The 57,671-nt window shown below is 63.2% G+C and carries 47 protein-coding genes (2 of these 47 cut by a window edge); 27 read left to right on the top strand and 20 right to left on the bottom strand.

All coding sequences use genetic code 11. From position 1 onward, the window contains the following. Positions 1–732, top strand: the 3' end of a protein-coding gene (locus L2I41_RS08730) for a methyl-accepting chemotaxis protein (protein WP_237153151.1). The gene continues 1,245 nt to the left of window position 1, outside the view; 732 of the gene's 1,977 nt are visible here — the last part of the coding sequence; the start codon falls outside the window, past its left edge; the stop codon is at positions 730–732. Between the two features lie 158 nt (positions 733–890). Beyond that, a complete protein-coding gene (locus tag L2I41_RS08725) occupies positions 891–1,898 on the top strand; it encodes a Gfo/Idh/MocA family protein (RefSeq protein WP_237153150.1) in 1,008 nt (335 codons plus the stop codon). Between the two features lie 54 nt (positions 1,899–1,952). On the opposite strand, the gene L2I41_RS08720 is transcribed toward L2I41_RS08725, so the two are convergent. Continuing rightward, the gene (locus L2I41_RS08720) at positions 1,953–2,879 is read right to left on the bottom strand and encodes an ROK family protein (protein ID WP_237153149.1); all 927 of its coding nucleotides are present in this window, start codon (positions 2,877–2,879) and stop codon (positions 1,953–1,955) included. 141 nt (positions 2,880–3,020) lie between these two features. On the opposite strand from L2I41_RS08720, the gene otnI reads away from it, so the two are divergent. Then, a complete protein-coding gene (gene otnI, locus L2I41_RS08715; RefSeq protein ID WP_237153148.1) occupies positions 3,021–3,800 on the top strand; it encodes a 2-oxo-tetronate isomerase in 780 nt (259 codons plus the stop codon). 7 nt (positions 3,801–3,807) lie between these two features. Here otnI and L2I41_RS08710 read toward each other — a convergent pair whose 3' ends face one another. From L2I41_RS08710 to L2I41_RS08660, 11 genes are all read right to left on the bottom strand, one after another. Beyond that, on the bottom strand, positions 3,808–5,037 hold the full coding sequence (locus tag L2I41_RS08710) for an MFS transporter (protein WP_237153147.1): 1,230 nt from the start codon (positions 5,035–5,037) through the stop codon (positions 3,808–3,810). Positions 5,038–5,073: 36 nt separating this feature from the next. Continuing rightward, on the bottom strand, positions 5,074–6,051 hold the full coding sequence (locus L2I41_RS08705; protein WP_237153146.1) for a putative bifunctional lysylphosphatidylglycerol flippase/synthetase: 978 nt from the start codon (positions 6,049–6,051) through the stop codon (positions 5,074–5,076). A 259-nt stretch (positions 6,052–6,310) separates the two neighbouring features. After that, positions 6,311–8,680, bottom strand: coding sequence for a mechanosensitive ion channel domain-containing protein (locus L2I41_RS08700; protein ID WP_237153145.1), 2,370 nt, complete (start codon positions 8,678–8,680; stop codon positions 6,311–6,313). A 131-nt stretch (positions 8,681–8,811) separates the two neighbouring features. Then, on the bottom strand, positions 8,812–10,143 hold the full coding sequence (locus tag L2I41_RS08695) for a methyl-accepting chemotaxis protein (RefSeq protein WP_237153144.1): 1,332 nt from the start codon (positions 10,141–10,143) through the stop codon (positions 8,812–8,814). A gap of 434 nt (positions 10,144–10,577) precedes the next feature. Next, on the bottom strand, positions 10,578–12,389 hold the full coding sequence (locus L2I41_RS08690) for an ABC-F family ATP-binding cassette domain-containing protein (RefSeq protein ID WP_237153143.1): 1,812 nt from the start codon (positions 12,387–12,389) through the stop codon (positions 10,578–10,580). Between the two features lie 26 nt (positions 12,390–12,415). Continuing rightward, positions 12,416–13,267: an orotidine-5'-phosphate decarboxylase gene (pyrF, locus tag L2I41_RS08685; protein WP_237153142.1), complete on the bottom strand. Its 852-nt coding sequence runs from the start codon at positions 13,265–13,267 to the stop codon at positions 12,416–12,418. Between the two features lie 262 nt (positions 13,268–13,529). Beyond that, positions 13,530–14,681 carry an iron-containing alcohol dehydrogenase gene (locus tag L2I41_RS08680; protein ID WP_237153141.1) on the bottom strand — a complete coding sequence of 384 codons (1,152 nt, stop codon included), beginning with the start codon at positions 14,679–14,681 and terminating at the stop codon, positions 13,530–13,532. Between the two features lie 202 nt (positions 14,682–14,883). Beyond that, the gene (locus tag L2I41_RS08675) at positions 14,884–16,287 is read right to left on the bottom strand and encodes an aldehyde dehydrogenase family protein (protein WP_237153140.1); all 1,404 of its coding nucleotides are present in this window, start codon (positions 16,285–16,287) and stop codon (positions 14,884–14,886) included. A 209-nt stretch (positions 16,288–16,496) separates the two neighbouring features. Next, complete coding sequence (locus L2I41_RS08670) at positions 16,497–17,855, bottom strand: glutamine synthetase family protein (RefSeq protein WP_237153139.1); 1,359 nt, start codon at positions 17,853–17,855, stop codon at positions 16,497–16,499. A gap of 103 nt (positions 17,856–17,958) precedes the next feature. Then, positions 17,959–19,536, bottom strand: coding sequence for an amino acid permease (locus L2I41_RS08665; RefSeq protein WP_237153138.1), 1,578 nt, complete (start codon positions 19,534–19,536; stop codon positions 17,959–17,961). Positions 19,537–19,633: 97 nt separating this feature from the next. Further along, positions 19,634–20,371 carry an N-formylglutamate amidohydrolase gene (locus L2I41_RS08660; protein ID WP_237153137.1) on the bottom strand — a complete coding sequence of 246 codons (738 nt, stop codon included), beginning with the start codon at positions 20,369–20,371 and terminating at the stop codon, positions 19,634–19,636. A gap of 248 nt (positions 20,372–20,619) precedes the next feature. Between L2I41_RS08660 and L2I41_RS08655 the strand changes: the two genes are divergently transcribed. From L2I41_RS08655 to L2I41_RS08645, 3 genes are all read left to right on the top strand, one after another. Further along, positions 20,620–21,471, top strand: coding sequence for a MurR/RpiR family transcriptional regulator (locus tag L2I41_RS08655; protein ID WP_237153136.1), 852 nt, complete (start codon positions 20,620–20,622; stop codon positions 21,469–21,471). Beyond that, on the top strand, positions 21,468–21,980 hold the full coding sequence (cobU, locus tag L2I41_RS08650) for a bifunctional adenosylcobinamide kinase/adenosylcobinamide-phosphate guanylyltransferase (RefSeq protein ID WP_237153135.1): 513 nt from the start codon (positions 21,468–21,470) through the stop codon (positions 21,978–21,980). Before L2I41_RS08655 ends, cobU begins: the two co-directional genes overlap by 4 nt. 625 nt (positions 21,981–22,605) lie before the next feature. Beyond that, complete coding sequence (locus L2I41_RS08645; protein WP_237153134.1) at positions 22,606–23,349, top strand: sugar transferase; 744 nt, start codon at positions 22,606–22,608, stop codon at positions 23,347–23,349. A 95-nt stretch (positions 23,350–23,444) separates the two neighbouring features. On the opposite strand, the gene L2I41_RS08640 is transcribed toward L2I41_RS08645, so the two are convergent. Further along, complete coding sequence (locus L2I41_RS08640; RefSeq protein ID WP_237153133.1) at positions 23,445–24,044, bottom strand: transglutaminase-like cysteine peptidase; 600 nt, start codon at positions 24,042–24,044, stop codon at positions 23,445–23,447. 163 nt (positions 24,045–24,207) lie between these two features. After that, positions 24,208–25,629 carry an O-antigen ligase family protein gene (locus L2I41_RS08635; RefSeq protein WP_237153132.1) on the bottom strand — a complete coding sequence of 474 codons (1,422 nt, stop codon included), beginning with the start codon at positions 25,627–25,629 and terminating at the stop codon, positions 24,208–24,210. Positions 25,630–25,938: 309 nt separating this feature from the next. Here L2I41_RS08635 and L2I41_RS08630 point away from each other — a divergent pair, with 309 nt between their 5' ends. Together L2I41_RS08630 and L2I41_RS08625 are read left to right on the top strand one after the other, a co-directional pair. After that, positions 25,939–26,322 carry a hypothetical protein gene (locus tag L2I41_RS08630; protein WP_237153131.1) on the top strand — a complete coding sequence of 128 codons (384 nt, stop codon included), beginning with the start codon at positions 25,939–25,941 and terminating at the stop codon, positions 26,320–26,322. A 294-nt stretch (positions 26,323–26,616) separates the two neighbouring features. After that, positions 26,617–28,773: a GumC family protein gene (locus tag L2I41_RS08625; RefSeq protein ID WP_237153130.1), complete on the top strand. Its 2,157-nt coding sequence runs from the start codon at positions 26,617–26,619 to the stop codon at positions 28,771–28,773. A gap of 94 nt (positions 28,774–28,867) precedes the next feature. On the opposite strand, the gene L2I41_RS08620 is transcribed toward L2I41_RS08625, so the two are convergent. After that, the gene (locus L2I41_RS08620; RefSeq protein ID WP_237153129.1) at positions 28,868–29,506 is read right to left on the bottom strand and encodes a TetR/AcrR family transcriptional regulator; all 639 of its coding nucleotides are present in this window, start codon (positions 29,504–29,506) and stop codon (positions 28,868–28,870) included. Between the two features lie 315 nt (positions 29,507–29,821). Between L2I41_RS08620 and L2I41_RS08615 the strand changes: the two genes are divergently transcribed. From L2I41_RS08615 to L2I41_RS08595, 5 genes are all read left to right on the top strand, one after another. After that, positions 29,822–30,910, top strand: coding sequence for an efflux RND transporter periplasmic adaptor subunit (locus L2I41_RS08615; RefSeq protein ID WP_237153128.1), 1,089 nt, complete (start codon positions 29,822–29,824; stop codon positions 30,908–30,910). Then, a complete protein-coding gene (locus L2I41_RS08610) occupies positions 30,907–31,989 on the top strand; it encodes an efflux RND transporter periplasmic adaptor subunit (protein WP_237153127.1) in 1,083 nt (360 codons plus the stop codon). The genes L2I41_RS08615 and L2I41_RS08610 overlap by 4 nt, the downstream gene beginning before the upstream one ends. Next, positions 31,986–35,084 carry an efflux RND transporter permease subunit gene (locus L2I41_RS08605; protein WP_237153126.1) on the top strand — a complete coding sequence of 1,033 codons (3,099 nt, stop codon included), beginning with the start codon at positions 31,986–31,988 and terminating at the stop codon, positions 35,082–35,084. The genes L2I41_RS08610 and L2I41_RS08605 overlap by 4 nt, the downstream gene beginning before the upstream one ends. 371 nt (positions 35,085–35,455) lie before the next feature. Then, on the top strand, positions 35,456–37,456 hold the full coding sequence (locus L2I41_RS08600) for an FAD-dependent oxidoreductase (RefSeq protein WP_237153125.1): 2,001 nt from the start codon (positions 35,456–35,458) through the stop codon (positions 37,454–37,456). Position 37,457: 1 nt separating this feature from the next. Next, positions 37,458–39,308: a [FeFe] hydrogenase, group A gene (locus L2I41_RS08595; protein ID WP_237153124.1), complete on the top strand. Its 1,851-nt coding sequence runs from the start codon at positions 37,458–37,460 to the stop codon at positions 39,306–39,308. A gap of 139 nt (positions 39,309–39,447) precedes the next feature. On the opposite strand, the gene L2I41_RS08590 is transcribed toward L2I41_RS08595, so the two are convergent. Next, positions 39,448–39,981 (bottom strand): DUF1003 domain-containing protein, encoded by a 534-nt coding sequence (locus tag L2I41_RS08590; RefSeq protein WP_237153123.1) that lies wholly within the window; start codon positions 39,979–39,981, stop codon positions 39,448–39,450. A 251-nt stretch (positions 39,982–40,232) separates the two neighbouring features. Here L2I41_RS08590 and L2I41_RS08585 point away from each other — a divergent pair, with 251 nt between their 5' ends. Beyond that, the gene (locus L2I41_RS08585) at positions 40,233–40,814 is read left to right on the top strand and encodes a PH domain-containing protein (RefSeq protein WP_237153122.1); all 582 of its coding nucleotides are present in this window, start codon (positions 40,233–40,235) and stop codon (positions 40,812–40,814) included. A gap of 288 nt (positions 40,815–41,102) precedes the next feature. Continuing rightward, positions 41,103–41,678 (top strand): hypothetical protein, encoded by a 576-nt coding sequence (locus L2I41_RS08580; RefSeq protein ID WP_237153121.1) that lies wholly within the window; start codon positions 41,103–41,105, stop codon positions 41,676–41,678. Positions 41,679–41,682: 4 nt separating this feature from the next. Here L2I41_RS08580 and L2I41_RS08575 read toward each other — a convergent pair whose 3' ends face one another. Then, entirely contained in the window at positions 41,683–42,243 is a 561-nt protein-coding gene (locus tag L2I41_RS08575) for a UbiX family flavin prenyltransferase (RefSeq protein ID WP_237153120.1), read from the bottom strand. Between the two features lie 3 nt (positions 42,244–42,246). Then, positions 42,247–43,746, bottom strand: coding sequence for a UbiD family decarboxylase (locus tag L2I41_RS08570; protein ID WP_237153119.1), 1,500 nt, complete (start codon positions 43,744–43,746; stop codon positions 42,247–42,249). A 115-nt stretch (positions 43,747–43,861) separates the two neighbouring features. Here L2I41_RS08570 and ubiT point away from each other — a divergent pair, with 115 nt between their 5' ends. The 5 genes from ubiT to hypB all read left to right on the top strand — a co-directional run bounded on the left by ubiT (position 43,862) and on the right by hypB (position 48,222). Then, a complete protein-coding gene (ubiT, locus tag L2I41_RS08565) occupies positions 43,862–44,401 on the top strand; it encodes a ubiquinone anaerobic biosynthesis accessory factor UbiT (RefSeq protein ID WP_237153118.1) in 540 nt (179 codons plus the stop codon). Continuing rightward, positions 44,398–45,387: a ubiquinone anaerobic biosynthesis protein UbiU gene (gene ubiU, locus L2I41_RS08560; protein WP_237153117.1), complete on the top strand. Its 990-nt coding sequence runs from the start codon at positions 44,398–44,400 to the stop codon at positions 45,385–45,387. The genes ubiT and ubiU overlap by 4 nt, the downstream gene beginning before the upstream one ends. Before the next feature lie 11 nt (positions 45,388–45,398). After that, positions 45,399–46,295, top strand: a complete 897-nt coding sequence (ubiV, locus tag L2I41_RS08555; RefSeq protein ID WP_237153116.1) for a ubiquinone anaerobic biosynthesis protein UbiV — start codon at positions 45,399–45,401, stop codon at positions 46,293–46,295. Then, complete coding sequence (locus tag L2I41_RS08550; protein ID WP_237153115.1) at positions 46,295–47,371, top strand: NnrS family protein; 1,077 nt, start codon at positions 46,295–46,297, stop codon at positions 47,369–47,371. Before ubiV ends, L2I41_RS08550 begins: the two co-directional genes overlap by 1 nt. A 134-nt stretch (positions 47,372–47,505) precedes the next feature. Then, positions 47,506–48,222, top strand: a complete 717-nt coding sequence (hypB, locus tag L2I41_RS08545; protein ID WP_237153114.1) for a hydrogenase nickel incorporation protein HypB — start codon at positions 47,506–47,508, stop codon at positions 48,220–48,222. Positions 48,223–48,280: 58 nt separating this feature from the next. Here the strand turns inward: hypB and hypA are convergent, their stop codons facing one another. After that, positions 48,281–48,643 (bottom strand): hydrogenase maturation nickel metallochaperone HypA, encoded by a 363-nt coding sequence (hypA, locus tag L2I41_RS08540; RefSeq protein WP_237153113.1) that lies wholly within the window; start codon positions 48,641–48,643, stop codon positions 48,281–48,283. 340 nt (positions 48,644–48,983) lie between these two features. Here hypA and L2I41_RS08535 point away from each other — a divergent pair, with 340 nt between their 5' ends. Genes L2I41_RS08535 through L2I41_RS08505 form a run of 7 tightly spaced genes read left to right on the top strand, consistent with a single transcriptional unit; the run spans position 48,984 to position 56,717 of the window. Further along, positions 48,984–52,787, top strand: coding sequence for a proton-conducting transporter transmembrane domain-containing protein (locus L2I41_RS08535; RefSeq protein ID WP_237153112.1), 3,804 nt, complete (start codon positions 48,984–48,986; stop codon positions 52,785–52,787). A gap of 21 nt (positions 52,788–52,808) precedes the next feature. Further along, positions 52,809–53,768 (top strand): respiratory chain complex I subunit 1 family protein, encoded by a 960-nt coding sequence (locus L2I41_RS08530; protein ID WP_237153111.1) that lies wholly within the window; start codon positions 52,809–52,811, stop codon positions 53,766–53,768. A 10-nt stretch (positions 53,769–53,778) separates the two neighbouring features. Further along, positions 53,779–54,216 (top strand): NADH-quinone oxidoreductase subunit B family protein, encoded by a 438-nt coding sequence (locus L2I41_RS08525; RefSeq protein WP_237153110.1) that lies wholly within the window; start codon positions 53,779–53,781, stop codon positions 54,214–54,216. A gap of 14 nt (positions 54,217–54,230) precedes the next feature. Continuing rightward, positions 54,231–54,734, top strand: coding sequence for a 4Fe-4S binding protein (locus L2I41_RS08520; protein ID WP_237153109.1), 504 nt, complete (start codon positions 54,231–54,233; stop codon positions 54,732–54,734). Continuing rightward, the gene (locus L2I41_RS08515; protein WP_237153108.1) at positions 54,731–55,354 is read left to right on the top strand and encodes an NADH-quinone oxidoreductase subunit C; all 624 of its coding nucleotides are present in this window, start codon (positions 54,731–54,733) and stop codon (positions 55,352–55,354) included. The genes L2I41_RS08520 and L2I41_RS08515 overlap by 4 nt, the downstream gene beginning before the upstream one ends. Then, positions 55,351–56,460: a hydrogenase large subunit gene (locus L2I41_RS08510; RefSeq protein WP_237153107.1), complete on the top strand. Its 1,110-nt coding sequence runs from the start codon at positions 55,351–55,353 to the stop codon at positions 56,458–56,460. The genes L2I41_RS08515 and L2I41_RS08510 overlap by 4 nt, the downstream gene beginning before the upstream one ends. Positions 56,461–56,519: 59 nt before the next feature. Further along, entirely contained in the window at positions 56,520–56,717 is a 198-nt protein-coding gene (locus tag L2I41_RS08505) for a 4Fe-4S binding protein (RefSeq protein WP_237153106.1), read from the top strand. A 260-nt stretch (positions 56,718–56,977) separates the two neighbouring features. Here the strand turns inward: L2I41_RS08505 and L2I41_RS08500 are convergent, their stop codons facing one another. After that, a protein-coding gene (locus tag L2I41_RS08500; RefSeq protein ID WP_237153105.1) for a tetratricopeptide repeat protein crosses the window boundary here: on the bottom strand, positions 56,978–57,671 show its 3' portion. It continues 155 nt past the right edge of the window; only the last 694 of its 849 coding nucleotides appear in the window; the start codon falls outside the window, past its right edge; its stop codon occupies positions 56,978–56,980.

Raw genomic sequence — 57,671 nt, 5'->3', positions numbered from 1 at the left:
ACCGCTGAAGCCACCACGGAAAAGTCCGTGTCCGTGACCGGTGCCGCCGAGACGGCCTCCGACAACGTGCAGACGGTCGCCGCCGGTGCGGAAGAACTCTCTGCCTCCATCCGCGAGATCAATTCCCAGGTGTCCAAATCGGCTGCCATCGCCGGCGAAGCCGCCAGCGAAGCGGCCCAGACGGAAGCCAACGTGCGCGCCCTCACCGCCTCCGCCGCCAGCATTGGCGATGTGGTCAACCTGATCCGCGCCATCGCCGAGCAGACCAACCTTCTCGCGCTCAACGCCACGATTGAAGCTGCTCGTGCCGGCGAGGCCGGCCGCGGCTTTGCCGTAGTCGCCAGCGAGGTCAAGCAACTCGCCTCCCAGACCGCCAAGGCGACCGACGAGATCGGCGCCAAGATCGGCGAGATTCAGACGGCAACCAATGAGACCGTTGCTGCCATCGGCCGCATCACCAACACCATCTCCATGATCCAGGACGTCACCTCCTCGATTGCCGGGGCGGTGGAGCAGCAGGGTGCCGCCACCAACGAGATCGCCCAGAACACCCAGCGCGCCGCCGAGGGCACGCAGATCGTGACGGGCAATATCGCCGGTGTCAGTGAAGCCGCCGAAGCCACCGGCAAGGCGTCGAGCCACCTGATGCAGCTGTCGGCAAAGCTCGAGGAACAGTCCTCGCGCCTGCAGAGCGAGGTGGGCGGCTTCGTCCAGAGTCTGCGCTCGGCCTGATACTCGGACGCTCTTTCAATCCGGATGCGCGAATCCCACGCGGACTCGCGCATTCTTCATTTTGCGGGCGAGCGAACCGGCACGACCTGCCGAAATAGTGACTTCCATCATCGGCAAAGCACTCCTATACCTTTGAAAGATTAGGGAGGAGACGCCGCGTGTCCGATATTCGCCCCGTCCGGATCGGGATCATTTCCACCGCCAAGATCGCCCGTGAAAAGGTGATCCCTGGCTTCCGCACCACCCCTTGGCTTGAGGTGGCCGCCATCGCTTCGCGCGATCTGGCGCAGGCCCAGGCGACCGCAGCCAAGCTCGGCATACCCAAGGCCTATGGCTCCTATGCCGAACTGCTCGCCGATCCGTCGATCGAAGCGGTCTACATTGCCACGCCCAACGACAGCCATATCGACCTGACGCTTGCCGCGGCACGTTCGGGCAAGCACGTGCTCTGCGAGAAGCCCGCCGGCATGAATGCCGCCGACACCGCCCGTCTTTTCGCGCTGCCGCCGGGCATCGTCTACTACGAAGCCTATATGGTCCGCTTCCACCCGCAGTGGCTGGCCGTGCGCGATCTCGTCCGTTCGGGCCGCATCGGTCGCCCCGTCGGCGTGCAGACCTGGTTTTCCTATAACCTCACCGACCCCACCAACATCCGCAACAAGCCGGAAAATGGCGGAGGCGGGTTGATGGACATCGGCGGTTATCCGATCGTCACCTCGCGTTTCGTGCTCGATGCCGAACCGCAGCGTGTCGTCTCGCTTGTGGAGCGCGACAAGGCCTTCGGCACCGACACGCTCACCAGCGTGCTCGTGGACTATGGCCAGGGGCGCCACCTCACCTTCACCGTCAGCACCCAGGCGGTGCCGCATCAGCGCGTCAACGTGGTTGGCACCGAGGGCCGGATCGAGGTGATGATCCCCTTCAATGCGCCGGCCATGGGCGAGACGCAGATTCGCATCGACAGCGGCAAGGCACTCGGCGACGCCGCCATCGAAACGGTCACTCTGCAAGCCTGCGATCAATATGGCCTTGAGGGCGAAGCCTTCGCCAAGGCCATTCGCGGGGTTGAAGCCCTTCCCTGGGGCCGCGAAGACGCCCTGAAGATGATGACCATCCTCGACGCCATCGCCGCCTCCGAACAGCGTGGCGGCTGGGTGTCGCTCTGACGAGATCCTGATCGGTCCGCCGAAGGCTCCCTGGCCTCGGCGGACCGGCCTTGGTCAATCGCGCCAGAGGAAGGCCGCCCCGCGCACGCCCGAGCTGTCGCCATGCTTGGCCTTGCGGATCGGCGTGGCGACGCTGTCGGTGAACACCAGCTTGTCGTCACCGGCATAGAGGTTGGTGCGCTCCTGCAGGATGCGCGGCAGGTCGTCGTAGAGTTCGTCCACATTGCTCATGCCGCCGCCCAGCACGAAGACGTCAGGATCGAGAATGTCGATCAGCATGGCAAGCGAGCGAGCGACGCGATCGGCGAAGCGCTCGTAGGCTTGACGCGCGATCGGATGGCCGGCCCGCATCTTCTCGACGATCTCCACCGCCTTGAGGCTCTCGCCGCTCGCCGTGCGATAGTCGAGCTCGAAGCCGCCGCCCGTGCAATACATCTCCAGGCAGCCGTGCCGTCCGCACCAGCACTTGGGGCCGGGGAACTCGCCTTCCTTGGGCCAGGGCAGGCTGTAGTGGCCGATCTCGCCGCCGAGCCCCTGGTAACCGCCGTGGCTCTTGCCGTCGATGGCAATGCCACCGCCGTGGCCCGTGCCGATGATGATACCCATCACCACATGCGCGCCAGCGCCAGCGCCATCCACCGCCTCCGACACCGCGAGGCAATTGCCGTCATTGGCGATGCGCACCGGCCGGCCCAACGCTTCGGCAAGGTCGGCGCCGAGCGGACGGCCGTTCAGCCACTTGGTGTTGGAGTTGCGGATCAGTTGGGTCAGCGGATTGGGGCTGCCGGGAATTCCGAGCCCCACCGTTCCGGTCTTGCCGGTTCGCTGCTCGGCAATGCCCACGAGTTCCTGCACGGCGCGGATCGAAGCACCATAATCGTCGCGCGGTGTCGGAATGCGATGGCGAACCAGTTCCGTTCCGTCGGCCTCAAGGCCGATCACTTCCATCTTGGTTCCGCCCCAGTCGATCCCGATATACATGTTCGCGCGTCCTGATGTGTTCTGCGGCGACCTTCCGTAGCATCGCCTTCGCCGACTGACGCATTTATCCTATTTCAGCCCTCGAAGAAATCACGAGTTCATCGCATGGTGGCGCTGCAGCCGCCCGCACCGGAGCCAAGCATGCCGCGCCTTGCCGCCAATCTCAGCCTGATGTTCACCGAGTGGCCGTTCCTCGATCGTTTCAAGGCCGCGGCCGACGCGGGCTTCACCGCCGTCGAGTATCTCTTTCCCTATGATCACCCGGCGGGCTCCGTTGCGGAGGCCCGAAAGGCCGCCGGTGTAGATCAGGCCCTGTTCAATCTTCCGCCCGGTGATTGGGCAAAGGGCGAACGCGGTCTCGCCGCCCTGCCCGACCGCGAGGCTGACTTCCGCGCCAGCCTAGATCTCGCCATCGCCTACGGCCGAACCATCGGCACGCCCAACCTGCACATGATGGCAGGCCTCGCCGACCCCGCAGACCTTGCCGCCCGCACCGCTTATCTCGACAACTTGCGCCGCGCTGCCGATGGCACCGCCGAAGCCGGCATGGCCCTGCTGATCGAGCCGATCAACCGCCGCGACATGCCCGGCTACTTCCTGAACGATTTCGACATGGCCGCCGACCTGATCGCCGCCGCGAACCATCCCAACATCCGCCTGCAGTTCGACATCTACCATCGGCAGATCATCCGCGGCGACGTGCTGAAAGGCCTCGAACAGTGGCTACCGCTGATCGGTCACGTGCAGATCGCCGCCGTGCCGCATCGCCATGAGCCAGGTACCGGCGAGCTGGACGATCTGCATGTTCTCCGTGCGCTCGACGGTCTTGGCTACACGGGCTACGTCGGCTGCGAATACCGCCCCCGTGCAGGAACGCTGGACGGCCTCGACTGGATCAGGCGCCTCGGTGACGAGGCCTGAACGCCGCTCAAGACCCGTCGAGCCGCTCGGCCTTCCTCAGTTCCGGGAACATCGCGGCCCAGGCGAAGGCCACGAGCATGGTCCCGACACCGCCGACCACCACCGCCGGGATCACGCCGATCAACGCCGCCATCGTGCCGGCGCGGAACTCGCCCAGTTCGTTGGATGCGCCAACGAACACCATGTTCACGGCGCTCACCCGCCCGCGCACGTCGTCGGGCGTAGCGAGCTGAATCAGGGTTTCGCGCACATAGACCGACACCATGTCCCCAGCGCCCATCAGCGCCAGCATGGCGATCGAGAGGGCCGGCGAGGTGGAAATGCCGAAGACCAGCGTTCCCAGCCCGAACAGGCCCACACCGGCAAACATCTTGAGTCCCGCCGCCGACTTGATCGGGAAGGTGGCCAGCCAGAGCGTTACGGCAATCGCGCCAATCCCCGGCGCCGAGCGCAACAGCCCCAGTCCCAACGGACCCAGCACGAGAATGTCCTTGGCGTAGACGGGCATCAGCGCCACCGCACCGCCAAGCAGCACGGCGAACAGGTCGAGCGAGATGGCCCCCAGCACGATCCTGTTGGTGAACACATAGCGGAATCCGGCCGACACCGAGTCCCATGTGGATTCGCCCTGCCGCGCCGTCTGCGGCACCATGGGGAGCGCCAGCATAAGCGCAATGCCCAGCACGAACATGGCAATCGCGGTGCCATAGGCGACGAACTCCGACAGGCCGAACAACAGGCCGCCCACAACCGGTCCGCCGATGGTCGCCACCTGCCACGAAGCCGAGGTCCAGCTCACTGCGCTCGACAGCGCCACACGCGGCACCATGTTGGGCACCATCGCCTGCAGCGACGGCCCCAGGAAGGCGCGCGCCACGCCCAGCACCAGCAGCAGTCCGTAGATCGGCAGCACCTCGCGCGCACCAACCCATCCATGGGCAAAGAAGCCGATCACACAGAGGAGTTCAAGCGCAAGACAGGCCGACACGATCAACCGGCGCTCGAACCGATCGGCCACCGCGCCGGTGAACAGCACCAGCACCACCGACGGCATGAACTCCATCAGCCCGACGAGACCCAGCGCAAAGGGATCGGACGTCAGCGCATAGACCTTCCAGCCGATCGCCACGACCACGATCTGTACCGCGAAGGACGCGAACAGCCGCGCGATCCAGTAGAGCAGGAAAGCGCGGTGATGAAAGGCATTCGGCGACACAGCCGCATCAGGATGGGTCATCTTGTATCTTCGGCAACGGGCGCCGGCGGACTTCGGCTATTCCGGCTTGGAAAGGCCCGAACCGGTCCTGCGATGGCGCCACTCGAGAAAGGCTAGGAGAATCAGGGCGAGGATCAGAGGTACCACAAAGTAGATGAGACGGAACAGGATCAGCGCCGCCGCCACATCCGACCGATGCGAGATGCCGAGCCCGGTCACCACGGTCGCCTCGAACACCCCGACACCACCCGGCGTGTTGGCCGCCATGCCGGCAATGAACCCAACCGAATAGGTGACGAGATAGCGGGCAAGGTCGGGCACCGAATCCGGCGGCAGCAGCAGGTGCAGCGTGCCGGCCGCCGCGATCAGGTCGAAGGCCCCGGCTACGATCATGCCGAAGGCGGGCTTGGCGCGCGGCATCCGCAGGATCATGCCGCCCACCCGCAGGAAGCGGCGCTTGCGGGCGATCCAGACGAAGAAGGCGAGCAGCAGCACCAGGATTGACACACCCACCGCCCGGTCGATCAGATGATGCTCGAAGACCGGGCTCTGCGTCACCGGTTCGATGCAGAGCGTGACGCCCAGCACGAACATGATGCCGGACCACATGGTCACCCAGCTCATCATGATCAGCCGCGCCACCACCGAGAAGCTGACGCCGACCATGGAATAGATGCGATAGCGCGCACTGCCCCCCGACAACAGCGGAAATCCAAGGGTGTTGGCGAAGACATTCGCGATCAGGCTGCCCATCAGCGCCCGCTTCATGCTGACGCCATTGTGGTAGTTGAGCGCATGCAGCGCGAGCAGATCATAGGTCGCCAGCGCCACCAGCCCGACGCCCGTCAACAGGAAGGCCCCGACGATCCGCCAGGTGGGCATGTTGACCACGGTATCCCGGATCTCGGCAAACGAAACCTTTGTAGCCATGTCCCACAGGACATAGGCCGCACCAGCGATCAGGACAATGGCGATTACCGGCCCAACCCATTTCAGGAGCCGCTTGAGCTTTCCCGGCGCGGGTTCGTCCCCCACGATATCGTCGTCAGACGGTTCGTCTTGCAACTCCCAGGCATCCCATCCTTTGTTTGCCGCTGCGGGTTCGCGGCCCGACAACATCATGTTGCCAAGGCCATCGCCCGAGGGTCAGCTTGTTTTGGCGCCTTGTTTAGTCTTTCACGCCGCCAACGCCAATGCATTTCTCGATTTTCCGCAGCCGGTTATGCCACAGACGCAATCCACACCGACACTGAAGGCCTTGTCTATCTGCGCCGTTTGACAATTCGAAGACTTCTCAGCGCACCTCGTCACCGTCGCCGTCATCATCCTTGTCGTCGAAATCCAGCGTTTCCTCGGGCTTGCGTGGCTTCCCGGGGCCATAGTGCGGATTCTTCGGCGCCTTGTAGGCCGCCGCCGGCAGCACGCCATGCTCTTCCGGCGCCTGGGCGAACCATACCTTGGTCTGCGCATAGGGAATTTCAATGTCGTTTTCATCAAACACCTGTTTGATGAACTCGTTATAGGCCCGCCCCGTCGCCCATTGCTCGCCGGGCAGCGTCTTGATGCGGGCCCGCACCGTCACGGCGCTTTGCCCGAATTGCACGACGCCCTGCATCTCCAGGGGCTCGAGGATATAGCTGCCGCGATCCGTCGCCATCAGCCGATCGAAGGCGATGCCCATGCAGCGCTTCACCTCGTCGATGTTCTCCTTGTAGGCGACATCGATGTTGGCCACATGGAAGGCGAAGCCTCGCATGGCGTTGGAAACGCTGCCCACCGAGGAGAAGGGAATGATGTGATAGACGCCCTCGCCGTCGCGAATGCCCACCGAGCGGATGGTCAGACGATCGACCACGCCGGTGATGCCGGCTACCGTCACCACGTCCCCCTCGTTCATCGCATTCTCGAACTGGATGAAGGCACCGGTGATGATGTCCTGCACCAGCTTCTGCGAACCGAAACCGACGGCCAGACCGACGACACCGGCACCGGCGATCAGGGGGGCGATGTCGATGCCGAGCTGCGACAGCACCAGCATGGTCGTGATCACCACCAGGAGGATCGAGAAGGCATTGCGGAACAGGGACAGCAGCGTTCGCGTCCGGGCGTTCGAGATGCGCCCGAGCCCCGGGTTGAGCCGATACTCGACCCAGCTCGACGCCGCCAGCCAGATCGCCATGGCCATCATCAAGAGCAGCATGGCCGAGAAGAGGCGCCCCAGCAGATCCGCGCCCGAGGCCGACTCGACCCAGCTCATCAGGTCGATCAGCGACCAGGACTGCAAGATTGCCGCGGCCACAAGCAGCAGGATGACGAAGCGGACAATGCGCAGGAACATCGGCACCAGCAGATTGAGCCGGGATTCCAGGAGTGGCAACGGCCGTTTCACATCCGCCGGCAGGCGAATGCCATGGGCGATCGATTGCGACAGCCCCGTCACGGCCACGCCGCCGAGCAGCAGCGCCAGCACGGTCTCGATGGTCGCCTTGGCCATGAAGTCGACGGCGTCAAACGGGCGGCTCACCCAGAGGACGAAGGCCACCGACAGGTAGACGATCACGAGAAGGTGCCAGCCATGCGCCAGCAGCGCCAGCGTCGCCCGCAGCGTATCGCTCTTCACCTGTTCGATCAGCCCGGCCAGTCCCAGCCGCACATGCTCGCGCTTGAAGCCGACCAACGCAATCGACGCCAAGAGTGCCGCCAGCACCACCGCCAGGCGGAAGCCGATGCCGACCGAGAAGCCGATTGCCTGATTGACGATCGGGTGCACCACCATCACGCCGTAACCGGTGAAGCCCAGGATGCGCGACATCCAGAAATACCAGAACCGCCCCGTCTGATCACTGACCGGCAGCAGGCGCAGGCTTGGAATGCGCCCCTGAAACAGCGCAAACAGCACCACCTTGGTGAGCTCGATCAACACGAAAGCGTCGATGAACAGGCTTTGCAGCAGATCCACATGCCCGTCGATCGACGAGGCCAGCGCATAGGCAGAACTTGCAAACCAGGTGACACCCACCGTCAGCGCATCGATCGCCACCGCGAGCACGATCCAGGGCACCTTGCGGAGCCGCGATACCCCTTCCAGCGCCGGCGTGACCGCCCGCACTGCCACTCGGGAGAGATAGCGGGCAATGTTGAGAACGGCAAAAGCGAAGATCACCAGAACCGCAAGCGCCATCCCCTCATCACGGATGCCGTCCCAGTTCAAGGCCGCCGATCCGTCGACCAATCGCTTGAGGTTCCCGAGCCCGTACCAGATCTTCGACAGGACCTCGGCGAAGCTGCGCGTCAGGTCCTGCGTGACGCTGGTCAGCTCCCGAGCCAACGGCACCGGCGGCGAAGGCACTGCGGGCGCGGCTTGCGCTGGTTGAGCCGGGGCTGCCGGGGCCGCAGCCGGCGACGCCGGATCCGGCTGAGCCGCGGCAGGGGCCACTGCGCCATTGCCCTGAGGCTGGCTTGCCACCGATTCGAGGCTGTGCACGAGAGCCGCGCGCGCGGCATCGTCCTTCAGAACATCCAGCAGCAGCTTGGCTGTATCGGCAGGCGTCTTCTGCTCGGTGCCGCCTGCAACAGGTTGACCTTGCGGTGGATCCTGAGCAAGGGCGACACCCGTTGTCAGTGTCAAACCGGTCAAAAGCAGAAACAGGCGCAGAAAATGCATCGGAGAACGTCTTCGGGAAGCTGAATGATTCCCATTGCATTGCGCAAACGCGCGCCCGGATCAAGCAAGCATATCGCGGTATGCGATCTTGCCGTCACTTTCCGCTGCCTCTGGCGAGAAAAAGTCCCCCGTCAGTTCAACCCACCGCGATTGAGCGCCGCCAGCTTCACCATCAGGTCGCCCGACAGCTTGTCGATGGTCATGTAGAACTCGATCGCCTTGCCGATGTCGCCCTTGGCGCTCGCCTGCACCAGCTTGATCGCGTCGGCAGCCAAGGCGCCGGCGTCCGCTTCGAGAGAGCCCCAGGGCGCGGAGCGCAGATCGTCCCGGCTCACCGTCCTGAACGCCTTGCCAAGCGGATGATTTTCCTTGGCAAACCCCTCCGGATCCGCCTTGCGCAGGCCCACCAGGCATTCCGCCAGGCTGCGCTTCCAGATCATGTGTTCAGCGCGGAAGCGACGGACATCGGCGTGGCGCACATTGGCATGGCTGAAGTCGTCGACCAGATGGGAGATTGCGGTGTCGGCCTTGCGAATCATCTCGCCGGTGGTCTTCGAATCCGCCTCATTCTGCGCTGCCAGCCGCGCAATCTCGTTGAGGCTCTTGGCGATGGATTCGGAAGCGGAGTGCTGATCGCTGAGCATCTGGTTGATCGAACCGATCGAGCCGTTGACGCCCCCGACGCAGCTGCGAATGCCGTTCATGTCCGACAGCACCTCGGAGAAGATCTCCTGTCCCTCGCGAACCCGAGTGCCGCCCTCGTTCATGGCCAGGAGCATGGACTGCATCACATCGCCGAGCGTCGACAACTGGCCGCGGATCAACTCCGTCGTCTTCGACGTCTCCTCGGACAGGGCCTTCACTTCCGCCGCCACAACGGCAAAGCCGCGTCCAGCCTCCCCCGCGCGCGCAGCTTCGATCGTCGCATTGAGCGCCAGCAGTTTGGTCTGGCTGGAAATGCCCTCGATCTGCTTGGCAAAGCCACCGATCGAATCGATCGCCCCACCGAGCGAAGCCATGCGCTTGTCGAGGCCGGCAAAGGACGCGGATATTTCCGTCATCGCCTGCCCGGCCACCGCCGCCCGCCCGGCTCCTGCATCGGCCAGGCGCGCCGCTTCCGCCGACGAGCCGCCGACGCCCTTGCTGAGGTCGGCGATATTCTGGATCGTGCGGGTCATTTCCTCGACCGCGCCGGAGATGGATACCGTCTCACCGGAGAGCTTGTGCACATTGCCGTTTGCCCAGGCCATCATGCACAGCAGTTCGCTCATCACCACCGACAGCTCGACAGACTGGTCAAACTCGCCGGCAATCGTGCGCTCAAGCTGCTCGATCTTGCGTGTCGCCGCGCCGAGGCTCTCGTCGGCCATGCGACGCAGAGCCACAACCTCAGCCTGCACAGCCATGTCGGATGGCTGCCCACCTGATGTTGCCTCCCGTTCCGCCCTCTTGAGCCGAAGCATGCCTTCTCTCCCCAAAATCCAACCAATTTCAGGAAATTTTCCGCTTCATCCGTTAAAATACTATTGCCTGCGGCTCGACCTGCACATTTCGAGAGCAGCATAAAATTGAACAAATGGCACCATTGCTGCCATGCACAAATCTCGTGCAAATAGCTTTCATCTATCAAAAATTGAATTCCAATTGCGATATGCGATATCTCGACCAAGCATCGAAACCCTTCCGACCGAAGGTTTCACCGCCGAGCCTATCAGGATGAAGGGAAGTCACTGGCAGCGCCATGAAATGGGCGACAATTGAACGCTTGGCGACGTTCGAAGGTCCACACCATTCATCGCGGCGGGGCGTCGTGTGATTGAGCAGCCCAATGCCCGGTGCGTGTGCCGATTGGCCGCACACGCACCGAGAAATATTTTCGGCTGATGCCTGACGCGCCTCAGCCTTCGAGTTCTTCGCGCAACATTTCGAGGCGAAGCCACTCTTCTTCCGCCGCGGCGAGATCGGCTTCGACCTTGCCAAGCTTCTCCGTCGCACTGGCAAACAGCTTCGGATCGCGGGCATAGAGACCGGAATCGTCGAGCACCGCATGCAACTTCGCCGCTTCAGCGGAAAGCTTGTCCATGGTGGCCGGCAGGGTCTCAAGCGCGTGCTTGTCCTTGAAGGACATCTTTGCCTTGCCCTTGGGCTGCGCAGGGTTGGCGGTCGCAGCTTCCTTCTTGGGAGCTGCCGCCTTCTCGGCCTTGCGGGCCTCGACGCCCTTGCCGCGCTGGGCCAGCATGTCGGTGTAGCCGCCGGCATATTCCACCCAGCGGCCGTCGCCCTCGCTCATGATCACCGAGGCGGCGACGCGGTCGAGGAAATCGCGATCATGGCTGATCACGATCACCGTGCCGGTGTAGTCGCTCAGCATGTCCTCGAGAAGATCGAGCGTCTCGAGGTCGAGGTCGTTGGTCGGTTCGTCCAGCACCAGCATGTTCGAGGGCTTGGCCAGTGCGCGGGCCAGCATCACGCGGCCGCGCTCCCCGCCGGACAGCGCACTGAGTGGCGTCCGCGCCTGCTCGGGCTGGAACAGGAAGTCCTTCATGTAGCCGATGACATGACGCTTTTCCTCGCCGATCACCACGAAGTCGCCCTTGCCCTCGGTCAGCGCGTCGGCCAGCGTCGTATCCGGATGCAGGCTGTCGCGCTTCTGCTCCAGCGTCTGCATGTCCAGCGTCACGCCGAGCTTCACCGTGCCGGCGTCCGGCTCCATCTCGCCCGTGAGCAGCTTCAGCAGTGTTGTCTTGCCCGCGCCGTTCGGCCCGACGATGCCGATACGGTCACCGCGCCCGACGCGGATCGAGAAATCCTTGACGATCGCCCGCTCACCGAAGGACTTGGAGATCCCCTTGGCCTCGATCACCAGCTTGGATGAGGCATCCGCCTCCGCCGCTTTCATGGTCACCGAACCGGTGGGGCCGCGATGCTCGCGCTTCTGCTTGCGCAGGTCCGCCAGGAGTTCGACGCGCCGCATGTTGCGCTTGCGCCGGGCCGTGACGCCATATTTCATCCAGTGTTCTTCGGCCTCGATCCGCTTGTCGACGCGTTGCAGTTCCTTCTGCTCGGCCTCGAACACCTCGTCGCGCCAGTTCTCGAAATGGGAGAAGCCGCGGTCGAGCGTGCGCGTTATCCCGCGCTCCAGCCAGACAGTCGTCCGCGACAGGTTCTCGAGGAAGCGCCGGTCATGGGAGATCAGCACGAGGGCCGACTTCATCGACTTGAGTTCGCTTTCCAGCCATTCGATGGCGGGCAAGTCCAGATGGTTGGTTGGCTCGTCCAGCAGCAGGATATCCGGCTCGGGCGCCAGCACATGGGCGAGCGCAGCGCGGCGCGTTTCGCCGCCCGACAGCGAGCCCGTCGGCTCCTCGCCGGTCATCCCCAGTTCGTTGAGCAGATAGAGCGCACGATAGTGGTCATCCCCCGGCCCGAGACCGGATTCCACATACTCAAGCGTCGTCTTGAAGGAGGTGAGATCCGGCTCCTGCGGCAGGTAGCGCACCGTCTTGCCCGGCTGAAAGAAGCGTTCGCCGCTGTCGGCCTCGACGATCCCCGCCGCGATCTTCAGCAGCGTCGACTTGCCCGAGCCGTTGCGCCCGACCAGCGTGATGCGGTCCCCCTCGCACACGGTGATGTCCGCGCCCGTGAGCAGCGGCGTGGCGCCAAAGGTCAGCGCGATGTTCTTGAGAAAGAGAACCGGAGGGGAAGCCATCTTGTCCTTGATATCTTTATGTGGAATCAGCCGCGTAGTCCGTGCGCTTCATCGATCAGGCGCGCGGTGATGTCGGCCAGTGCGTTGGCGCTGTTGCCGGCATGCGCGATCTGCCGCGACACCGCCGGCAGCGTCCGGCGGGCTGCGGCCTTGCCGAAGCGCGCCTTGAGATCGGCCATGGTCGCGCCCTGCGCGCCGATGCCCGGCGCCAGAATGAGCGACGTCGGCAGCCGTTCGAGCACATGCTCGGCGTCATCCAGCGTCGCGCCGATCACCGCGCCGCAGGGACCGATGCCATACTTGCCGAGGTGCGGCGCATTGAAAGCGGTGAGATCGTCGGCCAGCGCGTCGGCCACCGTCCGCTCGTCCTCGTGACGGGCATTCTGCAGCGCGATGCCGTCCGGGTTGGAAGAGCGCACCACCACGAACAGCCCCGCGCCATGCTCAACGGCGCGCTTGATCACCGGCGTCAACGAGCCAGAGCCCATATAGGCGCCCAGCGTGATCGCATCGGCGGGAATGCCCGCATCCGCGCCGATCCAGGCACCGGCATAGGCTTCCAGCGTATGGCCGATATCCATGCGCTTGACGTCAGCGAGCGCCAGCGCGCCGGCCGAGCGGATATGCGCGATCACTTCGGCCACCGCCTTCATGCCCTGCCAGCCGAAGCGCTCGAAGAAGGCGATCTGCGGCTTGAACACGCCGGCCCGATCACCCAGCGCATCGACCATACGCAGCCCGAATTCGCGCACGCCCTCGGCCGAATAGGGCAGGTTCCACGCGGCAAGCGTTTCCGGCGCCGGATCGATGCCGACGCAGAGCGGCGACCGGGCACTGGCGATGGTCTCGAAGCGATCGGCAAAAGGTGTCACGGCCATGGCGGGATCCTCGGGAAAGAGCGTGCCCGCTACATAGCCGCGATTGGATTGGGGGGGAAGGGGGAGTCGTGCGAGGCTGCGGCATTTGCCATGACTGGCACCCTTTCCCGTCTCCCCTTGCGGGAGAAGGTGGGCGGCAGGGCGAGCGCCGATGCATCGCATCGAGCCCCCTTCCGCATCAAAAGGAAACTGCGAGGCAGCCTTTGCGGGACCACCTCGCAGCCTATCAAATTACAAGTCCATGGCCGGCAGAAACCCAGCCTCAGCCCTTCAGCGCCGCGCGGAAGATCGCCTTGGCGGCGTCCACCGTCAGCTCCACCGGATTGCCGCCTGCCGTCGGATCGACCACCGCCATGGCGGCGATTTCGTCGAGGCGTTCGTCGTCCACCTTGAGGCCGGACAGCGTGTGCGGGATGCCGATTTCCTCGCGCAGGCGCAGCACCCACGCCTTGAAGGCGTCGAAGCTCGGCGTCAGTCCAAGATAGGCGGCCAGACGACCGATACGCTCTTCGATGGCCGGACGGTTGAAGTCCAGCACATAGGGCATGAACACGGCATTGGTCAGGCCGTGGTGGGTGTCATAGATGGCGCCCACCGGATGCGACAGCGCATGCATGCCGCCGAGGCCCTTCTGGAAGGCGGTCGCGCCCATGGCGGCGGCCGTGATCATCGCGCCGCGCGCGGCGATGTCGGTGCCGGTCTTCACCGCCGTCGGCAGGTTTTCCTTGACGAGGCGGATGCCCTCGATGGCGATGCCGTCGGCCATCGGGTGGAAGCCCGGCGCGCAATAGGCTTCAAGGCAGTGCGCCAGCGCGTCCATGCCGGTCCAGGCGGTGATCTTGGCCGACAGGCCCACCGTCAGCTCCGGATCGAGAATGGTCACCTTCGGCATCATCAGCGGATGGAAGATCACCTTCTTGGTATGGGTCGCCTCATGGGTGATGACGCCGGCGCGCCCCACTTCCGAGCCCGTGCCCGAGGTGGTGGACACGCAGATATTGGGGAAGATGCCCTTGGGGTCGGCGCGGGTATACCAGTCGCCGATGTCCTCGAAGTCCCACATCGGCCGGGTCTGGCCGGCCATGAAGGCGATCACCTTGCCCACGTCCAGCGCCGAACCGCCGCCAAAGCAGATCACGCCGTCGCACTTGCCAGCCTTCAGCGCGTCGATGCCGGCATAGACATTGCTCTCCACCGGATTGCCCTTCACATCGGCAAACACCGCCGTGGTGAGGCCGGCGTCGCGCAAGAGCTCGATCGCCGCCTGGGTCATCGGCAGGTTGACGAGGCCGGGGTCGGTCACGAACAACGGACGCGAGATCCCCGCCACCTTGCAGGCCTCGGGCAGTTCCTTGATACGGCCGGCGCCGAAGCGGACGGCATTGGGATAATTCCAGTTGGCACGGATGGTCATGGCAGCTTTCCGTCTTTGTTGATTTTGCCCTCGGGGAACCCCTCTCCCTGTCCCTCCCCCGCAAGGGGGGAGGGAACGCGGTTGGAACGAAGCGCCCACTTGGAAACGTCTTTTTTCAACTATGTCATCGTCCCCTCCCCCCTTGCGGGGGAGGGACAGGGAGAGGGGTGGCCCGCACCCAACTCCCCGCCAGAGCCTCACATCACACCGGCGCCTTGCGGGTGTACCAGCTCTTGGGCCGGGTCAGGCCGTGGAAGCCGAGTTCGGACAGGGCAGCGCCGCGGCCGGTGTCCTTGACGCCGGTCCAGGTCAGGGCCGGATCGAGATAGTCGCAGCGGTTGGTGAACACCGTGCCGGTCTCGAGCTGGGCACCGATGGCGCCGGCCGCATCGAGATCCTCGGTCCACAGCGCGCAAGTCAGGCCATACTTGGAATCGTTCATCAGCTGAACGGCTTCCGCATCGTCCTTCACCTTCATGATGCCGACCGCCGGCCCGAAGGTCTCCTCGGTCATGAACTCCATCTGGTGGTTCACCGAAGTGAGGATCTGCGGCGCCAGGTAAGGCGTGCCGTCCGCGTCGGCCGGGAAGGCCTTGGGATCGAGATGGGCCACCGCGCCACCGCGAAGGGCCGACGCGATCTGGTCGCGCACCGTCTTGGCGCCACGCGCACGGGCCAGCGGGCCGAGCGTCACGGAGGGATCGGTCGGATTGCCGAGCACATAGGACTTGGTGAAGCTCACCAGCCCTTCGACGAACTCGTCATAGACCTTCTCGTGCACATAGACGCGCTCGATGCCGCAGCAGCACTGCCCCGAATTGAAGAAAGCGCCGTCGGCAATATTCTCGATGGTGAACTGCATCTTGGCGTCGGGCCGCACATAGGCCGGATCCTTGCCGCCGAGTTCGAGGTTCAGCGGGATGAACGTGCCTGCCGCGGCCCGTTCCATGGCCGCGCCACCCGCCACCGAACCGGTGAAGGCCACCATGTTGACCTTGCGCGAGGCAATCACCGCCGCCGACTGGTCATGGTTGAGCACGATGTGCTGGAACACGCCCTCCGGCAGACCGGCGGCGTCAAAGGCCTTCTGGAAGCGCTCGGCCACCAGCAGTGTCTGGTCCGAATGCTTGAGCACCACCGCATTGCCCGCCATCAGCGCCGGCATCACCGAATTGACGGTGGTGAGATACGGATAGTTCCACGGCGCCAGCACGAAGACGACGCCAAGCGGCTCGCGGGTGATCTTGCGGTGACCGCCGTGATCGCCGAACTCGAGACCGCTGTCCAGCGGCGCAAGGCTCTTCTCGGCGATCTTGGCCATGTGGCGCGTGCGCACTTCCACGCCGTTGAGCTCATAGGGCGTGTAGCGGATCGGTCGCCCCATCTGCCAGGTCAGCTCCTCAGCGATTTCCGCCCGCATGGCCAGCATGGCTTCCATCGCCTTCAGGCAGAAGGCGATGCGCTCGTCGAGCGGGCGCTTCATCCAGCTCTTCTGGGCGTCGGCGGCAAGACGGAACACGCGGGCCACCTCGGCCTCGCTTGCCACCTTGCGTTCGGCATAAACCGAACCGTCGACGGGGGAAATCAGCTTCATGACTTCGGACATTTTGGACAACTCTTGCGGTTTTCAGGTCTTCGACTGATGGGCCGAGGCTGAAAGTCCTCGGAAATCCGGCAGCAGAGCGAAGGGCAACCGCCGGCCTTGAATGTGGTGTCGGCGGCCTGCATGTCCGGCCACCGAACGAGAAATCGGCCCCGATCATAGGGCCGACCTGCTCGCTTTTGAAGCCGGGACAGCACCGCCCCGACCAAAGGTCAGTAGCGCTCGAAACCGCGCTGCAGCTCCCAATCGGTGATACGGCGGTCGTACTCGAACTGCTCCCACTCGGCCGTGTGCACATAGTGCTCGATCACGTCGGCACCGAAGGCCTTCTTGAGCATCTCCGAGCCCTTCAGCGTTTCGATCGCCTCGCGCAGGGTCTTCGGGATATGCCGGATCCCGTCGGTATTGTAGGCGTCGCCCGAGAACTCCGGCTCCAGTTCCATCTCGTTCTCGATGCCCGACAGCCCTGCAGCCAGCATGGCCGCGAAGGCAAGGTGCGGGTTGATGTCGGCGCCACCCATGCGGCATTCAACACGGATGCCCTTGCTTTCCTCACCCACCACACGGAAGCCGGCGGTGCGATTGTCGGCGCTCCAGATCGCCTTGGTGGGGGCGAAGGTACCCACCTGGAAGCGCTTGTAGCTGTTGATGTAAGGCGCCAGGAAATAGGTGATCTCCTGCGAATGGTGCAGAAGGCCTGCCAGATAATGCCGCATCAGCTTGGACATGGTGCGCGTCTCGCCTTTGTCCAGGAACAGGGGACCGTTGGCGTCCCACAGTGACTGATGAACGTGGCAGGAAGAACCGGCGAGGTCATAGGCATACTTCGACATGAAGGTGACGGCCTTGCCCTGCAGATGCGCCATCTCCTTGATGCCGGTCTTCATGATCGCATGCTCGTCCGCCATGGTCAGCGGATCGGAATAGCGGACGTTGATCTCTTCCTGCCCCGGGCCCCACTCGCCCTTGGAATTCTCGATGCGAACACCCGAGGCCGCCAGCTTGGTGCGGATCTCCCGCATGAAAGGCTCTTCATAGGTGGTCGGCAGGATGCCGTAGTCCTCGATGTAGCTGGTGAAGGTCTTGAGCTGGCGCCACCGCTTTTCGCCGGCGCTCTGATAGCTCTCGTTGAAGAGATAGAACTCGAGTTCCGAGGCCATGAAGGCTTTCCAGCCCTTGGCTTCGAGCCGGGCAAGCTGCTTCTTCAAAATGGCGCGCGGGCTGTGGGGGATGTCGTGGTGATGGTGATTCTGCACGTCGCAGACCACCATGGCCGTACCCGGCAGCCAGGCCACGCGGCGCAGTGTCGCCAGATCGGGCTTCAGCACGAAATCGCCATAGCCCTGCTCCCAGCTGGCGGCCGCGTAGCCGGGCACGGGCTCCATGTCGATGTCGACGGTCAGCAGGTAGTTGCAGGCGTGCGTCTCTTCATAGGCTTCGAGAAAATACTCGGCGTGAAATCGCTTGCCCATCAATCGGCCCTGCATGTCGATGAACACGACATTGACGGTATCGATCGAGCCAGCGGCCACTTCCTGCCGCAAGGCTTCCAGGGTCAGATTGCCGGACATTTTGAGAACTCCTCCCCGCTTTGGGGCTTTTTGCTTGTCTTTCGTTATTGATGGGGAGGCCAGCCGTTACTCCCGTGGGCTGGCCTCCCCAGGTCTCGATGGATCAGTCGACGATCACGGTTTCACCGACGGCAGCCTCGGCCTCATGGATGGCCTTCTTGCGCTTGGCGATCATGTCGCCGATCGGCGGCCCTTCGAAGCGGCGGTTTTCATAGGCAAACCACACCACGACGGACAGCACAATGAAGCCGAGCGTCACGTAGAGCACCTTGTCGTTCGGCGGCTGGACGGCAATATAGATGATCAGGGCCATGCCAAGCACGGCACCGAGGGCGACCAGCTTGAACAGCCCTGCCCCCAGATTCCACGGCCCCGCGCTCGGCCACTTGGAGCTGCCGAACACGACGGCACCGCAGGCGATCGGGATCACGAAGGACAGGAACAGGAAGATCAGGGTGGCGTTGACCACGATCGAATAGAGGCTGGCACCGCTCACCGAGATGAACAGGGCGCCCCAGACGAACAGGATTTCCAGAACCGCAGCCGTCCAGATGGCCGTCACCGGCGTGCGGAACCTCGGGCTCACCGACGAGAGCGCGGTCGAACCGATTGGCATGCCCTTGTCGCGCGAGAAGGCGAAGATCATGCGCGACGCCGAGGTCACGGTGGCCAGACCGCACAGGAACTGGGCGATGAAGATGGCCACGTAGAGCACTGTCACCAGCCAGGCCGGCATGATGGTGTTCACGGTCCAGAAGAACACGTTCCAGCCCTGCTTGGCGCCTTCGGCCATGTCAGGGATGGCGATCACGAAGGCCGACAGCATCACCCAGCCGGCAAGCGACGACCAGACCACGGCCGAGATCATGGAGCGGGGCACCGAATGGGCCGCCTTCATGGTCTCTTCCGACGTATGGGCAGACGCGTCATAGCCGGTGATGGTGTAGATCGGCAGCAGCAGGGTCAGCGCGAAGATGTAGAGCATGCTGTCCGACTGCGGCCAGACCGACCCGCCGATCTCGCCGGAGTAGTTGGTGAAGGTCCACAGGCGCGAGATGTCCCAGCTCGGCGCAAACGCCAAGCAGGCCACGGTGAGCACGGCGGCCGTGATCAGGATAAGCGTACCCGAGAAGTCGGTGAGCTTGGCAGTCAGACCGATGCCGAAGTGGTTGATCAGCGCCTGAACAACCGTAAAGCCGGCCACCAGAAGAACCTGGGTGCCGGGCGAGACGAGCCCATCGGGACCGAGCAACCCGAGTTGGGCACCGAACGTGCCGCCGAGGAACAGCGCCGTGCCGATGTTGATGGCGCCAAGCACGGTCACGAGGCCGAGCAGATTCAGCCAGGCCGTGAACCAGCCGATGAAGCGGCTGCCAAGGATCGAACCCCAGTGGTAGAGACCGCCGGCGGTCGGATAGGCCGAGGCGATCTGTGCCATGCCAAGCGCGAACAGGCCAGACACGATGCAGCCAACCGGCCAGCCGATGCCGATGGCACCACCGCCCAGACCGGACGTTGCCTGTGCCAGCGAGTTGATGCCACCCGACAGGATGCAGATGATCGAAAAGGAAATGGCGAAGTTCGAGAACGAACTCATGCGCCGTTCGAGTTCCTGGGCATAGCCCATGGAATGCAGGACGTGGATATCGTCCTTCTTGTCGCTATCACTATAGCCCGACATGGCTTCAGTGCCCCTCTGGTTGAACCGGCGACACGTTTGTCACCGGCTTATGCTTGCGTTGCCGGACATCCGGCACCGCCCCCTGAACATCGACTGATCACGGCTTGTCGTTTGTTATTGCCGCAGACAGTCGTTCCGCCCATTGCCTGCAGGCCTCTTTCGTGCCGATCAGGTCATTACGGATCTCGATCATCACGCTGTCGAGGCCGCGCGATTGCGCGTGCTTGTCCAGCGTGAAGTAGACTTCGTCCGACGGGCTGTAAGGCTCATTGGCCTTTGCAATCAGCCCGCCCTCCGCCTCCAGGGCCTTGAGAACGCGCCGGCCGAAGGCGTCATCCCGGTCGAACAGCACCCCCACATGCAAATGTCGCGCCTGCCCTTTGAAGACGGGCGTGAAGGAATGAATGGCGATCACCGCGATCTTGCCGCCGCATCGCTCGGCCTGCTGCTGCACCACCGCCGCCAGCGCTTGATGATAGGGTTCGTAGATCGTCTCGATCCGGAGCGCGAGGTCTTCGGCGGTGATACCCATGTTGCCCGGAATGGGCGTGTCTTCACCGATCTCCGGCATCATCGTCGCCGACCCTAGCGGTCGGTTGAGATCGACAACCAGGCGCGAAATCGTCGCGGCCACCATGGGCGCATCAAGTTGCTCGGCGAGGAACAGTCCGACATCCTTTGCACCCGGATCCCAGGCGACGTGGCGCAACAACACCTCGCCATCCAGCCCCAGGTCTGCCCAGTGTTGGGGCACATGGTTCGACGCGTGGTCAACGACCAGCACGAAGGGCGCACGTCCTCCTGCGTTGATGACTTCATACGGCGTCGGCGTCATCGGCTACCTCGTCCCTGCATCGCCGCCGGTTCTGTCTGAACTCTTGTGCGGCCCGTACCACCGATCTGACCGACTGTGCCGACCCAAACTCGATGGTTGCGCCGCCAAGCTGCAATGCTACCCTGCCCTGGGAGGCAAATGTGATCACGATCCGGCGCGCTGTAACAATCTGATCATCTATGCTGAATGAGTCAATTCCTGTAATACAAATTACAGAGCCGAAACCATATGGCCGGGAGGACCGACGGGTGGGCGCTGACGACATCACCATTGCCGAACGAATTCGCGCCCAGTTGCATCGCTTCACACCGACCGAGCGCCGGGCTGCCCACAGTCTCCTCGCCAACTATCCGGTCGCCGGTCTCGAGACGGTCGCCGAGTTCGCGCGCCGCGCCACCGTCAGTGCGCCGACGATCCTCCGCTTTGTCGGGCGCCTTGGCTACTCCAACTACCCGGAGTTCCAGCGCGCCTTGCGTGACGAACTCGACAAGCAGGGCCAGTCACCGCTGGCAAAGAGCAGCTATGGGGGCGCCGAGCCCGATGGCAGCGGCCCGAATGCCGCCTTCTGCGGGGCGCTGATTGACAACCTGCAGACCACCTTCAGCCACATCTCCGAGCCGGAGTTCCACACCGTCGCCAATCTGCTCGGCGATCGCCACCGCCGCGTCGGCGTCATCGGCGGCCGCATGTCGGATGCGCTTGCGCGGCTGTTTGCCGCGCATCTCGCCGTGGTCCGTCCCGGCGTGATGCATCTCGATGGCCAGCCCTCCAACTGGCGCGACCTGATGGTGGACTACGGACCACGCGACATCGTCGTGGTCTTCGACATCCGCCGCTATCAGGAGGACCTGACCGCGCTTGCCGAGATAGCAGCCGGCAGAGGCGCGACGATCATCCTGCTTACCGATCAGTGGCTCTCGCCTGTCTCGCGCCACGCGCGTCATATCTTCTCGGCACGAATCGAGGTCCCCTCGCGCTGGGATTCCATGACGTCGCTGCTCGGCATTGCGGAAGCCCTGCTCGCCGCCGTCACCGAAGGCCGCTGGGAGGAAGCCAGCCGCCGCATTGCCATGATCGACAGCTTCAGGAGACTTCCATGAGCGGCACCACCCTAGTTCTCGGCGGCGCCAGATCGGGCAAGAGCCGCCTTGCCGAGCGTCTGGTGCGCGAGCGGAGCGCGGGCACGCCGATCTATATCGCGACGGCACAGGCCTTCGACGCCGAGATGGAAGAGCGCATATCGAGACACAAGTCAGATCGTGGCCCAAATTGGATCACATTGGAGGAGCCCCTCGACCTGCCGGCAGCGATCGCCGAAGCCGGCCAGGGCTCTGCCGCAATTCTGGTCGATTGCCTCACCCTTTGGCTAACGAACATCCTCCTGGCCGACCATTCGCTGCCCGACGCCTTTGCGCGCCTGGAATCGGCACTTGCCGCCGCAAGGGCGCCCATCGTCCTCGTCGCCAACGAAGTCGGCCTGTCCATCGTGCCGGACAATGCCCTTGCCCGCCGTTTCCGCGACGAAGCCGGCCTTCTCAACCAGCGCGTTGCCGCCGTGTCGGGCGAGGTCTACTTCGTTGCCGCCGGGTTGCCGCTGAAACTGAAATGATGATCGCAGCAGCCCGCATGTGCGGCTTTCCGCCAGAACCAGGCCGATATGGATAAAATTTGACTGCAATGTCAGCAGTTAAGAGTGACTCGAACGTTAACCGCCACTATCCTGCCATTGTCTCATTCCACACAGGGCCGCTGACTTTTTAGGCGCGTTATGGAGGACGGCCTGATGAAAAGTTAACCTTTATTACTAAATGGTAAACACACTCATTACGGTTTATGATAACCGGTCAGAACGTTTGCAGGCCCCGCCAAACTTGGCAAACAAATTGCTAAGAGGCATCTGATCCTTTAATGCAGTGCAAAATTGGATCAGTCAGTATGGTGCAGTGCAAACCTGCCATGCATTTTAGGGCGGTACGCCGTCTTGAAGATGCTACGGTTCATACCGTATAGGGTTACTGCTTGGTAAATGAATTATTCGATAGGCTGCGGCTTTTGCGCGGCCAATGAGCGAAGCGAGATGCGGCAACATCCACGAAGCTCTTGTTTGTATTGGGGGCGTTATGCGTTTGAGCGAAATGCACACTGATTTGATGGGTGCTGGAGCGGTTTCGGGAACTGACCTGGACAGACTCTCCGACAAGCACAGTTCGGCCGTGGATAGTCACCGCAACGACATGCGTGCTCGTGCGCTTGCCGCCAGGCAGCAGTATGAGCGCCAGTCCGCCCGGCCGGCAGACACAGTCAATCTTGTCCCGGCCTATGCTGGATATCAGCCGGCGGCGTCCGCCGTTGCCGACCGAAATCTGTCTCGCAATGTCCAGCTGGCCGTAAAGCGCCTGTTCGATATTCTTGCGTCACTGGGCGGTTTGATCGTCCTGGGTCCAATGCTGATTACCGTGGCCTTGATCATCAAGGCGACCAGCCGTGGCCCCGTGTTCTTCCGCCAGAAGCGGACGGGCTACAACAACGAGCTGTTCGAGATCCTGAAGTTCCGGTCGATGTATACCGATCGCTGCGACATGAGCGGCGTCGCGCAGACCACCAGCAATGATCCGCGCATCACGCCGATCGGTCGCATCCTTCGCAAGACCAACATCGACGAGCTGCCGCAGCTGATCAACGTGCTGCTGGGCGACATGTCGCTCATCGGCCCGCGCCCGCATGTTCCGGGCATGTTGGCCGCCGGCATGACCTATGAAGAGCTGGTCGACGACTATGCCGATCGCCACATGATGCGTCCGGGCATCACGGGCCTTGCCCAGGCCAACGGCTTCCGTGGCCCGACCACCGAGCCGGAGCCGGCCATGATGCGCGCAGTGCTCGACCTTGAATATTGCCGCGAGTTCTCGCTGTGGCTGGACGCCAAGATCCTCGTTCGCACGGTGATCAGCGAACTCAAGGGCGGCAAGGGCTTCTGAAAGAGCCCAGCTGTTGAAAAGCACAAAAGGCGCTCCGGACGTGATCCGAAGCGCCTTTTTCATTGTCGATACCAACACAAGATCGTCGGTCAGGCTTACACCTTGCGCCAGATCCGCGGGCTCTCGGGCGACTGGATCATTTCAAAGCGATAGCCGGTCCGATCCCACGGCTTGATCGCCTTTGACAGATTGTCGAGTACGAAGTCGCCACGGTCGGTCCGGACCACCAGAATTGCATGATAGGCCCCTGAACGCTGATAGGCGGTGGCCATCAGCACGGACGAAGAGGGAAAGCCCATCTGCAACAGACGCGCGCGCTTGGCCAGTGCATAATCTTCGCAGTCGCCATATCGACCGCCCACCTTCCACACGTCGCCCTGCGTCTCCGCCTGCGGAATGATCGCCGCGTTCACCTGAAGGTTCACGCCATTGATCTTCTGCAACATCTCCGGCGTCAACCGGACGGTGCCCGACGTCGTGACAACGCCGCGAGGAGCCCGAGCACGGCAGACCGACGGACTGCGCTTGCAGAGCATGAACTCACCGAAGGGCTCGACCACTGCGCGGCCGAAGGAAATCTTGCCGGCCAGAGGCAGTTCGATGGCAGGCTTCGGTATATTGATGAAACCGGCCTGAGCCTCACCCGCTATCAGCAGGCAGACTGCAGCTGCAGCCATGACTTTGAGAGTCTTCATCATGTTTAATCCGCCTTTCCCTGAAGCGTTCTTATGGGAGGCAATTAAACACACGGACATTTAGATACGGTTAGACTAAATGGAGAATCGCATCTTAACTACAAACCTCAGTTTTAGATGAAATTGCTTCAATTTTTACACAAATGCATTCAACCAATTGATTTTAAATGGAACTCTTCCGTACCTGGGTCGATTGAGCGACACCGGCAGCGAGAATTGTAAGGTAAAACAGCACGACGGCTTCTATCTGCATGCTGAAATCGACAAGGGAATGAAGGCCCACAAGCACCGTTGCGCCAACGGATGCTGCGGGAATTTCCCACGACTCCTGGCGCCGGATCGTGGTGCTCAGACAACGCCAGGCGAACAGAAGCACGGCAAGCACAACACAGATCGCCAAGGGGATGCCCAGGTCCACCGACAGTTCCAGGTAAAGATCATGCGCCTTGTCCCACACCACGTCGGAACTCACAGGCAAATGGCGAACGGCATTGAAGGTATCCTTGAAGCTACCACCACCACTGCCCAACCAGGGATGCTGTGCAATCAACTGGCCGGTCTGCTGATAGGCTGACATGCGGATGTCGGCCGACTGATCGACATCCCACAGGCGCTCGAACAGAATCCCCCCGGTCGCCGTCAAACCGACACCAGCCAGAACAATGCCGGCAATCGTGACAAAAGCCACAGAGCGCCTGGCCCCCGACGCCCGGAACAGTGACAAGACCAAAACCGTGACAGCACCCGCGCCAGCAACGAAAATGCCCATGCGCGACTGACTGACGGCCAGGCCGAAAGCGATCACCAGCATGCCTATGGTCAAGACACCGGACCGCCCGAACACGAGATCGATCCACCTCACGCGCCCTTGGTTCCCGCGCAGCCCATCTCCAAAAAGCAGAGCGATGCCGATCACGATGCCGAGCCCGGAAAAGGTCGCAAATGTATTGCGGTTGACGAAAGTGCCGGTCGCATTTCCCTCGTAGGCCGTCTTCTTGAAGAAGAGCAGAACGTCGCCAAACTGATAAAGCGATGCCAACGCCAGCAGGCTCTCTGCCACCGCCACCCAGAACAGTACATTCAACAGTCGGTGCGCCCTGCTGCGATTCACAAAGACCTGGACCGCCAATACGAAGAACAACGCGTAGGTTACATAGCGAACCAACATGGCGAAGGTCTCGCCCGGCGCGGCGGATATTGCACCGCCACTACCGCCGTCCAGATTGATCCACGATGGATGAGGCAAAAGACCGAGTGGCAGGATCTGCAAGGCGAGCCAAACCACAGCCAAGGTGAAAAGGACAACAGGCAAGCCAAGGTCGGAGAGTGCAATACGGGGGCGAACAGATTTCCGAAATAGAGAGACCGAATAGGCAGCACCAATCAATGCCACGACAAGCGCATTGAACATCCAGAAAAACGGCCGATTGCTTCCCAAGGGTATAGGCGCAAAAGCAACAAAGGCGATCAGAGCCCAGCCAAAATAATCATGCTCACGGCCACCCATTGAAGAAATTCGACCGAGGCTTCTCTCAGAAAAATGACTCGCCATTGCATACCAGCTAAACTGCGCCTGCGCGGACAAGCTGGTTTATCTCTTGATCCGCCCAAGCAAAACCGAAATTCAGAAGATACAGGACCGTCATTGCGCAACAATTTCACAATAGCCGGATTCTGACCTCGACTGGACTAGATAAGACAAGACCGACAGTAAGAGCAACAAAAACAAAAGAGATTTGCGAAATTAATCATCAGGGGCGGATTTTTTGTGCAAGCGCGAAAGGCGCCTTGAACACATACGCGTTTTATTGTAAATGGATTGTGAAGAGCGGCGTGCATCGAGTCCGCCGGGAGCATGGGCTCTCTCGGCATCATTATTGAGTAGGAGAGTAATATGAAGAAGCTGATTTTGACCGCGTCCATGGCTGCTGCCATGGCTTTTGCGTCCACGTCCTACAGCCAGGCCGCCTACAGCGATCTTCCGTCGAGCGTTCGTAACGCCTTTGGTGGTGTGTCCGCCGGCTGCGGCGCGAAGGGTTCCGCTGCCAAGTGCGCCGCGGCTCTGGCTGCCCTCAAGTCTGCCTTGGCTGCTGCCAACCTCACCACTGCGCAGATTGCCGTTGCTGCCGAGGCTCTGAAGGCCGTCAGCGGTCTGCAGAACACCGCTGCTGCTCAGACGGCGTTCAACGATCTGCTGGCGTCGAACCAGAACCTGGCCGATGATTTCCAGACGGCTACCGGTTCGATCACCCCGGACGAAGTGACCAGCGCCAACTGATCCTCGTTTCCGGATATGGATTAAAAGGCCGCGTCCGTTCAGTCGGATGCGGCTTTTTCGGTATATTGGGTTCCATATGCCGCAAGGCGTTCTGCTTGACCGTGACCGACCTTGGTAGGCGCACCACGCAGTCACCCCAGATGGCGGCAAATTTACCATAGATGGTAAAATCTCTAAAATTTTGAACATTTTGCAAACTGTCTTGGGTAGCCATCTGCCAAAGACAGGCAGCTTGGGCTATGTTGCTCTGCAACATTGCCTATAAGCCGTCCGGCCCGAGGGAAAGACTGTAATATGGATCAAGCGGAATTCGATATTCGCGGCATCATCGGCTTGATACGTCGGCAGATTGGCCTGATCGTTTCCACGATCGTCATCGTTGCAGGATTGGCTGCACTTTATCTCTTCATGCAGACTCCGATCTTCACCGCATCGACGATGGTGCTGGTCGATCCGCGCCAGAAGAACGCACTCGATCCGCAAAGTCAGGTTTCGCTGCTCCCGACCGACAACGCGCGCGTCGAAAGTGAAGCAGAGATTCTCAAGGCTCCCTCGACGTTGCTTGATGTCGTCAAGAAGATGGATCTGGTCACGGATCCGGAGTTCGGTGTCAAGCTGAGTACCACGGACAAGCTGCTGACCTTCTTCAAGTTGAAATCTGAAAAGGACATCATCGCCAATCCTGAACGGCAGGTGCAGCAGGTCCTCAACAATTTCACCAACCGCGTGTCGATTTCCCGCAAGGGCCTGACTTATCTCATCGGAATCAGTGTCGATTCCGCTGATCCCAAGAAGGCGGCCGACATCGCCAACGCTCTGGCCGCCAGCTACATCCAGAATCAGGTCGACGCCAAGATCAGCAACGCCTTGACCGTGCGCGACGCTTTGAGCCGTCGCCTGGCCCAGGCGTCCAGCGACATCAACGCCACCGAGAACAAGATCGACGCCTTCGTCAACGAAAACCTCGACAAGGTTGCCAGCGACAGCACGCGCTCGGACATCTCGCAGATGCGAAGCCAACTGGACCAGTTGAAGGCTGACAGCCTCGGTGCAGCCAACGTTTCCTCGGAGCTGACCTCACTGGCCGCCCGCAAGGACTGGGCGTCCATCGCCGATCAGCTGAACTCCGACGCCATCAAGTCTCTCCAGTCGCAAGCCGCCCGCATCGAAGCTGCCATGAACGGTATCGATGCCGGATCGACCAAGGCCGCAGACCTGCGCAAGCAGCTGGACTCGCTCGAAGGCCAGCTGTCGGGCCAGGTGTCGCAGGAGATCGGCACCCTGCAGCAGAAGATCCAGACCAATCAGGAACAGCAGGACAAGCTACGCTCATCCCTGCGCCAGACCGTGTTGAGCAGCAACCTGTCCAACGACGTCATGGTCAAGATCTACGAGTTGCAGCAGGAATCGCAGGTCTCCAAGACCCTCTATCAGGACCTGTTGCAGCGTTTGCGCGGTGTTGAGGCCCAGGCCGATCTGCAGCTCGCTGACAGCCGCGTCGTGTCCGAGGCTTTGCCGCCCAACTCTCCCAGCTCGCCGAAGACGAACCTCATCCTCATGCTCGCCCTTGTCGGCGGCCTTGGACTGGGCGTCGGTCTTGCCTTCCTCAATGAGAACTTCGTCGGCGGCTTCACTTCCGACCAGCAGTTCGAGGCTGTGACGGGCGTGCCGGTCATCTCTTCGGTGCCGGTCCTGTCTCACGCCGGCAAGACGGTGAGCGACCGACAGCATGTGGTCGACGAACTGGTCGATCATCCGTTGACAGCTTATAGCGAATCCATCCGCCGTATCCGCCTTGGCCTTGAGAACATGCTGCGTCGCAAGTTCCAGGGGCAGGAGGTCAAGGGTGGTCAGGTCATCATGGTCGGCTCGGCCGTACCTGGCGAAGGCAAGACCACCACGGCCGTTGCTCTGGCGCGCGCCTTCGCCCTCTCCGGCAAGCACGTGCTGCTCATTGACTGCGACCTTCGCCGCCCGGCCGTCGCCGGTGCCCTGAAGATTGAAGCCGAGAATGGCCTGGGCGACTATCTCGCCCTCGCGCTCGACACCCAGTCGATCCGTCAGTTCGTCACCAAGGACAGCGTGCAGGGCCTGGAGATGATCCTGGGCACCAAGAAGCACCGCACCCCCACCGACAGCCTGATCGAGACCGCCCAGTTCAACTTGCTGATGGAACTCGCTCGCGAGCGTTTCGAGATCATCATCCTCGACACCCCGCCGATTCTCCCGGTGGTCGATGCCCAGTATCTGGCAACCCGCGCCGACGTCGTGACCCTGGTCGTGCATTGGGCAAGCACCTCGCAGCGCGAGGTTCGCTCGGCTCTCAACGACCTGAAGACCACCGTGGGCGACGATCTGCTGATCGCCGGCGTGTTGTCCAAGGCCGAGCTCGGCGTCGGCTCCTATCGCAACAAGTACAACAGCTACTATTACACGTCGCCCGACGCCTGACAGCGTCGGTATCGATCGCGTTCAAGCCCGGCAGATCTCCGACCTGCCGGGCTTTTTTGCGTCCGCCTTGCGCGAGATGCCCTCGGGAGCCTCTTCAGAGCGAAGGTGCGCTGGGTTCACGGAACAAGCCATCCCGCAGCAGCCGCAACTGCTGCGCCACAAACCCGTCCACATCGCTCGGCTCATTGGGATGCATGACGCCCGAAAGCACCAGCCAGAGGCAGGGCGACACCAGGGTCAGCGCCGTATTGCGGCTGGCAACATGGGCGTGAAAGACCCCGGCCGCCGCTCCCTCCTGCAACAGCGACAGACAGAGCTCCGCCGCATGGTCCACGGTGGCGCGGAACTGCCGTTCGATCACCTCCGGAAAGCGCTCCCTTTCGGCGATGCTCAGCACCAGCAGCGACCGCAAGCGCTGGTCCGACGCCGAGGACACGTTGAGATGCACGATCAGCTGTTCGAGCCGCTCCGCCACATCGCCATGCAGCTCGGCGACATGGTCATCGGTCTCGCGCCGCATCTGCGCGCCGAACGTGTCGAGCACCGCTGCAAACAGCACCTCCTTGCTCGGAAAGTAGAGATAGACCGTCCCCTTGGTCACGCCGAGGCGGGCCGCGATGTCCTCGACGCGCGCACCAAGAAAACCCTTGGCAGCAAACTCCTGGAATGCCGCCTCGACAATTTCAGCCGGACGTGCCTCCTTGCGCGCCTTGCGTACGCTTCCCTTGACCATGATCCCCCCAAAATACCCGCGCACGCAGCCATCCTGCTGACGCAGTCGTTCGCCAAGATCCGTCTTGCCACGCCTTGCGCCCGCACTGGCAACTGCAGATCCAAGGCAACTGAACGCCCCCGCCGTCGGACTTAACGGTTCTTGAACATCGCGAGCGCAGACTTGGCAACCTGACGGCGCCTTCCGCAACTCGTCTGAAGCGCCCCAAGACACGCTTCCCTCGCAGGTCCACCGCCACATCCTATCCGTAATGATATTCGTTGACCAACCAGTCAGTCAATTATATATCAGCCGCATTGTTTGGAGTTGCTTGCCATGACGAGACGCGGTCCGCTGTCCCTCATCCTGATCGCCGGCGCGGCCATCGGGCTTGCCGCCTGCGAGCAGAAGTCCGCAGCCCCAGCGCAATCCACGATCATCGTCCGGACCGAGACTGCCAAGGTCGAACCCTATGCGCCGGACCTCACGTTGACCGGTGAAGTGCGCGCTCGCACGGAAAGCAAACTGTCCTTCCGCACCGGCGGCAAGATCTGCGAACGCCTTGTCGATGTCGGCGCGCGCGTCGCAGCCGGCCAAGTGCTGGCCCGGCTCGATGCCACGCAGCAGGAGGCCTCTGTCGCCAACGCCGAAGCGGTTCTTGCCTCCGCCGACGCCCAGAAGCGCCTTGCCGAAACCAACTACGACCGGCAGAAGGCGCTGGTCGCCCAGGGCTTCGTCACCCGTTCCGATTTCGACAATGCCGACAAGGCCTTGCGCTCGGCCACCGCCATGGTGGAAGCCGCCACCGCCCAGCTCGACATCGCCCGCACCGAACTGGGCTACACCGAACTCAAGGCCGATGCGTCCGGCATCGTCACCGCCCGCAATGCCGATGTCGGTGAAGTCGTTGCCGCGGCCCTCCCCGTGTTCACGGTCGCCAACGACGGCCCCCGTGACGTGGTTGTCGACGTCTTCGAACAGGTCTTCCTCGCCACGCCGGACACCTCGAACGTCAGGGTGTCGTTGGTGTCGGATCCGAACGTGTTCGCCGAAGGCCATGTGCGCGAGGTCTCGCCAGCGGTCGACGCCGCCACCGGCACGGTCCGCATCAAGATCGACATTGGCGATCCGCCACCGGCCATGGCCCTCGGTGCCGCCGTCAGTGGTCACGGCGAAGCGAAGTCGAGCGATGCCATCGTCCTGCCCGCCTCCGCCCTGTCCTCCGATGACGGTCACCCCGCCGTCTGGGTCCTGGACCCCAAGGAGCAAACCGTCAGTCTTCGCCGCGTCGATATCGGCGTCTTCCAGAATGACAGCATCCTGATCCGCGGCGGCCTCACCGCCGGCGAACAAGTGGTCGTCGAAGGCGGCAAGATGCTCTTCCCCGGCCGCAAGGTCGCCACTGCGCAAGGAACGGCGTCGTGAAATCATCCCCGTACTGGATCCTGCTCGCCGCACTCGCGCTTGGTGCCTGCAATCAGGAGGCAAAGGCCCCGGCCCCGGCGCCCCGGCCTGTTCTGTCAACGGTTCTGTCGGTGCATCCTGTGGTGACGCAGACCTTCGTCGGCACCGTCGAAGCCCGCGTCGAAACCAACCTTGCCTTCCAGGTGCTCGGCCAACTGGTCGCCCGCAACGTCAAGGCCGGAGATATCGTGCACAAGGGCGACGTCCTCGCGGCGATTGATCCGACCTCGCTTGAACTCACGGTCCGCACCGCGACAGCCAACCTTGCCAGCAGCCAGGCGGAACTCGACAATGCGCTTGCCAGCTTCGATCGCATCGACAAGCTGAAGGCTTCGGGGACCGCCTCCAACGCCGTCTGGGAAAACGCGCGCACCCAGCGCGACGCGGCCGAGGCCGGCTTCCGCCAGGCTCAGTCGACGCTGACCAAGGCCCGCGATGCCCTCACCTTTGCAACCCTCACCGCCGCCTTCGACGGCGTAGTGACCGCCACTGCCGCGGAAGTCGGCCAGACGGTCGCCGCCGGAGCGCCCGTGCTGACCATCGCGGACCCCAGCGAGCGGGACGCTGTCATCGATGTCCCCGACTGGCACGTCGAAAGCTACAGGATCGGTCAGCCTTTCCAGATTTCGTTGCGCATCGATCCCGATGTGAAGGCCACCGGCCATTTGCGGGAAATCGCCCCGCAGGCCGATTCGCTGACGCGTACGCGCCGCATCAAGATCGCCCTGGACGCCCCCAACCCCGCCTTCCGCCTTGGCACCATCATCGCCGCCGTTCCGGACGTCAACGATGCCACGGTGATGCAGCTGCCTCAGAGCGCCATCCTGGAACGCGGCGGCAAGACCTATGTCTGGCTGATCACCGACGACACCACGGGGGACACCGCCACGGTCTCCGCCCGTGAGGTCAAGATCAGCCCCAATCCCGACGGCTCCGTAACCATCCTCTCCGGACTTGATATCGGCGCCCGTGTCGCCACCGCCGGCGTGCGTGTCCTCACCGAAGGCCAGAAAGTTCAGAAGCCCGGAGATCGGTCATGAAGAAGTTCAACCTGTCCGACTGGGCACTCAATCACCGCTCCCTGGTGACCTATTTCATGCTGGCCTTCACCGTGGTCGGCATCATGAGCTACTTCAAGCTCGGCCGTGAGGAAGACCCGTCCTTCACGATCAAGACGATGGTGATCCAGGCCCAATGGCCCGGCGCTTCCATCGACGAGATGACCAAGCAGGTCACCGATCGCATCGAGAAGAAGCTGCAGGAGCTGCCCGCCCTCGATTACACGCGCAACCTCACCCGCCCCGGCGTTACCACCGTCTTCGTCAACCTCAAGGACACGACCAAAGCCCGTGACGTGCCCGGCATCTGGGTGCGCGTGCGCAACCTCGTCTCCGACATCAGGATGGAGCTGCCCGAGGGCGTCATCGGTCCCTTCTTCAATGATGACTTCGGCGACGTCTTCGGCAACATCTACGCCCTCACCGGCGACGGCGTGACCAAGCGCCAGCTGCGCGATTATGCCGAGGACATCCGCACCGACATCCTCTCCGTGCCCAATGTCGGCAAGGTGGAGATCGTCGGCGCCGAGGATGAGGTGATCTATCTCGAGTTCTCCCCGCGCCAGCTCGCCGCCTATGGCGTCGACAAGGCCGCGGTACTGACCTCACTCGCCGAACAGAATGCCGTCAGTCCCTCGGGTATCTTCGAGGTGGGCGGCGAACGGGTCTCCGTGCGCGTCAGCGGCGAGTTCTCCTCCGAAGAGAGCCTTCGCGACGTCAACCTCCGGGTCAACGGCCGCTTCTTCCGCCTGAGCGATGTAGCCCAGATCACTCGCGGCTATCAGGATCCCCCCGCCAACCAGTTCCGCTCCAACGGCCAGCCGGCCATCGGCATCGCCGTCGGTATGGTTGCCGGCGCCAATCTCCTCGAGTTCGGCGACGCGCTGACCGCCAAGATCAACAAGCTCTCGGCCGATTTGCCGGTGGGTGTCGAGCTCACCCGCGTGTCCGACCAGCCCAAGCTGGTGGAAGAGGCCGTCTCCGGCTTCACGCAAGCCTTGTTTGAAGCCGTTGCCATCGTCCTCGTGGTCAGCTTCGTCAGCCTCGGCCTGCGTGCCGGCGTCGTGGTTGCCCTGTCGATTCCCCTGGTGCTGGCGATCACCTTCATGGTGATGGAATATACCTCCATCTCGCTGCAGCGCGTGTCGCTCGGCGCACTGATCATCGCCCTCGGCCTTCTCGTCGACGACGCCATGATCGCCGTGGAAATGATGGTCGCGCGCCTTGAAAAGGGCGACAGCCTGCGCAAGGCCGCGACCCACGTCTACACTTCCACGGCCTTCCCGATGCTCACCGGCACGCTGGTGACAGTCACCGGCTTCGTTCCCATCGGGCTGAACTCGTCGCAGGCGGGCGAGTTCACCTTCACCATGTTCGCGGTCATCGCCGTGTCGCTGATCGTCTCCTGGATCGTGGCCGTCGTCTTCACGCCGTTGATCGGTTTCTGGGCGCTCCCCGCCAAGCTGCCGCGCCACCATGGCGACCAGAAGGGGCGCACCGGACGCATCTTCTCGGCCGTATTGCACACCTGCCTGCATTTCCGCTGGGTCACGGTCGCCGTGACGGCGCTCATCTTCGCCCTCTCCGTCTATGGCCTCACCTTCGTGCAGCAGCAGTTCTTCCCGGCGTCCGATCGCCACGAACTGGTGATCGACTGGGAGCTGCCCCAGAGCAGTTCCATTGCCGAGACGACCGCGCAGATGACCCGCTTCGAGATGGAACAGCTCGAAGGCAACAGCGGTGTCGATCACTGGTCGACCTACATCGGCCGCGGCGCCATGCGCTTCCTGTTGACCTTCGACGTCAACCCGGATGCCCCCTATTTCGGCCAGATGATCATTGTCACCAAGACCATCGAGGATCGCGATCGTCTGAGGGCGCAGTTCACCGATTATCTGGACAAGACCTTCCCCGGCACCGACACCCTGGTCAAGCTGCTGGAGATCGGGCCGCCGGTCGGACGCCCCGTGCAATATCGCCTGAGCGGCCCCGACGTGCAGGTGGTCCGCAGCGAGGCACAAAAGCTCTCCGCCGTCCTGGCCGCCAATCCGCATCTGCGCTCGATCGCCCAGAACTGGGGCGAGCCCGCCCGCGTGATCAGGGTCGACGTCATGCAGGACAAGGCACGTCTGCTCGGCGTCTCCTCGCAGGACATCTCCCAGTCGCTATACGGCGTCATCGGCGGCACCACCGTCACCACGGTCCGCGACGGCATCTATCAGATCCCGGTTGTCGGGCGCGCCGTCTCCAGCGAACGCAACTCCATCGAGACGCTGAAGAACCTGCAGCTGTCGAGCCAGAGCGGTCGTTCGGTGCCCTTGGCGGCCATCGCCAACTTCCGCTACGACGTCGAACAGCCGGTGGTGTGGAGCCGCAACCGTCTGCCCACCATCACCGTCATGGCCTCGCTGGCCGACCAGACGCAGGCCGACACGGTGGTCAACCAGCTTCAGCCGTCCATCGATGCCCTGTCGGCCAAGCTGCCGGCCGGCTATACCATCAACACCGCCGGCTCTGTGGAAGAAGCCAAGCAGTCCCAGGACCCGATCGCCGCGGTTGTACCGCTGATGCTGTTCATCATGACGACGCTGCTGATGCTGCAGATGCAGAGCTTCAGCCGTCTCGCCATGGTCTTCGCCGTCGCCCCGCTCGCCCTGATCGGCGTCGTCGCCGCGCTGCTGCCGTCGGGGGCTCCCCTCGGCTTCGTCGCGATCCTCGGCGTGCTCGCCCTTGTCGGCATCCTGATCCGCAACTCGGTGATTCTGGTGGTGCAGATCGAGACCTTGCGCAATGCCGGCCAGACGCCCTGGAACGCCGTGGTCGAGGCAACGGAACACCGCTTCCGGCCGATCGCACTCACTGCGGCAGCCGCCAGCCTTGGCCTGATCCCCATTGCCCGCGAGGTCTTCTGGGGCCCGATGGCTTACGCCATGATGGGCGGCATCATCGTCGGAACGGTTCTGACGCTGCTGTTCCTGCCGGCGCTCTACGTGGCCGTCTTCCGCATCCGCGAGGAAACTCCGGCCTATACGCCAGCGGCCCCGCCGGCTAAGGCGCCCGACCCGCAAGCCCACTGAACCATGCCGTCAACGAAGCCCCGCTCCAGCGGGGCTTCCTTTTTTGCATAGGTCACTCAGTGCAAAGCGCGGCCATTCGCCAGACCTGCAAAGAATACGCACTTGGCAACGCTGCAATTTCGATTTAGCCGGCACCAATAAGCACAAATCCCTAGCCATTTTTACAGGCACTTTCTCGCAAAGACACGGGAAAGACTTTGATCCCGCACTATTACCTAGGTTTGACCTTGGTCATGGTTGCTCATCTTGCACCTTGGTATCCGCCACAGATGAAGTGACAGGCGCGGACGCGCGCGGACTGTCAGGCCCGGCACGGCCCTTCGGCCCGGGCAGGCAACTGAACGAGCGTCCGATCATCTGGGGGATAGAGTATGGCACAGGTCTTATTCGGCGTTTGGAACGGTGCGGTGCACGACAATCGCCCAGGCAAGGATGATCGCGGCGTGCCGCCCCCGGAGCTGCGTGACTTCGAACAGTTCGACGAGGGCAACGGCATCCGCGCTTTCGTCGGCGATCGCGGCTTCTTCGTCTTCGACGAGAGCGTCAGCCTGATCGACACCTTCTGGCACTATATGGACAAGGCCGCCGAGCAGTCTTGCGGCAAGTGCACGCCCTGCCGCATGGGCACGGTTCTGGTGCGCGACGCCCTTGGCGCCATGCGCCGCGGCCTGCAGTCCAATCTCGATCTGGACCAGCTCGCAGCCCTCGCCGAACAGATCCGCGCCACCTCGCTCTGCGGCGTCGGCCAGACCTGCGCCTCGGCGCTCGAACAGGCGCTCGCCCATTTCCGCGACCGCTTTGAGGAAGAGCTGAAGCCGGCCAAGCCCATGAAGGCGCAGCACGGCATGGCCTACATGACCGCGCCCTGCATCGAGGCCTGCCCCTCCAAGGTCAACGTGCCGCGCTACATCGACTATATCCGCGACGGCAAGCCCGAGCATTCGCTCGGCGTCATCCTCCAGAAATACCCCATGGCTGCCACCTGCAGCCGCGTCTGCGTCCGCTTCTGCGAGCAGGCCTGCCGCCGCAACCTGGTGGACGAAGCCGTCGGCATCAAGATCCTCAAGCGCTATGTCGCCGAGCATCAGACCGGCCCGCATGCCCTCGCCTTCAGCAAGGACATGATCGCCCACGAGCTGCCGGCCGACATGAAGGTCGCCGTCGTCGGTGCCGGCCCGGCCGGCGTGTCCTGCGCCTATCACCTCTTGCTGCACGGCTACCATGTGGACGTCTTCGAGGCGATGAGCGAGGCCGGCGGCATGGCCGCCATCGGCATCCCCTCCTACCGCCTGCCCAAGGACGTGCTGCTGCAGGAGATGAACGCCATCACCAATCTTGGTGGCACCTTCCACTTCAACCAGGCCCTCGGCAAGGACTTCTCCGTCGATGACCTGTTCGCCCGCGGCTACAAGGCCGTCTTCCTCGGACTCGGCTGCCAGGAAGGCACGCTTCTCGGCTGCGCCGGCGAAAACCGCGAACTGGTCGGCTACGAGAGCGGCATCGGCTTCCTGCTCAAGGTCCACGACCACGTCGCCGGCATCAAGGAAACCAAGCTCGACGGTGAAGTCGTCGTGGTCGGCGGCGGCAACGTCGCCATGGACTGCGTCCGCTCGGCCATCCGCATGGGCGCCAAGAAGGTGCATCTGGTCTACCGCCGCACCGAGGCCGACATGCCGGCCGACCACGAGGAAATCGTCGCCGCCCATGACGAGGGCATCGAGTTCCACGTGCTGACCAACCCGATCGAGATCCTGTCCGAGAAGGGCAAGGTGGTCGGCGTCAAGCTCACCCGCATGGAGCAGACCGAGAAGGACGCCAAGGGCCGCCGCAACGTGCGCGCCGTCGAGGGCAGCGAGTTCGTCCTGCCCTGCTCGATCGTGATCGCCGCCATCGGCCAGCAGGTCAACACCACCTCCATCCACGCCAAGGACGGCGTCGAGATGAGCAAGTGGAACTGGGTCGTGGCCGACAAGAACACGCTCGCCACCTCCCGCCCCGGCGTCTTCGCCGGTGGCGACTGCTACTCCGGCCCGTCGACCCTGATCCAGGCCATGGCCAACGGTCTCAAGGCTGCCCGCAGCATCGACGACTTCGTCCGCCTCGGCTCGACGCGTTTCTTCCCCCGCTCGCGCATGCGCGAAATCGTCCAGGCCAACAAGATGCTGGCGTCCGACTGCATCGAGGTGCCCGTCAAGAACGAGTACCGCGTGCACCATCCCGAACTGTCGCCGGAAGTGCGCAAGACCATGTTCGGCGAGGTCGAGCAGGTCATCTCGTCCGAGGATGCCTACAGGGAATCCATGCGCTGCATGCGCTGCTACCGCATCTATTCAGTGATCACCGAACACGCCATTCCCGAAGGAGCCGCCTGACATGTGCGACATCGAAACCCTTCCTCCCGTGGGGGCCGAGGCCACCTTGTCGGTCTCCTTCAACGGCAAGACGGTCGCCGCCTATCCCGGCGAGACCATCCTCGCCTGCGCCCGCCGCAACGGCTACTACATCCCCACGCTCTGCGAGCTTGAGGACATCGACCACACCCCCGGCACCTGCCGCGTGTGCCTGGTCGAGATCCAGGTCGACGGCATTGACCGGACCCACATGGTCACGTCCTGCAACACGCCCGTGAAGGACGGCATGGTCATCCAGACCCGGTCCAAGAAGGTGCGCGACATGCAGAAGCTGCAGGTCGAACTCCTGATGGCCGACCACAATCAGGACTGCGTCACCTGCAATCGCCACGGCAATTGCGAACTGCAGGACGTCGCCCAGTTCGTCGGCCTGCGCGAGAACCGCTTCTACGATCCCGCCCGCGTCGCCGCCCGCGAGATCGACCTGTCGTCGCCGGCCATGATCCGCGACATGACCAAGTGCATCCGCTGCCAGCGCTGCGTCGCCATCTGCCGCAACCAGCAGCAGGTCGATGCGCTGGTCATCACCGGCACCGGCGTCGACACCGCCGTCGGCCAGCGTTACGGCAAGAGCCAGAAGGACAGCACCTGCGTCACCTGCGGCCAGTGCGTCCTGGTCTGCCCGACCGGCGCTCTGGGTGAGCGCGACGAGACCGACAAGGTGCTCGACTTCATCTACGATCCCGAAGTCGTCACCGTCATGCAGTTCGCCCCTGCCATCCGCGTCGGCTTCGGCGAGGAATTCGGCCTGCCCCCCGGCACCAACGTCGAGGGCCAGATCATCGCCGCCGCCCGCCGGCTTGGCATCGACATCGTGCTCGATACCAACTTCGCCGCCGACGTGGTGATCATGGAGGAAGGCACCGAGCTTCTGCGCCGCCTGAAGGCCAAGGAACGGCCCACCTTCACTTCCTGCTGCCCGGCCTGGATCAACTTCGCCGAGATCCACTATCCGGACATCCTGCCGCTCCTGTCCTCCACCCGCTCGCCGCAGCAGGTCCTGTCGAAGATCTCGAAGACCTATCTGCCCGAGAAGATGGGCATCGATCCCAAGAAGATCCGCGTGATCTCCATCATGCCCTGCACGGCCAAGAAGGACGAAGCGGTCCGTCCGCAACTCGCCCATGACGGCGATCCGGACACCGACGTCGTCCTGACGGTGCGCGAGTTCGCCCGCCTGCTGAAGAACGAAGGCATCGATCTCAAGACCATCGAGCCCTCGGCCTTCGACAATCCCTATATCAGCGAATATTCCGGCGCCGGTGCCATCTTCGGCACCACCGGCGGCGTGATGGAAGCGGCTCTGCGTACCGTCTACAAGGTCGTCAACGGCAAGGAACTCGAGCAGATCGAGCTCACCCAGCTGCGCGGCTTCGAAGGCGTCCGCTCGGCCACCGTCGACCTCGGCCCGGACATCGGCGAAGTGAAGATCGCCATGGCCCACGGCCTTGGCGAAGCCCGTTCGCTGGTCGAACAGATCCGCGCCGGCACTGCCGATTTCGACTTCATCGAGATCATGGCCTGCCCCGGCGGCTGCGTCGATGGTGGCGGCACGCTCCGCTCCAAGAAGCACTACCTGCCGCACGCCATGAAGCGCCGGGAGACGCTGTTCAACATCGACCGCAAGACCCGCGTGCGCCAGTCGCACAACAACCCGCAGGTCCAGGCGCTCTACCGCGATTACCTCGAAGCCCCCTATTCGGAAAAGGCCCATCACCTGCTGCACACCTTCTACACCGACCGCAGCAAGGAAATGGCCCTGACCGTCAAGGAAATCTGGGACGAAATCACCATGAGCACCATGGTCTACTGACCCTGGCGCGCAGGCTGACAAAAGCAAGAAACTGGAGGAAGCGCCTGAGCGGCGGGAGCAATCCCGCCGCTTTTGTTTTCCGGCATCAACAGCACGATCCCTCCGATCTCGGGGCCGGCCTGAAGCCGCCCCAGAGGGATCACCGCTGGCCCGTGCCTTGCGCGCGGAGCAGTTCGGTCAGTCCCTGCACCGCCTCGGTCAGGGCGAGAACCTCCTTGGATCGCAGTTCATCGATCTTCTCATGCAGAAGCTCGATCTTTTCCTGCAACACCTCGATTTCGAGTTCCGCCTTGATGTTGATGCGGTGATCGTGTTCCGCCTCCCGCCGGTCGACGTCCTGCTGGCGGTTCTGGCTCATCATGATGAACGGGGCCGCGTAGGCCGCCTGAAACGACAGCGCGAGATTGAGCAAGATAAATGGATAGGGGTCCCAGTGCGCCATATAGGCCGTCACGTTGAGGACGACCCAGATCAGCAGGACCGTGGACTGAATGATGATGAAGCGCCACGATCCCATGATGGCCGCCACCTGATCGGCGACCCGCTGGCCCGCCGTCAGCGGGCGTCGCAAGGCTGGTGGCGGTTGCAAGCGTTGCTGGCTTCGAAGGACGCGCAACTCTTCAAGCAGCCGCGCTTCGTCTTGCTTGATCTGGTGGGCCGGCGGTTTGGCCATGGCGGTCTCCTCCTGCAGCATGATCCCAGGGATATGTGGGGTCTGCTCGCACTCAGTACGACCGGAAATCTGTGCGCCAATGCCGGATCGACTCCCAGCATCTGCCCGCCGCCCGAGCGCGCAATTGCCATCCCGCATTTTTCGCAACAGGAAGACGAGCGTCGTTGGACGATTTTGCCGTCATGGCCCTTTGCAGACATCGCCCGAGACCATAGCTTTGCGCCAAGCTCATCAGTTCAGGATCTGCATCCGTGGCAAGCTTCGACGTGGAAACCAACGCCGCTATCACTCCCTATCTGCTGCCCGGAGAAAGCATCAAATGGTCGGGGCGCCCCAAGCAAGGCTTGCTGCTGACCCGCAAGGACGCCGTGCTCATTCCCTTCAGCCTGCTCTGGTGCGGCTTCGCCGTCTTCTGGACCACGAAGGTGGTTGAGAGCCATGCCCCGCTTTTTGCCCAGCTCTTCGGCGGGCTCTTCGTCCTGATCGGTCTCTATATCGTCATCGGGCGCTTCCCGGTGGATGCATGGGGTCGCGCCGGCACTTACTACGCTGTCACCGACGGTCGCCTGCTCATCACCTGGCCGCGAAAGAGCATCTCGGCCGCGCCGCTCTCCAGCCTCATCAACCTGTCCATGACCGAGCACGCCGACGGTCGGGCCACCATCCTTGCCGGCGCCGCGGGAGACGGCCCCTACAGCTATCAGACGACCAATGCCTCGCAGGGCAATACCGTCACCCATCGCGTCGACCGTCGCAAGGCATTGACCTTCATCGAAAACGGCCCCGAGGTCTTCGGCTTGCTGCAACAAGCCACACGCCAGGACCCGCGCTGACCCGCGAGTGGAAACATGACATTTGAATCCCAAATGTCGCGGACGGACCACGAGGGTCTCCTCAAACCACGTCAGCTGGCGCGCGGCGACCTCGCTGACGAAACGCCAACGTCGCGAGCCCAATGCCGGAAAGCGGAGCAACAGCCGCGTTTGCCCTGCTGGCCGGACTGCAACTGTCACTCAACGGCAGATTCACCCTGATCGTATCGAGTTGTCTGGGTCCTCCTATGCAGACACCGCCTGAGTTTGTACCCTCGCGTCATCTTCACCACTTCCGAGACGATCCCCGTGGCAAGCTTCGATATCGAGACAAATGCCGCCTTCTCGCCCTACCTGCTCGCCGGAGAAAGCATCAAATGGTCCGGGCGTCCACGATCGGGACTCATGACATTTCCGAATGACGCCTATTTCATCCCCTTCAGCCTGCTCTGGTGCGGCTTTGCCATTTTTTGGACTATCACGGGTGTCCTTCACTGGGGACTACAACCCATGTTCGCCTTGGGGTGTGCTTTCGTGCTCCTCGGCCTCTTTATGGTGTTTGGACGTTTCTTCGCGGACGCTTGGCTGAGACAGGCAACCCACTATGCGGTCTCGGACCAGCGCATCCTGATTCTGAGGACACGGCCATTGACCAAACTCAGAACGGTTCTTCTGTCACAGATTTGTGAAACCACACTGACGCTGCACGCTGCGGAGTTCGGCTCGATCAGGTTTGTTGCCGACTTGAAGTCCCTAACAAACCCGTTTCGAAACAAACGCGCGCCTGAGTCCATGATCCCGTCCCTCAGCTACGCACCAATGTTCATAGCGATCGACAACGCCGGTGAAGTCTATCGCCTGATCCAGGATCTGTTGGTGCGCTGAGTGCTCACTCCCCCCAGCGTGTCATCTTCTCCCCCGGGTCCACCCCGAGCCACATCAGCGTGCGCGCGGCGATTTCGCGGACGACATCCTCCATCGTCCTGAGCCCGGCGTAGAAGGGCGGCACCGGCGGCGCGACGATCGCGCCCATGCGCGTCAGCCGCAGCATCGCCTCAAGATGCGCCTCTGTCAGAGGCGCCTCGCGCGGCAGCACCACGAGGCGCCGCCGTTCCTTCAGCATCACGTCTGCAGCCCGCGTCAACAGATTGTCGCCAAGGCCCAGCGACAGCGCCGCGCAGGTCCGCATGGACGCCGGCACCACCACCATGGCATCGGCGCGAAACGAGCCCGAGGCGATCGGCGCGGCCAGATCCTCGATGCCGTGCACATGTGTCGCCGTGGCCCTCAGCCGCTCCGGGCCGTCGTCGCCCAACTCATGCCGTGCCGTGATCTCGCCGCCGCGCGAGATCACCAGGTGCGTCTCCACGCTGGCCTCGCGCAACTGTGCGAGCACCTCCAGCGCCAGCACCGATCCGGAGGCGCCGGATACGCCGACAACGATCCGCATGGCTCAGTCCTTTCCGAACAGGCTGTCCCAGCGCCGGTCCACCGCCACCTGAACACCAGCGTCCATCTTCATCACCCGGCCCCAGCCCCGGCTGGTCTCGGCGCCGATCTTGTTGGTGGCGTCGATGCCGATCTTGCCACCCAGCCCTTCGAGCGGCGAGGCAAAGTCCAGATGATCGATCGGTGTGCGATCGGCAATCATCACGTCGCGACTTGGGTCGGAGCGCGTCGCCACCGCCCACATCACATCGCTCCACGAGCGGATGTCGATGTCGTCATCCACCACGATCACCATCTTGGTCATGGAGAATTGCGGCAGCAGCGACCAGAAACCCATCATCACCCGCCGCGCCTGCCCGGCATAGCGCTTGTCGATGGCAAGCACCGCCACGCGATAGGAGCAGGTCTCTGGCGGTAGCCACAGATCCACCACTTCGGGCAGCATCTGCCTGAGCAGCGGCTTGAACAGATCTGCCATCACATCGCCGATCACCGACGGCTCGTCCGGCGCCCGACCGGTGAAGGTGGTCAGATACACCCCGCCCTCGCGCATGCGGATCGACTTGATCCGGAACACCGCATGCATCTCCGGCGGATTGTAGTAGCCGGTATGGTCGCCGAACGGCCCTTCAGGCGCGAGATCGCCGGGGCTGATCGTCCCCTCGATCACGATCTCCGAACTTGCCGGCACATGCAGTGGCAGATCGCGGCAGGGCACCATGCCGATCCGCTCTCCCGCCAGAATGCCGGCGAGCGACAGCTCGGTCACCCCCTCCGGCGACGGCATCACCGCGCCCATCATGGTGGCGGGATCGGCACCGATCACCACCGCGACCGGCATCTCCGCCCCCGCCCGCATCCACTGGCGGTGATGGGCAGCGCCGCCCCGCATCGGCAGCCAGCGCATGATCGCCGCATCGGGACCGAGCACCTGCATCCGGTAGACGCCGAGATTGTAGCCGTCGAATATATCTTCGCCCGGTGGCCGCGTGATCACCATCGGCCAGGTGATCAGGGGGCCGGCGTCCTCGGGCCAGCAGGTCTGGATCGGCAGCCGCGTCAGGTCGGCTCCAAGATGTACCCAGCCTGTCGTGTCGCGCACCACCTTCGGCCGGCTGTTGAGCGCCGCGCGCGCCACCGGCCATAGCGATTTCAGTTCGGCCACGCCCTTCGGTGGACGGGGAGAGCGCAGGAAGGCCAGCATCTCGCCGAGGCCAGCGACATCCGTTCCATTGTCGCGACATTCAAGCCCAAGTGCTGCGACAACTCTGCGACGTGTACCATAGAGATTTGCGACAACCTGGACGCCGCCAAATTCGCCTCCGACGGTCGGTCTTGCGAGCCGCAGCACCGGCCCACCCTCGGCAATGACGCGTCGGTGAATCTCCGTCAGCTCCAGATTCATGTCGACGGATTGGCGGATTTCCGCCACTTCGCCCTGATCATCGAGATAGGTGAGAAAGGCCTTGAGGTCGGCAAAACGCGGCAGGGCACGGCGATACATCTGAAGTCTCCACCGTCGGACCCTGCGCCGCAAAAAGCCTGAAATCTTTGAGCTAGGACAAACCCTTGGCGTCCATCAAAGCCTATGGTCCCGCCCATGATGGAAGAGTTGCGCCATGGTTGACCCCATTCCGGGCGAGTTGCCCAAACCCTTGCGATTGCTGGCTTTTCCAAGCCGCTTTCTCCCGCTTGGTCCGGCACTGACGCTGGCCGTGCGCCGTTTCGCGCGCCGCCGCCCCGCCGTCTTCGAGCGCCTCGGCGAACACGCCCGCGCCTCCTTCCTGGTGGAAGCCACCGATCTCGGCCAGTCCTTCCTGATCATCCCCGACGGAATGCGCGCTGAAATCAAGGTCTTGTCCAGTCGCTCCCGCCGCGAGGCCGACGTTCACGTCAAGGGCCCCATTCTTGTCCTCCTCGGTCTCATCGATGGTACATTCGATGGCGACGCGTTGTTCTTCAATCGCGCCATCACGGTCAGCGGCAAGACCGACGCGCTCCTCGCCTTGCGCAACACCATCGAGGACGCCGAACTCAAGCCGTCCGACCTCGCCGGCCTCACCGGCGAAGCGGCGCGCCTGCTCGACAAGGCCGTCTTCGGCGCCATCGCCGGCGCCCGTCGCCTGAGCGGCTCCCAGGGGCAGGGAGAGGCGGCATGAGCATCGAGCTTGTCTGCCCCGCCGGCACGCCGTCCGCCCTGCGCGCCGCCGTCGACGCCGGCGCCCATTCGGTCTATTGCGGTTTCCGCGACGAGACCAATGCCCGCAACTTCCCGGGCCTCAACTTCTCCCCGGAGGAGTTGACCGAGGGTGTCCGCTACGCCCACGCCCGCGGCGCCAAGGTGCTGGTCGCCATCAACACCTTCGCCAAGGCCGGCGCCTTCGACCCTTGGAAGAAAGCCCTTGAAAACGCGGAGAAATCCGGCGCTGACGCCGTGATTCTCGCCGATCTGGCCGTACTCGACCACGCCGCCCGGAACCACCCGGCCCTGCGCCTGCATCTGTCGGTCCAGGCCGCGGCTGCGACGCCGGAAGCCATTGAATTCTATCAGCAAACCTTCGGCGTCAAGCGCATCGTCCTGCCGCGTGTCCTCTCCGTCGAGGAGATTGCCACCCTGAATGCCGCCGTCAGCGTCGAGACCGAAGCCTTCGTCTTCGGCGGCCTCTGCCCGATGACCGAAGGCCGCTGTTCGCTTTCCTCCTATGTCACCGGCCGCTCGCCCAATCTCTCCGGCGTCTGTTCGCCGCCCGAGCATGTGGCCTATGAAGAAGGTCCCGGCGGCACCGCCACCAAGCTCGCCGGCTACACCATCGACCGTGTCGCCAAGGGTGCGCCTGCCGGCTATCCCACTTTGTGCAAAGGCAGTTTCGTCGCCGAAGGCAAGACCAGCCACCTCTTCGAAGATCCGGTCAGCCTGAACGCCTCCACCCTCATTGCCGCTCTCGCCCGCGCCGGCGTCACCGCCCTCAAGATCGAGGGACGCCAGCGCGGCAAGGGCTATGTGGCTGAAGTCGTTCGCACCTTCCGCGCCGCCGTCGAAGCCATCGAAGCCGGCCGCGACGAGGTGGAGGTCGAGCGCATGCTCGCCGGCCTCGTCGAAGGCGGACGTCAAACCTCCGGCGCCTACAAGAAGACCTGGCGGTAAAGGCCAAGCCCATGACAGATATCGCTCTTTCGCTTGGCCCCGTCTTCTTCAACTGGTCGCCCGACCGGCTCCGGGACTTCTACGCCCGCATCGCCGACGAGGCCGATGTCGACCGTGTCTTCGTCGGCGAAGTGGTCTGCGGCAAGCGCATGCCCTTCAACGATCCGGTCTGGCCCGATGTCGTCGAACGCCTCACCCAAGCCGGCAAGACCGTCATCCTCTCGACCCTGGCGCTGCCCTCCAACATTCGCGACCGCAAGGCCGTCAAGGCGCTGTGCGAAGGCGGTGCCTCCATCGAAATCAACGACTTGACGGCCATGCCTGCCATGGGCGCGGCGCCCTTCGCCGTCGGTCCCTTCGTCAATGTCTACAATGAAGGCGCTGCCAGCTTCCTCGCAAATCGCGGCGCCAACCTGATCTGCCTGCCGGTGGAACTGCCGCTGTCGTCGGTTGGCACCATCGCCAGGGCTTGCCCGGACGTGACTTTCGAGGTCTTTGCCTTCGGTCGGCTGCCGCTCGCCGTCTCCGGTCGCTGCTATCATGCCCGCCTGCACGGCCTGCACAAGGATTCCTGTCAGTTCATCTGCGACCGCGACCCCGACGGCCTCCCCGTCGATACTCTTGACGGTCAGGACTTCCTCGCCATCAACGGCATCCAGACCCTGTCGCACAGCCTGCAGGTCTGGTCCCCATCGCCGGAAGAAGCGGCAAACCTCGGCGTCCGCTCGCTGCGTCTGTCACCCCATACCCTTGACATGGTTGCTGTTTCCGCCCTCTACCGCCGCCTTTGCCGTGGCGAGGCGAGCCCGCAGGAGACACGCGCCAAGCTGAGAGAACTGCCGCTGCCCGGCGCATTGGTGGATGGCTTCACCCGAGGTATCGCGGGAGCGGCCAAGGCCGCGAGCTGATGTTCGCGCCGACCGAAAGCTATCGCCTGGCCTTTGTGCTGGCAGCTTTGACGGCTCTGCGCGCCATCGGCCCCGGGTTCGGGGACATCACCACCCACGCGCAGGAACTCATCTTCGGCTTCCTCGGCATCCAGCTCTTCGGCTTCATGCTGGTGGCTCTGCCGCGCTGGATCGGTCGCCCTCTCGCCAAACCTCTGATCATTCAAAGCCTTCTGCTGCTGCACGCCCTCGCTTTCGGCCTGGGTTTCCTGTCCTTGCCCGCGGCCGCCATGGCCCGCTCGGCCATCGTCCTCTGCGCAATCCTGATCTTCTCCGTCAGCGCCTTTCGAGCCCGATCCTGGAAGAGCCTGCCCGTCCTCATGCTTGCGGGCCTCCACGCGAGCGCCGGCGTCACCGCTGCCTGGTGCGACTGGCCGCCCGCCACCATGGTGGGCCTCGCCGCCATTCTCGCCATCTGCCTCGAGATCAGCAACCGCATCGGCGTCGCCGTCATCGAAGTCGCCCGAACCCGATCCGGCCGTCCTGCCAACCCACCACCCCCGCGCTGGCTCGGTCAGATACAGCGGCTTTCGAGCCTTGCCGCGCTCGCCCTCTGGGCCGTTGACCGTCCCTCTGCGATCCTGTGTTTCCTTGCTGCCGCCTCCGGTTTCATCTGGCTCTGGCGTTTGCGCGCCTGGGAGACGCCCCCCTTCGGTGGCGTGCTGCTCATGATCCTGGGCATGTTCTGGAAGAGGTTGGGCTTTTTGCTCCTGGGCCTGCAAACCTCACTCCTGCCGGACCTGCCCCCGTCCGTTCCGATCCACGCCTTCACAATCGGCGGGTTGGCAAGCCTCGCCATGGCCATCGCCTCCTCCATCGTCCGCAAGAAGAATGGCGAGGCCTTCAAGGCCAATCGGTTGGCTGACCTGGGCTTTCTCGCCATGGCGCTGGTGCCCTTCACCCGCATCGACGCCGCCCTTCAGCCTGAGGCGATGGAATCGCTGCTCGATATCACCCGCTGGATCTGGCTCCTCGCCTTCACGGCATACGCCGCCTTTCTCCTCCGCCGTCCCAAGGGCATCCGTAGCCTGACGTAGACCGTTTGGCTTGAACCACACCCGCCGCCAGCGATATTCTTGAGCGGAAAATACAAGCTTATCCGCCCCATCGCCGAAGCTGATACACTGCCAAGGCAATCGACCGCTTCGCAGCTTTCCAGGAGATCAAGATCATGTGCACGGCCTGTGGCTGCGGCGATCACGGACATTCGAAGACGGTGCCCGTGGTGCAGAACCTGCTCGACGAGAACGACCGGCTCGCCGCTCGTGTGCGCGAACATCTCGATGCTCACGGGGTCCTCTGCATCAACCTTATGAGTTCGCCCGGCTCGGGCAAGACCCGGCTCCTGGAAGCGACCATAGCGGCTCTGCCGCCGTCGATCCGCCTGGCCGTGATCGAAGGCGATCTTGAAACCGAAAATGACGCCGAGCGCATCCGTCGCCACGGCATCCCCGCCGTTCAGATCACCACCGGCGTCACCTGCCACCTCGACGCCGTGATGGTGCATGACGCGCTGTCGCTGATCGACCTCGACGCGGTGGACATCCTGATCATCGAGAATGTGGGCAATCTGGTGTGCCCCGCCGACTTCGACGTCGGCCAGCACCGGGACGTGGTGCTGCTGTCGGTGACCGAAGGCGACGACAAGCCGGACAAATATCCGGTGATCTTCCGCGGCGCCGATCTCGTGATGCTGACCAAGGCCGACCTGCTGCCGGCCATCGAGGAGTTCAGCACGGAGCGCGCCCGCGCGTCCGTCGCCCGCGTCCGTGGCCCGGGACCGATCGAAGAGGTCTCCGCCAAGACCGGCCAGGGCGTCGACGCCTGGGTCGGATGGCTGATGGCCTGCCTCGACCAGAACCGCAAGCGCCTGCAAGCTGCCGAGTGACAGCAACGGCTGGGGCGGTTGGCACATCTCCCGCCCCTTCGCCATCCAGGAGACTGGGTCAGCCAGCGGCCTTCTCGACCGCCTGGCCTTCAAAGGACTCGATGAAGAGTTCTCGCCCGCTCAGCACCTCGGCATCATTGCCTTCGCAGTTGGAGCAGACGAAGCGGTAGCCGATCACCTCGAACCCGGTGCCGCAGGTTCGGCATTTTGCGGTCACCGGCACGTCCTCAAGGTCCAGCCGCGCACCATCGGCAAGCGTTCCTTCGGCAAACATCTCGAAACAGAGCCTGAGCTGCCTGTTGTCGAGCCCCCTGAGACGCCCGACCTTGACGCGCACGGACAGGATTCGGCCGATGTTGTTGTCGCGCGCCTGTTTCGTCAGGATTCGCATCAACCCTTCGACGACCGCCGTTTCATGCATTGCAGGTCTCCATCTCTTGCATATGGGCCGCGGCTGCAGCTTCCACCCCGTTTTGCACCATCGCGAACATGAAATTCGCCGGCGGCGGGCCGAAACTGAGACTTACTCCGTAAATGATAACACGTACTCACCCGTATTTTCGGAGAGTTACTTACGGATTTCCTCAATGACCTACGCATCCAAGCAAATTATGAGCTCCCGCACCAGTATTTAGATCAAAGACAACGAGTGATCGACGTGCGAATGCGTATCTGTCAGATAGCCGACATCCCCTCTCAAGCCGCTCGGCTAACGTTCAGGATGACAGCGAAGAAGCGTGTCAGCGGAAGGATTAGAACCCATGCTTTCCCCTTCAACGATCGACCCCATGGCCATGGCCTGGATGGGTGCGATCTTCCTCCTCTTCGGCGAAATAGCCGCTCTCCTGAGCCTGCCAAATCTCGCCCGCGTCGTCGTGGTGTCCACCATCGCGGAAGTTGGCTACGTTCTCATTGGCCTCGGTATCGGTGGTGACGCCGGTCTCGCCGGGGCCTACATGCATCTCGGCTACCAACTTGTGATGCGCGGCCTTGTCGTCGCCGCCGGCTGGTACCTGATCTCCCGCACCGGTTCGTCCAAGCTGAATGACCTCGCTGGCTCCGGCCAGCGCATGCCCGTTGCCGCAACTCTCTTCGGCTTCGGCATGTTCTCGGTGATGGGCCTGTCGCCGTTCAAGGGCTCCTTCTCGAAGTTCCTGATTCTCTACGCCGCCATCGAACAGGGGCACTGGGCGATTGCGGCCGTCGGCACGCTCGCGACCATCGTTTCCGCTGTCTATTACATGCTGGTGATCCAGCGCGTCTGTCTCGAGCACGCGCCGCGCCGTATCGAGCTGCAGCCCGCCTCCAACGTCGCCCTGATGATCGCCGCCGCGCTGGCGCTGGTCACGGCGTTGATCAGCGTCTGGCCGCTGCCCTTCCAGCATATGGCGGAACGTTTCGCTGGCGTTGTCGCCGCTGGAACGGTGCCAGAATTCGAGTCGCCCTGGGCAACGCTGGTCCTGGTCCCCTATATCGGCGCCTTCGCCCTCTACCTGATCGGCCGCGTCTCTCCCAAGGGGCGAGACGTTGCTGCCGTTCTCCTGGCGATCGCGACGCTGGCTCTGGTGGTCACCGACAGCTCGCTCGACCCGCTGTCGCGAGTCTTCGCCCTGGTGTTCACCGGCATCACCGCCGTGATGATCCTCTACTCGGTCGGCTACATGGCCCGCGCCGAATGGAGCAACCGCTACTACTTCTTCGCTTTCCTGATGATCGGCTCGCTGCTCGGCCTCACCACCGCGCACGAGTTCGGCAACTTCTATGTCTACTGGGAACTGATGACCTGGACGAGCTACTTCCTCGTCATCCACGAGCAGACCCAGAAGTCGCTGCGCGCCGGCCTCATCTATTTCCTGATGTGCGCGGGTGGCGCCTATGTGATGCACTTCGGCATCCTGCTCACCCACGTTCAGGTCGGCTCCTTCGAGTTCGCCGTGCTGGCTAACAAGATCGGTACCGTCAGCCCGCTCGCAGGTCTGGTGATTGCCGTCTGCTTCTTCATCGGCTTCGCCGTGAAGGCCGGTATCTTCCCGCTGCACTCCTGGCTGCCCATCGCTCACCCGGCCGCGCCGTCGTCCATCTCCGGTCCGCTGTCGGGCATCCTGACCAAGGCCGGCGTGTTCGGCCTGATCAAGGTGCTGATGGTCATCATCGGTGCCGACGCTCTGTCGCGCTTCACCGGCTTCGGCATCGGCCTCAACGTCGTGCTGATGGCACTCGGTGTGGTGACGCTGCTCTATGGCGAGATCCGCGCCCTCTACGAGACCGAGATCAAGCGCATGCTTGCCTTCTCGACCCTCGCCCAGGTCGGCGAAATTGTCGCCATCCTCGGCATCGGCACGGCGCTTGCCACCGACGCCAGCCTGCTGCATGTGACCAACCACGCCGTGATGAAGACCCTGCTCTTCTTCGCCGCTGGCGCCTTCATCATGCAGACCGGCCGTCGCAACATCGCCGATCTCGCCGGTGTCGGTCGGGTCATGCCCTTCACCGCCGGCTGCTACGCTCTGGCCACTGTGTCGATCATGGGGCTGCCGCCCTTCTCGGGCTTCACCTCGAAGTTCCTGATGATCTACGCGGCCGCAGACGCCGGCCACTATGAGATCGCCGCAGCGCTGCTGCTCGGCGGCATCATCGCGGTGATCTATTATCTGCGCGTCGTCGGCATGCTGTTCTTCCGTCCCTGGAAGGGCGAAGCCGGCGTCAAGGAAGCCCCGCTCAGCATGCTGGTGGCGGTTGGCGTCCTTGGTCTGGCCATCGTCGCCGGCGGCTTCTTCCCCGCCTGGCAGCTGGATCTGGTCGGTCGCGTCGGTGACGTGATTGCCGCCCGCAACGGTCTGGCCGCCGTGTCCCTGCCGTCACTCGTGATGGCTTGGCCCGCAAGCGCTGCCATTGCCTTCGCCGGTGCGGTCGCCAGCTGGCTCGTCGGCCGCAAGTCGGTCGCCTGGGCTGGCCGTATCGCTGTCGCCTCGCTGGTCCTGGCCACGCTGGCCGTGATCGGGGATGCCCCGCGCTACGACACGCTGTCCTTCTGGTTTGCAGTGCTGATCGCCGGTGTCGGCGCACTCAACATGCTGCATGCTACCGCCTATCTCGCCCACAATCATGCCCAGCCCCGCTTCTTTGCCGCCTTCGGCATCATGATCGCGGGCCTGCTCGGCATGACCGCGGCCAAGGACATCTTCTCCTTCTTCGGTTTCTGGGAGCTGATGTCGAGCTGGGCGCTGTGGACCGCCATCGTCCACGAGGAGAATGAGGAAGCCCGTCGCGAAGGCTTCAAATACTTCTTCTTCAACACCGTCGGCGCCAGCTTCATGTTCCTGGGCGTCGCCACGCTGGCCGCCAGCGCCGGCACCTTCGACCTCGTCGAAGTGGGCCAGAAGGCTCTCACCATGCCCATCGGCGCCCTGTCGATCGGCCTGGTGCTCACCTTCCTCGGTCTGGTCATGAAGGCCGCCATGCTGCCCGTCCGCATCGACGTGCAGATGCACCCGGCCCTCGCCCCCACCCCGGTGTCCGGCTACATCTCGGCGGTCCTGCTGAAGTCCGGCCCGTGGGGCGTGCTCAAGCTGTTCACCCTGTTCGGTGGCGCAGCTGTGTTCGCCCGCATCGGCGGCGACATCGGCGGTCAGCCCGCACTGATGGACATCATCGCTGTCATCGCCGGCATCACCGTCGTCTACGCCGGTGCCATGGCGGTGCTGCAGAATGGCATCAAGCTGCTGCTGATCTACTCGACAGTCAGCCAGCTCGGCTATGTGCTGATGGCGCTGAGCCTCGGTACCTCGCTCGGCGTCGCCGGCGGCCTGATGCACTTCGTCAACCACATGCTGCTGAAGGACACGCTCTTCCTCGTCGCCGGTGCCGTCATGGTCAAGAGCCATGCCAGCATGCTCGACGAGCTGGGCGGTCTCGGTCGCCGCATGCCGATCACCTTCGGCTTCTTCCTCTTCGCAGGCCTGTCGCTGGCCGGCATCCCGCCGCTCAACGGTTTCGCCTCCAAGTGGATGATCTTCTCCGCCGCCTTCGAGTCCGGTCACTGGGCTCTCGGTGCCGGCGCGATGATCTCGAGCCTGTTCACCCTCGCCGCCGTCCTGAAGTTCGCCCACGCGGCCTTCATGGGTGCCCCGACAGCCAAGGCCCTGCAGGCCGAGGAAGCCCCGCTCTCCATGCTCATCCCCATGGGTATCCTGGTCGGCGCCTCCGTGATCATCGGCGTGATGCCCGGCCTCCTGCTGGTGCCGATCGCTCAGATCGAAGCCGAGCTTGGCCTCACCCCGATCGCAGCCAGCCTGACCGGCCCGCTGCCCGGTACCGGTGGCTGGAACCCGGCTCTCCTGTGGATCCTGGTCCTGCTGGTCGGCGCTGCCTTCATGCCCTGGATGCGTCTCATCCATCGCGGGGCCGGCATCAAGCGCGGCGGCCTGCACCTCTCCGGTGCCACACCCGCCGACTTCGCTCCCGAAGTCAGCGGCCGGGTCGGTGCCCACAACCTGTTCGAGTCCCCCACGGCTGTCATCCGCGGCCTGCTCACGCCGAAAATCGGCAAGGCCAAGCAGCACTAAGGGCGAGGAGATCTCTTCAAAATGTCAAACCAACTCATGATATTGCTGGCGGTCCTCCTCTTCCCGGGTGGAGTCTTCGCCCTCGTCCTCGGTCTGGCGCTGAAAGGCGCCGACCGGCGGGTCGCCGCCCGGCTCCAGAGCCGCGTCGGCCCTCCGCTGCTGCAGCCTTTCTTCGACATCATCAAGCTCGGCTTCAAGCGCACGCTTGTGCCCGAAGTCGCCAGCGAGACGGTGTTCCTCTACGCCCCGCTGATCGGCGTGATCTCGATGGTGCTGGCCGCCGCCCTGGTGCCCATCACCGCCGTCTACACGCCGGCTCCGGCCATCGGCAATCTCCTGGTGCTCCTGTACCTGCTGATGATCCCCGGCGTCGTCCTGATGATCGCCGGCTCGGCTTCCGGCTCGCCCTATGGCGCCATCGGCTTCTCCCGCGAGATGGCCATGATGATCGCCTATGAAGGCCCGCTGGTGCTGATCGCTGCCGCCGTTGCCATCCGCACCGGTGTCGGCATGGGCGGCACGGTGAGCTTCTCGCTCTCCGACATCATCGCCTACCAGCAGACCCACGGCTCCTTCCTGCTCGACCCGGTGATGTGGCCGGCCCTCGCCGCCTTCTGCTTCTTCTATCCGGCCAACATCGGCATCGTGCCCTTCGACATTCCGGAAGCGGAAACCGAAGTGCTCGAAGGCCCGCTGCTTGAGTACTCCGGCCCGACGCTGGCGCTGTTCAAGATCATGTCGGCACTCAAGAAGGTCGTCGTGCTGAACCTTGGCATCGCCCTCTTCCTGCCCTTTGCACCGGAAAACTGGCTGCTGGCGCTGGTGGTGTGGCTCGTCAAGATGCTGGTCCTGATGCTTGTCGGCGTCACCGCCCTGCGTGTCGCCATCGGCCGCATGCGCATCGACCAGGCTTTCATCTTTTTCCTGAAGTGGCCGCTGCTGCTCGCTGTCGCGAGCCTGGCGGTCGTGGTTGTGGTCTGAGGAGGGCAAGATGGGTCTGATACCCAATTTCAAAACGCTCGCCACCCGTTCGCCCTGGCTCTACCGGATCAACGCCGGCTCGTGCAATGGCTGCGACGTGGAGATGGCCGTCACGGCGCTGATCCCGCGCTATGACGTCGAACGCCTCGGCTGCCAGTACTGCGGCAGCCCCAAGCATGCCGACATCGTCCTGATCTCCGGGCCGCTGACGGTGCGCGTCAAGGACGCCGTGCTGCGCCTCTATGAAGAAATCCCCGACCCCAAGGTGACGGTGGCCGTCGGTGTCTGTCCGATCTCGGGCGGCATTTTCCGCGAGAGCTACGCCGTTCTGGCCCCGATCGATCAGTACATCCCGATCGATGTCAACGTGCCCGGCTGCCCGCCGCGGCCGCAGGCGATCATCGCCGGCGTCGCCAAGGCCATCGAAATCTGGCGCGAACGCCTCTGAGGAAAGACAGCACCATGAACTTCCTGACGCTCTTCGCCCGGAACCTGAGAACCGGGCCACAAACGGAAGCCTTCCCGCTCGGGCCGGCTTTCACCCCCGAAAAGCTGCGCGGACGCATTGTCTTCAACGCCGAGAACTGCGAAGGCTGCCGCATCTGCGAACGCGTCTGCCCCGCCGGCGCGATCAAGTTCGCCAAGTCGCCTGATGGCATGACCTTCGATTGCTGGCACAACACCTGCGTGTTCTGCGGCAACTGCGAATTCTATTGCCCGACCGACGCCATCCACCAGACCAACGACTGGAACCTGGCCCACGTTCAGGCCGACAAGTTCGCCATGGTCGAACACGGGCTGATCCCCAACATGAAGTGCTCTGACTGCGGCGCCACCGCTCTCAACACGGCGCCCATGGTCAAGAACGTCAAGCCGCCGCTCAGCGAAGCCGAGCTCGGCGAAGTCCGTTCGCGCTGCCCCAAGTGCCGCGCCAAGTATCTCAAGAACCGGAAGGTGCCGTCATGAGCCGTCTCCCCAAGGATCTGGAAGCCCGCATCGCCGCGGTGGCCCCGTCCGGCGTCGACTTCTCGACCGAGACCGATGCCCTCGGCGTCACCACGGTCTGGCTTGGTCTTGGCAATCACGCCGAGCTGCGGCCCGTCGCCGATCTCATCCTGGAACTGGGTGGTCGCCTCGCGATGATCACCTGCACCCAGCCCTCCGCCCCCGAAGAGGAGGAAGAGGACGAAGACGAGGACAATGAGGACGGCGAGGCCAAGGAGCCCGAGCCGAAGGAAGTCGCCAAGAGCTTCGGCGGCACGCCGCTCGACGGCACGTCCTACGAGATCGACTATCACTTCGACATTGCCGGCGATGCCGTCACCGTCGTCGCCTTTGTGCCGCATGGCGGTGCCATCGCCTCGCTGACGCCGCTGTTCCGCAATGCGGACTGGCACGAGCGCGAGATGATGGAGCTCTATGCCATCAACGTCACCGATCATCCCGATCCGTCGCGCCTCTTCCTCGACGCCTCGATCGACAACGCCGTCCTCGAGCGGCTCATCCCCTTCTCGACGCTGGTCAATGCCGCCAGCACCAAGGACCTGTGGGACCGCATCGCAGCCAACAAGAAGGGTGCAGCATGAGCCACGATCACACCCCTACCGTCGCGCCCACCTATTCGATTCCGGTCGGCCCGCTCCATGTCGCCCTTGAAGAGCCCATGTACTTCAAGATCGACGTGGAAGGTGAAACGGTCAAGCATGTCGGCATCAACGCCGGCCATGCCCACCGCGGCATCGAATATCTGACCACCAAGCGGACGATCTACCAGAACGTCGTTCTGACCGAGCGCATCTGCTCGCTGTGCTCCAACAGCCACCCGCAGACCTTCGCCATGGCGGCCGAGAAGATCGCCGGCATCGAAGTGCCCGAGCGCGGCATCTACCTGCGCGTCGTCGCCGACGAGCTGAAGCGCATCGCCTCGCACATCTTCAACGTGGCACTGCTGGTCCATCTCACCGGCTACGAAACCTACTTCATGCACATGATGCAGGTGCGTGAGATCTGCCAGGACACGCTCGAATCGGTGTTCGGCAACCGTCAGGACATCGGCGCCATGTGCATCGGCGGCGTCCGCTACGACGTCGACGAGAAGAGCATCGCCTACATCCTGGCGCAGCTTGCCCGCATCGAGCCGGAAGTGCGCGACTTCATCAAGACCTTCAAGTCGAACGGCACCATCCTGCGCCGCACCAAGGACGTCGGCGTCCTGACCCACGCCAACGCCATCACCTGCGGCGTTGTCGGACCGGTCGCCCGCGGTTCGGGGATCGACTACGACGTGCGCCGGGAGGCCACCTACGCCGCCTATGACAGGCTGCCGCTGATGGTCCACACCCAGACCGACGGCGACGTCTGGTCGCGCGCCATGGTCCGCCTTGAGGAGACCATCACCTCGATCGATCTCGTGCGTGTCTGCCTGCGCGATCTGCCCGGCGGCGACGCCCACATCCACGACCGCCCCGACATCCCGCCGGGTCAGGCCATCGCCCGCACGGAAGCCCCGCGCGGCGAAGTGTTCTACTACCTGCGCACCAACGAGAGCGCGCAGCCCGAACGCGTCAAGTGGCGTGTTCCTACGTATATGAACTGGGATGCCCTGCGCTTCATGCTGCAGGACGCCAAGGTCGCCGACATTGCCATCATCGTCAACAGCATTGATCCCTGCCTGTCGTGCACGGAGCGCTGAGATGATTACCGGCGCCTGCAAGGTAGCAGGCGCCAAAACCATGAAGAGGAGTGAAGACTATGGCCTATATGATCGACACCAGCACCTGCACCGCTTGCGGCTCTTGCGAAGACGAATGCCCCAACAAGGCGATCAGCCACAAGGGCAAGGTTTACACCATCAATGCCAAGAAGTGCGTTGAGTGCAAGGGCTCCTTCGATGCCCCGCAGTGCGCCGAAGTCTGCCCGTCGGGCTCCTGCGTCCCGGCTGCTGCCTGAGGCTAGCCCGCTGGCCTGACAAGTACAGGCCGGCCCGCTGACAATTGAAGCACACCCCAAATGGCCCCGAACCCTGTGTTTGGGGCCATTTTCTTTGCCGTGAGCAACGGCCGACCAACCGCGGAAACTCCAGTGGGTGCCACAACAGAAAAGGGCCGTCCCTGCGGACGACCCTTGAATGCTGGAGCCCCGCCGATCATGCTGAACCGGCATGATCGAAAAGTGGCTGCTCAAACTGTTGAATCTGGAGCGCTTTCCGATCAGGACATCGGCTTCTCGTTGTGCAGAGCCTCAAGTGCCGGCCCATAGCCGGGCTTGAGGATCAGCGCGCGATTGAGCGCATCGCGACCACGCGACACGTCGCCCGTGCGGATTTCGACGATGCCGAGGTTGGTCCAGAACTCCGCCGACTGCTTGTTGCGGTTGACCGCCGCCGAGAAGTCGGTGAGCGCGTCCTTGAGCTTGCCGAGCTGCATCAGGCTGAGACCGCGCGCGTTATAGGGCTCGGAAGAGTTGGAATCGAGCGCGATCGCCGTATCCAGATCGGCAACGGCGCGCACGTGATTGTTCTGCTTCTGATAGATCAGGGCGCGGTTGTAATAGGGCTTGGCGTCCGACGTGTTGAAGGTGATCGCCTGGTTGAAATCGGCCATGGCGTAGTCAAGCTGGCCCGACTGGCGATAGAGCACCCCGCGTCCGAGATAAGCCGGCGCATAGCTCGCATTGAGTGAGATCGCCTGATTGTAGTCCGCAAGAGCAGCCTGCGGGTTTTCCTTCTGGCGGTAGATCAGGGCGCGATTGCTGAAGGCCTGATAGAAGCCCGGGTTGAGCTGGATCGCCATGGAGAAGTCCTGCAGGGCTTCGTCATAGCGACCGGCCTGACCGAGCGCAGTTCCGCGGACATTGTAGTTTGCAGCGTTCTGGGGATCGCGCTGGATGGCAGCGGTGAGCGAG

This window comes from Oryzibacter oryziterrae, assembly GCF_021864535.1.
Classification (GTDB): Bacteria; Pseudomonadota; Alphaproteobacteria; order Rhizobiales; family Pleomorphomonadaceae; genus Pleomorphomonas; species Pleomorphomonas oryziterrae.
The sequence above is the reverse complement of the archived record's forward strand: the minus strand, read 5'-3'. Positions and strand labels throughout refer to the sequence as shown.

What these genes read in the sequence shown, in the direction of transcription:
- L2I41_RS08720 (WP_237153149.1), bottom strand. Translation starts at nt 2,879, where the DNA reads ATGTATATCGGGATCGACTGGGGCGGAACCAAGATGGAAGTGATCGGC.
- otnI (WP_237153148.1), top strand. Translation starts at nt 3,021, where the DNA reads ATGCCGCGCCTTGCCGCCAATCTCAGCCTGATGTTCACCGAGTGGCCG.
- L2I41_RS08710 (WP_237153147.1), bottom strand. Translation starts at nt 5,037, where the DNA reads ATGACCCATCCTGATGCGGCTGTGTCGCCGAATGCCTTTCATCACCGC.
- L2I41_RS08700 (WP_237153145.1), bottom strand. Translation starts at nt 8,680, where the DNA reads ATGCATTTTCTGCGCCTGTTTCTGCTTTTGACCGGTTTGACACTGACA.
- L2I41_RS08695 (WP_237153144.1), bottom strand. Translation starts at nt 10,143, where the DNA reads ATGCTTCGGCTCAAGAGGGCGGAACGGGAGGCAACATCAGGTGGGCAG.
- L2I41_RS08690 (WP_237153143.1), bottom strand. Translation starts at nt 12,389, where the DNA reads ATGGCTTCCCCTCCGGTTCTCTTTCTCAAGAACATCGCGCTGACCTTT.
- pyrF (WP_237153142.1), bottom strand. Translation starts at nt 13,267, where the DNA reads ATGGCCGTGACACCTTTTGCCGATCGCTTCGAGACCATCGCCAGTGCC.
- L2I41_RS08680 (WP_237153141.1), bottom strand. Translation starts at nt 14,681, where the DNA reads ATGACCATCCGTGCCAACTGGAATTATCCCAATGCCGTCCGCTTCGGC.
- L2I41_RS08675 (WP_237153140.1), bottom strand. Translation starts at nt 16,287, where the DNA reads ATGTCCGAAGTCATGAAGCTGATTTCCCCCGTCGACGGTTCGGTTTAT.
- L2I41_RS08670 (WP_237153139.1), bottom strand. Translation starts at nt 17,855, where the DNA reads ATGTCCGGCAATCTGACCCTGGAAGCCTTGCGGCAGGAAGTGGCCGCT.
- L2I41_RS08665 (WP_237153138.1), bottom strand. Translation starts at nt 19,536, where the DNA reads ATGTCGGGCTATAGTGATAGCGACAAGAAGGACGATATCCACGTCCTG.
- L2I41_RS08660 (WP_237153137.1), bottom strand. Translation starts at nt 20,371, where the DNA reads ATGACGCCGACGCCGTATGAAGTCATCAACGCAGGAGGACGTGCGCCC.
- cobU (WP_237153135.1), top strand. Translation starts at nt 21,468, where the DNA reads ATGAGCGGCACCACCCTAGTTCTCGGCGGCGCCAGATCGGGCAAGAGC.
- L2I41_RS08645 (WP_237153134.1), top strand. Translation starts at nt 22,606, where the DNA reads ATGCGTGCTCGTGCGCTTGCCGCCAGGCAGCAGTATGAGCGCCAGTCC.
- L2I41_RS08640 (WP_237153133.1), bottom strand. Translation starts at nt 24,044, where the DNA reads ATGAAGACTCTCAAAGTCATGGCTGCAGCTGCAGTCTGCCTGCTGATA.
- L2I41_RS08630 (WP_237153131.1), top strand. Translation starts at nt 25,939, where the DNA reads ATGAAGAAGCTGATTTTGACCGCGTCCATGGCTGCTGCCATGGCTTTT.
- L2I41_RS08625 (WP_237153130.1), top strand. Translation starts at nt 26,617, where the DNA reads ATGGATCAAGCGGAATTCGATATTCGCGGCATCATCGGCTTGATACGT.
- L2I41_RS08620 (WP_237153129.1), bottom strand. Translation starts at nt 29,506, where the DNA reads ATGGTCAAGGGAAGCGTACGCAAGGCGCGCAAGGAGGCACGTCCGGCT.
- L2I41_RS08615 (WP_237153128.1), top strand. Translation starts at nt 29,822, where the DNA reads ATGACGAGACGCGGTCCGCTGTCCCTCATCCTGATCGCCGGCGCGGCC.
- L2I41_RS08605 (WP_237153126.1), top strand. Translation starts at nt 31,986, where the DNA reads ATGAAGAAGTTCAACCTGTCCGACTGGGCACTCAATCACCGCTCCCTG.
- L2I41_RS08600 (WP_237153125.1), top strand. Translation starts at nt 35,456, where the DNA reads ATGGCACAGGTCTTATTCGGCGTTTGGAACGGTGCGGTGCACGACAAT.
- L2I41_RS08595 (WP_237153124.1), top strand. Translation starts at nt 37,458, where the DNA reads ATGTGCGACATCGAAACCCTTCCTCCCGTGGGGGCCGAGGCCACCTTG.
- L2I41_RS08590 (WP_237153123.1), bottom strand. Translation starts at nt 39,981, where the DNA reads ATGGCCAAACCGCCGGCCCACCAGATCAAGCAAGACGAAGCGCGGCTG.
- L2I41_RS08575 (WP_237153120.1), bottom strand. Translation starts at nt 42,243, where the DNA reads ATGCGGATCGTTGTCGGCGTATCCGGCGCCTCCGGATCGGTGCTGGCG.
- L2I41_RS08570 (WP_237153119.1), bottom strand. Translation starts at nt 43,746, where the DNA reads ATGTATCGCCGTGCCCTGCCGCGTTTTGCCGACCTCAAGGCCTTTCTC.
- ubiT (WP_237153118.1), top strand. Translation starts at nt 43,862, where the DNA reads ATGGTTGACCCCATTCCGGGCGAGTTGCCCAAACCCTTGCGATTGCTG.
- ubiU (WP_237153117.1), top strand. Translation starts at nt 44,398, where the DNA reads ATGAGCATCGAGCTTGTCTGCCCCGCCGGCACGCCGTCCGCCCTGCGC.
- ubiV (WP_237153116.1), top strand. Translation starts at nt 45,399, where the DNA reads ATGACAGATATCGCTCTTTCGCTTGGCCCCGTCTTCTTCAACTGGTCG.
- L2I41_RS08550 (WP_237153115.1), top strand. Translation starts at nt 46,295, where the DNA reads ATGTTCGCGCCGACCGAAAGCTATCGCCTGGCCTTTGTGCTGGCAGCT.
- hypB (WP_237153114.1), top strand. Translation starts at nt 47,506, where the DNA reads ATGTGCACGGCCTGTGGCTGCGGCGATCACGGACATTCGAAGACGGTG.
- hypA (WP_237153113.1), bottom strand. Translation starts at nt 48,643, where the DNA reads ATGCATGAAACGGCGGTCGTCGAAGGGTTGATGCGAATCCTGACGAAA.
- L2I41_RS08535 (WP_237153112.1), top strand. Translation starts at nt 48,984, where the DNA reads ATGCTTTCCCCTTCAACGATCGACCCCATGGCCATGGCCTGGATGGGT.
- L2I41_RS08530 (WP_237153111.1), top strand. Translation starts at nt 52,809, where the DNA reads ATGTCAAACCAACTCATGATATTGCTGGCGGTCCTCCTCTTCCCGGGT.
- L2I41_RS08525 (WP_237153110.1), top strand. Translation starts at nt 53,779, where the DNA reads ATGGGTCTGATACCCAATTTCAAAACGCTCGCCACCCGTTCGCCCTGG.
- L2I41_RS08520 (WP_237153109.1), top strand. Translation starts at nt 54,231, where the DNA reads ATGAACTTCCTGACGCTCTTCGCCCGGAACCTGAGAACCGGGCCACAA.
- L2I41_RS08515 (WP_237153108.1), top strand. Translation starts at nt 54,731, where the DNA reads ATGAGCCGTCTCCCCAAGGATCTGGAAGCCCGCATCGCCGCGGTGGCC.
- L2I41_RS08510 (WP_237153107.1), top strand. Translation starts at nt 55,351, where the DNA reads ATGAGCCACGATCACACCCCTACCGTCGCGCCCACCTATTCGATTCCG.
- L2I41_RS08505 (WP_237153106.1), top strand. Translation starts at nt 56,520, where the DNA reads ATGGCCTATATGATCGACACCAGCACCTGCACCGCTTGCGGCTCTTGC.